This window comes from Flavobacterium sp. GW821-FHT11G01, from assembly GCF_058808175.1.
The window spans coordinates 742,056-799,726 of record NZ_JBXARK010000001.1 but is presented as its reverse complement, the minus strand read 5'-3'; the positions used below and the strand labels follow the sequence as shown (position 1 = coordinate 799,726).

Here is a 57,671-nt window from a genome sequence, read left to right as displayed (position 1 = left end):
TCTTTAAACTCATAAGGAACAGGATTTTCCCTTAACAAAGGATTTTGAACTAATTCAGATTCCGGATAAGGCATAAGAAAAATAGTAGCATCAATTACTCCAATAGAACGAGTACTGTTGCTTTTTGTAGCATCAATTGTTACTTTGTTTGTTGTATTGTCATACAGAATTGGTACTATCGTTCCTCTATTCTGACTTGTTACATAATTGATAACTTCTTGTTGTTTGTAATACGATCTGCGAATCAAATCATACCAATATTGTCCTTCCATACACAACTCCACTCTTCTTTCGTGAATAATATCAGCATAAGTCAATGTTGTTTTAGCATTAAGTCCTGCACGGGCACGAAGTATGTTTATTGCTGCTAAAGCTCCACCATCGGCAGTTGTAGCACTATTTCCTAAAGCTGCTTCTGCATAATTTAAATATACTTCGCCTAAACGCAGCATGTAAGTATTTAAACCTGAGTTCATACGAGATGTCTTAGAATTGTCTTTTGTTGAACCAACAACTCCTTTTTTAACGGTAAGAAAATCATTTGTGTGATCAACAGTATAGCCTCCATTAGATTTATTGATTTCAGGGTAAACATCATTATCAGCCATCCAGGTTGCTTTTCGGCGTTTATCTGTTGTCTCATATTCCTGCAAAACATTGTAAGAAGCTCTTGTCCAATAACCCCATCCGGTATCATCTCCTGTAATATCAGAACCTAATGCAAAATAAGCTTGTTGTGTATTTGTTACACCGTAATCTCCGTTTGGTACCCATTGTAAGGCAAACATTGATTCTGGATTGTTGTTGTTCTCTATTTTAAATAGATCATCATAATTAGCTGCCAATTTATAAGGTCCTGAAACAATTACTTTTTCGGCTGCTTTTTTAGCTAAGTCAAGATATTCCTGTTTTCTTGTTCCACTATTCGGATTATCACTTAAACCAGAAAATGACAAGTACACACGAGATAACATTCCGTAAGCGCTATATTTTGTCAATCTTCCCGCCTGACCTGCAGTTTCCGGAAGATATTTTGCTGCATATTCTAAATCGCGAATAGCAAATTCATAAACATCTTTTACCGGACTTTTATTCACAATCGGATTTTTAACCAATTCTCTAGGGTCAGTTGTAATAATTACATCTCCCCAAAGTGAAGCTAAATACCAATAAGCTGTACCTCTCATAAAACGGGCTTCGGCAATATATTTATTCTTAACAGTAGCACTAACTTCACTATCAGAAATACCTATAATGACGTTATTCGATTGTTGTACTACATTATACAAAGATCCCCAGGCAGAAACCAAAGGTCCTGTCAATCCGGTTTCAGACAAATCTGTAAACGGATAAATATAATCTGAATACGGTGCGTATAAGTTATCTGAACGTCCGTCTCCTAAACCGTAATAGAATTTATCATTAAAATCGAACCAGACTTTATTGTATAATGGTCCCGTTGCCGCCTGAAAATCGGCTTCTGTTTTATAAAAGTTCTCTTTCGTAATCTGATCGTTTGGCTCAACCTCTAAAAGATCACTACAACTAGTCCAAACAAATGGCAATGCGATCATAAGAACCGAGTAAAATATTTTTTTTGTTTTCATAGTTTGCAAAAATTAGAAATTAACATTTAATCCAAGAGTAGTAACCATTGGCGATGGATAACGTCCGTTATCAATACCAGTTAACAGCGCATCCTGATTAAGAGATCCGACTTCAGGATCGTAACCTTTGTATTTTGTGAATGTTAATACGTTTTGAGCGTTTGAGTATACTTTGATGTTAGAAATACCGTATTTAGAGTATAATGATTTTGGCAGATTGTAACCAATTGAGATATTCTTAACTCTTACATAAGAAGCATCTTCAATAAATCTGTCGCTAAAACGATAATTCGAAGCCGAAGCTGCAGATGAAGCTGCAATTCTTGGCATATAAGGATCTCCACCAACAATTTGTACATTACGATAATCATTTGGTCCCGTTGGGTCGATTAATCCTAATTGTGCATATCCTAAAGCTGATGATAATAAATTAGTGTTTTCACGTGGGTTTTCTAACCAGCGTCTTTGGTAATTTGCTACATCATTTCCATAAGAACCTGTTAGCAAAATACTAACATCAAATCCTTTGAAAGAGAATGTATTAGTCAAACCAAAAGTAATATCCGGATTTGGGTTTCCAATATAATCACGGTCTTTCTCGTTGATCACACCATCATTATTAATATCTTTAAAAATATAATCTCCAATCCACACACCATTTTCTCCTATAGCCATTCCTTCTGGCAGAGCTGTTGGTTTTACTGTTCCGGCTGCATCTTTATAATAAAAATCAGTAGCTTTTTCAAAACGGCCAATTACTTTATAACCATAAAACTGACCAATAGCCTGATCTACTGCTGTACGGGTCACAATTGTTACATCAGAACCTTGTTGAAGCGATTTATTTAAGATTCCGGTTTCTGTATTAAGCGCCAATACTTTACTTCTATTCATCGACATATTAAAATTAGATCTCCAGGTGAAGTCTTTTCTGTCCATGTTTAAAGTATTCAATGTAAGCTCAAGTCCTTTGTTTTCAAGAGAACCTATGTTTACCCAAGGAGCAGAAGTTGATCCTTGACCCGTTGTTCCTACATAAGCCGGAAGTGGTAATTGTAATAACAAATTGTTTGTTTTTTTATAGTAAACATCGGCAACAAGTTCAATTCTGTTGTCTAAGAAACTAATATCAAGACCTAAATTGCTTGAACTTGTTGTTTCCCACTGTAAATCCTTATTTGCTGTATTTGCTGCCAATAATCCTGTTCCCCAATTTGTTGCAGAAGCATTGTAAGTCGAAGTATAGGCATAGTTAGGTACATTTTGTCCACCAACTTCTCCCCAACCTAAACGCAATTTCATATTGCTGATTACTCTGCTATCTTTTAGGAAATTTTCATTGGAAACTTTCCAGGCCAAAGCCGCAGACGGAAACCATCCCCATTGATTGTCTTTGTAAAATTTAGAAGAACCATCTCTTCTGATTGTGGCAGTCAATAAATATTTATCATTGAAAGAATACTGTAATCTGCTGAAGTAAGAGCTAAGCGCACTAGTATTACTTCCGTTAGAGTTTTTAGCTGTTGTAGCATCTCCTGCATTCAAATCTGTTGCACCATTTGTTAGATATCCTGATCTGTATCCATAAAGGTTTTCCCAGTTTGATTCCTGCATCTCCTGACCTAACAAAACAGTCACTTTATGATTTCCAAAACTTTTATCATAAGTTAAAACATTATTCCAACTCCAGAATTCGCTATTAGATTTTGTTCTTGATCCTTCTCTAACCTCGTTTACAAGTGCTCCAAAAGTATAAGATGGATTAAAAGTATAATTGTTTGCAAAACCATAGTCTAATGAATAGGTAGTTTTGAATTTAAGATCTTTTGTGAAACCAATCTCAGCATATGCATTAGCTCTCATTCCGTAATTTCTATTATGATTGTCTTTGATTGAAGCCAAGCCAATAGGGTTGTTTTGAACAAATTCTTTTGTATCCGGACCATCAAATGTACCATCAGCGTTACGTACTGCAACGTTTGGTGTTTGTTTAAGTGCCGTTAAGATTAAAGCATCATCCTGAACTGTAGTAGTTTGATTGGTTTTGCTCAAGGCGAAATTTACTCCCACTTTCAAAAAGCTTTTCACTTGAGAATCAATAACTCCTCTAAGATTAAAACGGTCAAAACCTGATCCGATTGCGATACCTTCCTGATCTAAGTAACCCATTCCCAAAGCATAAGTCGTATTGTCTGAACCACCAGAAGCTGATAAATTATAGCTTTGCATCAAAGCGGTATCAAATAATTCTTTTTGCCAGTCTGTTCCTTCTCCCAATAAATCAGGTCTGATGAAGTAATTATCACGTTGTACTATTCCTAAGTCAGAACGAGTATTTTTTAATGTTCCATATTCTTTCAGATTTAATAAATCCAAATGTTTTGGTATTTCTTGCCAACCTACATAACTGTCAAAATTAAGAACCATCTCGCCTTTCTTTCCGCGTTTTGTAGTAATCATAATAACTCCGTTTGCCGCTCTTGAACCATAAATCGCAGTTGCTGAAGCATCTTTCAAAATATCCATCGAAACGATATCGGCCGGATTGATATTCGCAAGTGGATTTGTATTTACAGAACTTGTCGATCCGTCTATAATAACACCGTCGATTACAAAAATAGGTTCGTTTGATCCGTTTAAGGAACTTATACCACGAATACGAATCGAAGAACTTGAACCAGGTGCACCACTATTTGATTGAATTTGAACACCCGCTGCACGACCTTGCAAAACCTGATCTATTGTCGTCGCAACTGATTGCTGAACGGCTGCGCTGGTAACAGTAGAAACAGCTCCGGTTAAATCTGATCTTTTCATTGTGCCATATCCTACGACTACAACTTCTTTTAAACTGCTTACATCTTCTTCAAGTGTTACGTTAATCTGACTTTTATTACTTACTGGTACTTCTTGTGTTCTGTAGCCAATAAAGCTAAAAACTAAAACTGCATTTGGTGCCGTCTTAATTGAATAAGTACCATCAAAATTTGTAGCTGCACTAATATTAGTTCCTTTTACAATAATATTAACACCTGGTATTGGTCCGCTATTATCCGAAACTGTTCCTGATACAGTTGTCTGGGCATTTACCGAAGCAGAAAATACAAACAACAGGATCATGAAACCCAAATTCTTAAAGTATTTTGATTTGCTTTTAGTAATTAAAAAGTTAGTCATAAAATGATTGGTTTAATTAGTTAATATAGGGTTGAGTTAGTTTTTTATAAAGGCTGATAATTTTTCTGTTTCTCTTTAAAAACGAATCAATATTTAACCTTTATAAAAACAAATATATATAAATTACAACAACACACAACCGGTTGTTTAAATTTTTTATTTTAATTTATTAAAAAATTACGTTTAAAAAAATCATATTAATATTTTTAATCACAAAATATTGTGTAATTGATAAAATTGAGATTCCAAACAACGAAAACGTTATAGATAAAAAGAAAGATCTTTAATTTATTTGAAAAAAACATAAAAAACGTTTGTTGAAATATTTTTCAGAATTTAATTTCGCTTTAAAAATAAATTCAAATAATTCATACAAAATAACGTGTTGAATAATTACGTCAGTTAAAGACATTCTTGATTTGAAGAAAAAACAGAAGGCTTATAGGAGAAATAATAGGGAAAGGTTATACGAAAACAATCGGTTGCTTGTAAAACTAAAAAAACTCCTTTCAATTAAGCCTGAAAGGAGTTTTTTATTATAAATCGTTACTGTTGTTTTTTTATTTCTTTTAAAGAAAAACGTAAGCATTTAATTTAAAATGAAATAATCTAACTCAATAACATTAAATTTCTTTTCTTTTTGAAGATTCACGAACCAACACTTCTGTATTTAAGAAAGCAATTTCCTGTACATCTTCATTTTTAGCCGATTTTAGATTCTTTATGATAATGTCAGCAGCAGCTTTTCCCATTTTTTCGGCAGGATGGGTTATGGTCGATAAATTAGGATCTATAATTTGAGAAATAGGGTCATTATTAAAACCGATAATTGCAATATCTTCCGGTACTTTTATTCCTCTTTTCTTGGCTGTTTGTACCGCACTGACTGCAATAATATCTCCTGAAGCAAAAAGTCCGTCAGGAAGTGGCTTTACATCAAACAATTTGTTGCTTGCTTTTACCCCTTCTTCATAAGTAACGGCTTTCAAATCAATAATCAATTCCTCATCAACAGGTAAATTATGATCTCTTAAGGCTTCAACATAGCCTCTTTTTCTTTCATTATACAAATTACCGAATTCTGAGCCCGCGGTTAAATGTGCAATACGAAGACAACCTTGTTCTATAAGATGTTTGGTCGCTTTGTAACCCGCAGAATAATTATCAATTACAACCCTGAAAGTATTATAATCCTTAGGAACCCTGTCAACAAATACCAGCGGAATATTATTGTTTGAAAATTGCTGAAAATGCGAAGTATCTCTGGTTTCCATCGCAAGCGAACAAATAACACCGCTTACACGGTTGCTGTACAAGGATTTAGCCATATTAACTTCTTCATGATAAGAGTCATGCGATTGCATAATAATTACAGAATAGTCCGATTTTTGAGCCGTAATTTCGATACCGCTAATCAAAGAAGACAAAAAGGGTTGTGTAACCGTTGGTATGAGTACACCAATTGTTTTTGTTTTATTTCCACGCAAACCTGCGGCAAGGGTATTGGGTACAAATCCCATTTCTTTTGCGGCCTTTTTAACTTTCTTTATCGTTTTATCACTTATAGAGTGATGATCCTTTAAAGCTCTTGAAATTGTTGAGGTTGCCAGGTTTAGCTTCTCTGCAATATCATAGATCGTTACGTGTTTATTTTCTTCCATGAATTAAATATATAAAATGTAAATATAAGTTATTTTACAACAAGTACATTTCTCTAAATTAAGCTCTCGATTTTAAATCTAAAGATGCAAAACCCGATATTCCATTCTTATAACAATCTAATTATCAAATTGTCTTATTAACTAATTATGTAATTCATCTCAGTCCTCATACATTTCCATCCAAAGACGGGTTTCTTCAAGATCAAGTTCTTTTTCTATTTTTCGAAAAATTTCTTCATTCACTGATCCTTGTTTGTGCATAAATTCGAGTTTTGCCCGCTCAATATTCAACAAATCTATCTGAAGTTTAGTAAACTCATTAAAAATCTCCCCTCCCATTATTTTCCCTTTTCCAAAAAAATTAGCCGGAAGCTCTGTTTTCTGCAAACGATTAAACTTCACTTCATATTTACTTTTGATATTATGAAGTAAATCGTCGTTAAGCAGTGAAAAATTATCTTCAATATGAGCAATTGTCTCAGAAACAATAATATTTCTGATCTCATATTCTTCGGCAATAATAGAATAAGGTTGTAGTTTTAATTTTTTGATAAGCCACGGAAGTGTTAATCCCTGAATGACCAATGTTGAAAGAATTACACAGAAAACCAAATAAATAATAAGATTCCGTAAAGGAAAAGCTTCTTTTTCATTCATCATTAATGGCAATGCCAAAGCGGCCGCCATTGAAACGACACCGCGCATCCCGGACCAGCCAAAAATGATCATGTTCCGATAATCAAATTCTTCTTTTTGTTTATTTTTTTTGCTTAAGTACTTCTGTAATAATGTTGACGGAATTACCCATAGAAAACGGACTAAAATAACAACTACACTAACACTAGCTCCCCATATAAACAAAGAATTGCCTGAATAATTACTTATTCCGGTAATAATATGACGAAGCTGCAAACCAATTAATATAAAGATAAGACCATTTAAAATATTAGTCAAAATACTCCAGATAGTTACTGCCATAATGCGGCTTTCATGCGTAAAGATACTGCCCGATCTTGCCGAAAGATAAAGTCCGGTCGTTACTACCGCAAGAACACCGGAACATTCAAAATGTTCTGCAATTAAATAGGATGCAAAAGGCGTTAAAAGAGTTAATGTTGCTTCAATAATATCATCGCACACAAATTTTTTATGGACAACACTCATTACAAAACCTACGACTAAACCAATGGCAATACCAAGCGTCGACATAATAAAGAAATTCAATCCAGCCTCCCAAAGCACAAAATTTCCGGCAAGAATTGCTGCTAATGCATACTTATATGCTACTAGCCCGCTGGCGTCATTGAGCAAACTTTCGCCTTCGAGAAGCGCAATAAGACGAGGATGCAGGCCAAGACCTTTTGTAATGGAAGTTGCCGAAACTGCATCAGGAGGCGAAACAATTGCACCAAGCAAAAAGGCCAAAGGCCATGACATATCATCTATCAGCCAGTGCGCTGCAAAGGCAACCGCTATAGTTGTAAACAAAACAAGACCAACAGCTGCAAGTGTAATAGGACGAATCGTTTTTTTAAATTCATACCAACTTGTATACCAGGCGGCATAATATAAAAGAGGTGGCAAAAAAATAATAAAAACAACTTCCGGATTCAGGGCAATAACCGGAAGCCCGGGAATAATACTGATTACAACACCGCAAAGTACCAACACAATTGGAATTGGAAAATTGTATCTTTTGCTAATCAGGCTAAGAAAAGCAACTCCAAATAGTAACATAATAATTACTGTGATATTTTCCATTTACTGATGTTTATTGATTTTTGAGTTATACTAATTAAGGAACTAATATAATATTTTATGAATTATTAAAAAAATGAAAGCAAAATTGGATTGTTTTCGCTAGAATATTTCGCTGATTTCAATAAAATCTGCTTAAAAAAAATTAAATTTGAAAGCCCAAATCATTACTTACATTATGACACAAAAAAGAAATTCTCTTTGTTTATTCGCCTTATTAACTCTATTATTTTTAGCGCCACTCGCCTATTCGCAAAGCACAACTCCTAAAAAGGAAACGCGTTCAAAGTTATTTGAAGAAGCAACCACAGATAGTGAGTACCTCATGGCTATTGAAAAAGCCAATGAAATGATGGAATCAGCTTATAATGATGCTGATTTTGATAGTGCTTCTCATCATTTATTTGGAGAAATTAAAAGAACGCAAAGCAAACTTGACCTGATTTTGGAAAGTTTGAAAGGTGCCAATCCAAATGTGCGCAACCAGCAAATGTATCAAACTGTTTTGGAAGAAATTCAGCAGCAACTGAATGAACAAAATACGGCTATCAATTTGCGTAATGAAAAACTGGAGAAAATAAAAGGCCGATTTATCGAACTGCGTAAAGATAAAAATCTGATGACGCTTTTAAAAGATACGATCCGTCGAAAACAATTCAAAAAAGAATTTGCTAACCTTAGAAAAAAATACCTCAGCACAGATAGCCTGATGACGAAAAATCAGGGAATCTTAAACAAGAAAAAAAGAATTACAGTTCAACGAAAAATTGCCGTTTCGAATGCATTACTGCTTGTTGAAAGCAAGCTGGAAAAGTCCGGAATTAGCATGCTCCATAAAGAATATCCCTTTTTATGGAGTATTAATGACTCTGTTCCTAAAAAAACAGTGGCACAAAATATTAGCGCAAAAATAGTAATTGAAGAAAAAGTCGCAGCTTATTATTTAAGTTACCGTACAGGCGGACTTATTACTTTAATACTTTTTATGGGACTTCTGGCTTGGTATATTTCACGGAATTTAAAGTATCTCAAAACAAATGGACATTCTGATAAATTAGCCCTTTTTAATTTTAAATATTTAAACAGAGGATTTCTAATTCCGGTTGCTGTAATAGGTCTTAACATTGCCGTTGTCAGTAATTTGTTTGCTCCGGCTTTGTTTTTAGAATTGCTACAACTGATTTTACTGGGAATTCTGACTATTCTTTTCAGGAATAAATGGTCCAAAGTGGCGATGAAAAATTGGTTATTCCTCTTAGGTTTATTCTTCACACTTTGTTTTCTGGATCTTTTTATTGAAGTTGGATTCTTGCAACGCTGCGCTTTCATTGCTATAAATGTTTTAGGAATACGATATGGTTTAGTACAAATTAAAAGCCTTAAAGAGCAATTGTACATTCAGGGATTTTTCAAATGGGCCAGTATAATTTTCATTGGTTTTAATGGTTTATCTATACTTTATAATCTTTTTGGGAGGGTTTCGCTTTCGAATATGTTAAGTCTGACGGCTTTTATTTCGCTTACGCAGATAGTAGCACTTAGTGTTCTGTTGAAAATAATCTTAGAGATTATTATTCTGCAAATTTATACCACCCGAATCAAACGCGGTATTGAAAAGATTTTTGATCACGAAAGCTTATCCGATACACTAAAAAAACCTTTCGTTTTAGTAATTGGTTATATGTGGTTGGTTGTAATTGCTTCGAATTTAAACGTTTGGCAATCATTACGAACGTCTTTAGGAGCGTTGCTAAGTCATCCTAACAATATTGGAAGCATCACCTTTACTTTAGGAAACATTGTTTTGTTTTTTATTATTATCTGGATTGCCCATTTATTACAAAAATATGTCGCTTATTTCTTTGGTGAAATTGATGATGAAAACGAAGAAAACGTCAACAAAAGACAACATTCTAAGTTGCTTATTACAAGACTTATCGTACTGATTGGTGGTTATCTTTTAGCCGTTGCCGCTTCCGGAATGCCTTTAGATAAATTAAGTATTTTATTGGGAGCTTTAGGTGTCGGTGTTGGACTTGGACTTCAGAATGTGGTTAATAATTTTGTTTCCGGTATTATTTTAATTTTTGACAAACCGATTCAGATTGGAGATGTTATTGAAATTAGTTCTGAATCTGGTCGTGTGAAATCGATGGGATTGCGTACTACAAAAATCAATGCTCCAAACGGTGCCGAAATCATTATTCCGAATGGAAATTTATTATCTCAAAACATCACCAACTGGACGTATACAGATAATTTTAAATTAGTTGAAGTTTTAATAGAAATTAATGGTGATACAACTCCCGAAGATATTAATGAAACTATTATGAAAGCGTTAGAAAGTTTGTCTTTGGTAAATACCACTAAAACACCGCAAATTTTCTATAATGCTATTTCTGAAGGAAAATATAAAGTTCTGGTAAAATTCTGGTGCAGTATTTACCGTACTGAGGAAAGTATTAGTTCTGCACGTCAGGTTTTGTTTAGTAGTTTCAAAGCTAAAGGATTGACTTTTTCCAGCTAAAATTAAATAATTTATACTTATCGGGTATAATTAAAATAAAAAAACGCCTCAATTGCTGAGGCGTTTTTTTATTTTAATTAATGATGATCATGATTATGATCTTTATTGGAATTCCCTTTAGAATTTTTCGGTTTTTCATTTCCATGTTTGTGATCTGACTTGTTTTTCTCCGGTTTACTACCTCTGTTTTTCTGAGGTTTTCCATGATATCCTTTTGGATAATTTTCTCTGTGTTTCTTATGATACGCATAAGGAGCATCTCCTCTATAATCATTCAAAACTACTTTATAACCGGAGTACAAATCATATCGTCTGTATTGTGCCGGAAGTCTTTTATCACGAATCCATCTACCATTATTATCATAGATATACTCACTTTGAGCAACGTCATAATAAGTATCGATATCCGGTAAATAATAATATCTGCTGTTGTCATTTCCTTCCGGTCCCCAGCTTGGAGGAGTTCCAATATTTACATTGATTGAAACTTGTGCCTGAGTAAAAAATACACTCATAAAAAGCACTAAGGCGAATACTAATTTTTTCATCGTTTTTATTTTTAAGTATTAATTACATTTAATACTAATCGAAAGTAGTGCCAATAATTACGTTTATCGCATCCATTATACAGAACCACGAAACCAATCGACGGAGAGCACTTTTTAACCGACATAGAGGTAAAAAAAAAAACGCCTCAATTTCTTGAAGCGTTTTTCCATTAGTCATATTTTTAATAATAGAGATCGTTGTGTGGAACTTCAGATCTTTTTCTTTGACTGGAATTATTTATCTAAAATAATAACAAAGTTTAACTTCAGAATTATTCTTTATACCGATCAGCTAATTTTATCGACCAATAATGCTTTTCGGCATAAAGAATCTATTTCCAGCCTCCGCCTAAAGCGCGGTACAAATCAACCACCGCTTGTAATTTTTGTAAATTATCGTTAACTCCGCTCAATTGTGCTGCCAAAAGGTTTTGTTCCGATGTCAATACATCTGTATAGTTTGTAGCTGAACTGTATTCTAAAAGCTGTTGTGTATAATCAACTGCTTTTTCTAAAGCCGCAATTTGTTTTTCTCTTGAATCTTCTTTGTCAGCCGCCATTTGATAAGCATACAAAGCATTTGAAACTTCCTGACCAGCAACTAAAAGACTTTGCTGAAAATTATTATAAGCCTGCACTTGTTGTGATTGCGCCGTTGTCAATCTCATTTTGTTGATTCCCTGATTGAATAAAGGCTGCGTCAATCCGCCAATTAACGAATAGAAAACCGAGTTGGTAAAAAAGTCTGTCAATTGCAAATTCGAAAATCCACCGCTCGCTGTTAATGTCAAACTTGGATAAAAATATGTTTTCGCCATATTCGTCATTTCAAAAGCCGTCCTCAAATTAAATTCCGCCTGACGCACATCCGGACGATTTTGCAATAATTGAGACGGTAAACCTGTCGCCAGATTCTCCGGAATTGTCTGAGTTCCTAAAACACCCCTATCAATTGGTCCTGGAGCTTCTCCTAACAAAATATGAATCGCATTTTCTATTTCGCGAATATTACGTTTTAAATCCGGAATTAAGACTTCAGCCGCATGTTGGTTGGCTTCACTTTGTACAACCGCTGCGCCTGTAACAATCGCACCTTCTTTTAAATCTTTTATGGTTTGTACATTTTTAATTCGGCTTTCTAAGGTTTCTTCTGTGATAACCAATTGTTTATCATAGGCTAATAATAAGAAATAATTATTAGCAATATCAGCTATCAGTTGGGTTTGAACCGCTTGTCTGGCAGCATCTGTACCTAAATAAGTTGCCAAAGCTGCTCTTTTGGAACTGCTTAATTTCCCCCAAATATCTGCTTCCCACGAAGTACTTAAACCTAATTTATAGGTTGTAGTCAACGTGTTGATGTTTATTCCGGCGGGAAAATTTAATCCCGCTTGTGACTGTTTGTTACGAGTTACATTAGCATCTACATTCAGCGTCGGATAATAGGCTAGTTTACTTTGAACTAAAGAGGCATTAGCTTGTACAATATTTTCAATTGCATTCTTCAAATTTAGATTCTGATCTAATCCTTTTTGAATTAAAGCATTTAGTTTTTCATCTTTAAAAACAGTTTGCCAGGGCATATTCGCAATCGTAGTCGAATCGGCGAAAGCCTGATCACGATACAGTTTATCTGTCGAAATAGTTTCCGGGCGTTCGTACTTTTTAGTAATCGAGCACGCACTTAAAAGTGCGGCTGTCACTACCAGTACAATATATTTATTTGAACTATGAGTCATTTCTTCTGAATTAAATTATTTACTCTTTATGAGCTTCGATCAATTGTATTTCCTCTTCATCATCATCGTCATCATAACCATCTTTGGCTGGGCCACTTAATTTTTCCTGTAACGTCTGGAAAATGATAAACAATATCGGAATTACAAATACTCCCAAAATGGTTCCAATTAACATACCTCCAACAGCTCCGGTTCCGATCGATTTATTTCCGACAGCTCCCGCTCCTGTAGCAAACATCAACGGAACAAGTCCGAGAATAAAGGCAAACGAAGTCATCAAAATTGGTCGTAAACGGGCAACGGCTCCTTCAATAGCGGCTTGAACAATTGGCAATCCTTTTCGTCTTCTGTCCAATGCAAATTCGACAATCAAAATTCCGTTCTTCGCTAAAAGTCCAATCAACATGATTAAGGAAATCTGCAGATAAATATTACTATTCAATTTGAAAATAATCGAGAATAAATATGCTCCTGCCAATCCAAACGGAATCGAAAATAATACGGCAAAAGGCAAAATATAACTTTCGTATTGTGCACTTAATAAAAAGTAAACAAATACTAAACAAAGGATAAAAATGAAAATCGTTTCACTTCCAGAAGCCAATTCCTCACGCGTTAATCCTGAGAATTCATATCCATAACCTGCTGGTAAATTTTCTGCTGCTACTTCCTGAATTGCTTTAATGGCATCTCCTGAACTGTAGCCAGGATTTGGCGCTCCGGTAATGGAGATAGACGTAAATAAGTTAAACCTTGAGATCGACTCTGGTCCAAAAACTCTGGTCATTTTTATAAACTCCGTAATTGGCGCCATGGTTCCCGCACTGTTGCGGACAAATATTTTATTCAGACCTTCTGTATTGGCACGAAATTCCGGAGAAGCTTGTATCATAACACGGTATTGTTTTCCGAATTTATTGAAATTCGAAGCGTACAATCCACCATAATATCCTTGCATCGTTGACAAAATCGAATTTACCGGAACACCTGCATCTTTGGCTTTAGCCAAATTAATTTCCATCATATATTGTGGAAAACCAGGATTAAATGGTGTTGTTGCATATTGTATTTCCGGACGTTTAGCCAGTTTTTCTAAAAAGTCAGTATTCACTTTATAGAACTCTGCTGTCGAGTGACCTCCTTTATCCTGCAATTGAAATTCGAATCCACCACTTTGTCCAAATCCCTGAATGGTTGGCGGTGAAATGAAGAAAATATTAGCTTCGCGAATGCCGCTTGTTTTAGCAAAAAGCTGACCAATTACATCATTAACACTTAAATCACGCTGATCCCATGGCACCAGTTTTACAATAACCATACTGTAGGCACTTCCCGCTCCGGCTGTAAAGTTTTGTCCCACAATACGAAGCGTATTTTTAACTCCCGGAATCGTTTTGGCAATGCTGTCTACTTGCTTGGCGATTACATCAGAACGTTCCATAGAAGCTGATGGCGGTAAACTGATGTTAGCAAAAACTGTCCCTTGATCCTCAGAAGGAACGAAAGCCGATGGCGTAGTTTTCATCATATAAAACAATGCTGCACTGGCAATAAGAATAGCCGCCAATACAATCCATTTTTTAACAGAAAGAAAACTCACTGAACGTTTGTATCGATTCGTTACATTATCGAATGCAACGTTAAACGAGGTATAAAATCTCTGAATAAAACTTTTATGTTTATGATCGTCAGCATGCGGTTTTAAAAGCAACGCACACAATGCCGGACTCAAAGTCAAGGCATTAATTGCCGAAAGAATAATCGCAACGGCTAACGTAATACCAAATTGTTTGTAGAAAACTCCTGTAGATCCGTTAATAAAAGTTACCGGAATAAATACCGCTGCCATTACAAGCGTAATCGAAATAATCGCCCCGGAAATTTCATCCATCGCATCGATTGTTGCTTTCTTAGATGATTTATAACCATGATCCAGCTTGGCATGTACCGCCTCGACGACGACAATTGCATCATCGACCACAATACCAATCGCCAAAACCATTGCAAATAATGTCAGCAAGTTAATCGTAAATCCGAATAAGCTCAGGAAGAAGAACGTTCCTACAATCGCAACCGGAACAGCAATCGCCGGAATTAAAGTCGATCTAAAATCCTGAAGAAAGATAAATACAACAATAAAAACCAATATAAACGCTTCAATCAACGTATGAATTACTTTTTCAATAGAAGCATCCAAATTTTCGTTGACATCAACAAGAATAGTATATTTCACTCCTTTTGGGAAATTCTTCGCCGCATCTTCAATCAGTTTTTTAGAATTGTTGATTACGTCACGGGCATTAGATCCCGGAGTCTGGCTAATTGCCATCGCTGCAGATTCTACACCGTTTGTTTTAATTGTTGACGCATAACTTAAAGAGCCCAGTTCGACTTTGGCTACATCTTTCAATCGTAACATTTGTCCGTTTCCGACAGATTTTACAATGATTTCTCCAAATTCTTTCTGACTTGTTAAACGTCCTTTGTATTTAATTACATATTGAAACGCCTGATCGCCATTCTCTCCAAATTTACCTGGAGCAGCTTCGATATTTTGTTCTGCCAAAGCAGCCGAAATATCACTCGGAATAAGTTTGTACTGCTGCATGATATCCGGTCTTAACCAGATTCTCATCGAATAATCTTTGGCACCAAAAACGGTTACATCTCCTACTCCAACTACACGCTGAATTTGAGGCACAAGGTTAATCTTAGCATAATTTTGAAGGAAAGTCTGATCATACGCTTTGTCTTCACTATACAAAGAGAATATCAACAAGTTACTACTCTGACTCTTTGTTACCGTTACACCAGCCTGAGTTACCTCTACCGGTAATAAACTCGTAGCTCTCGAAACCCTGTTCTGAACGTTTACCGCTGCTAAATCTGGATTTGTTCCTACTTTAAAGAAAATTTTGATAGATGCATTTCCGTCGTTTGTTGCTGAAGAGGTCATGTAAGTCATGTTCTCCACACCATTAATTTGCTCTTCTAACGGAATTACGATACTTTTTAATACCACATCTGCATTAGCTCCCGTATAACTAGCTGAAACGTTTACAGTTGGCGGAGCAATATCAGGATATTGAGAAATAGGCAGCTCAACAAGACCTAAAACACCCAGAATTACGATGATGACCGATATTACTGTAGAAAGTACTGGTCTTTGTATGAATATTTTAAACATTTTTTTCTATTTTAAGTCGGCGTATACCGTTTCTGGATTCTGATTTTGAGGTTTAATTTCGCTTCCGTCTTTTAATGAAGCAACTCCTTCTAATACAATTTGATCTCCTGCTTGTAAACCGCTTGTAACCACATAATAATTACCTGCTGTATTTTCTAAAACTGTAATATTGACGTTTTTAGTTTTTCCATCTTTTCCAACTGTAACTGCAAAAATCTTATCCTGCAGTTCGAATGTGGCACTTTGCGGAATTAATATTTTTTCTACAACTTCATTCGGAATCCTAACTGTAGTGCTGCTTCCGCTTCTGATGATGCTTTTTGGATTTCCGAAACGCGCTCTAAAAGTAACAGAACCAGTTTCTGTATTAATTAAGCCGTTTACCGTTTCAACTCTTCCTTTCTCTGGATAGGTTGTACCATCTGAAAGAAGCAATGAGACTTCAGGCATGTTTTTTATTTTTTGAGCCAAAGTAGTTCCTGGAGATGCTGTACTTTGAGTAAAATCCAAAAGCTTTTTCTCATTTAAAGCAAAATACGCGTAAACGTTGCCAATACTTGAAACTGTCGTTAATGGATCAGCTGTATTTGAACTTACCAAACTTCCTAAACGAAACGGAATTGAACCCACTACTCCGTTAACCGGACTTGTTACGGTTGTATATCCTAAATTGGTTTTAGCATTTACCAAAGCAGCATTTGCCTGCGCTAAAGTAGCCATAGCCGATTCATAAGTATATTGAGCCGATTCTAAATCGTATTTGCTGATGATTCCTTTTTCAACTAAAGGCTTTACTTTGTTAACAGCTAATTTTGCAGCGCTTACAGAAGCCTGAGCACTTTTAATGCTTGCCGATGCGGTTCGAACTTCTTGCTCATATTCAGGCGCACTGATTTTAAACAAAGGCTGTCCTGTCTTTACTACTGCGCCTTCGTCTACAAATATCTTGTCAATATAACCTTCAACCCTTGGACGGATTTCGATATTTTGTTGTCCCTGAATAGTTGCCGGGAAATCCGTGTATAAAGTGGCTGTTTTAGGTTCTAAGGTCAGCGTTTTATATTCTTTAACTTGTGGTGCACCGCCCGCCTGAGCTGATTTATCATTTTTATTTCCGCAAGAAGCGATGATAACTGAAGCAGCAAGAATGCTTAAAAAAGATTGCTTATTCATTTTGATGAAATATGAGATTATCTATTTACTAAGGTACAAAAGAACTAAAACTATTCATGCAAAAACTTTCCACTAGACGTATAGTAAGATATAATCGATAAACATGCAGTGAGAACCGATAAAAGTTGTTTCGTCAAAAAACCGTAATTTTGAGTAAAGCTCGTCGGCTGTAAAATGGTTTTTATGGATTGTGATTCCATTTTGAGCGATTGGTTTTATATTATATCAGAATAAAAAGTAATATTGTCCTTAAAATCAGAAATTATAATGACATTTAATTTTTTCAAACCTTATATGTTTCCTGTAATCCATATCCTGACCTGGATATTATTGGGATACATTCAGCTGTTTTACATACCACTTACTTGGAATATTGCACTTCCTGGCATTTTTTGGTTTTGGCAATCGCTTGTCTTATTTCTGTTGATTGTTGTTTTTTATTATAATGCTTTAATCATAGTTCCAAAAACGATCATAAAAGACAAAGTAACCCCGTTTTTACTATGGGCACTCTGGATTGTTTTTGCCATGCAGCTTGTCGCTTATTTATATAATACGAATACCGATTTGCACAACAAATTAGCCGCTCTTTTAGGATTCAAAAAATATAGAAACGATTATTTTGACAACTATGTTTTCAGCTTAACATTATTGGTTTTAGGAATCAGTACCAGTTTCGCTATGTTACAGCATTGGCAGAAAGCCGCTCAGCACAAACAAAAATTAGAACAGGATAAAACCATGGCCGAATTGGCGATGCTAAAAGCACAGATTAATCCGCACTTTTTTTTCAATTCGCTTAACAGTATTTATTCGCTTACTTATACAGACATCGAAGATTCCAGAAATGCACTTCATACTTTAAGCCGAATGATGCGCTACCTGCTTTACAGCACAGAAGAAAGAACTACATTACTAAAAGAAGCAGATTTTATGAAGGATTTTATTGCCCTGATGAAACTTCGTGCCAATAGTAAATTAACGATTACAACAGACATTCCTGAAAAAATACACGATTATCCGATTGTTCCGATGTTGTTGCTTCCTTTGGTAGAAAATGCCTTTAAACACGGCGTTCACGCCACAGATAAAAGTGTAATACATATTTCGCTTTCGCAGAAGGGAAGCGATCTTACTTTTGAAGTAGAAAATACTTATTTCGAAAAATCTTCAACAACAAATGAAGGCGGTATTGGACTGACCAATACAAAACGCAGGCTTCATTTAATTTATCCAAACAAACATTCCCTAAAAGCCGGAATTGGCGAAAATGGTATGTATAACGTAAAACTGCAAATAACTTTAGACTAATGATAACATTAAAATGTATAGCAGTTGACGACGAGCCTCTCGCATTAAAATTGGTCGAAACTTTCATCGAGCAAACGCCTTTTTTGGAGTTAGTTTCCAGTTGTGACAATGCAGTTGAAGCCATGAGTGTTATTCGTGAAAAACAACCGGATTTAGTTTTTTTAGATATCAATATGCCCAATTTAACCGGAATGGAATTGGCCAGACTTTTACAGGAACAGCCGGGATCATTGCCGAAAATTGTTTTTACAACGGCTTATAATCATTACGCTATCGAAGGCTATCGGGTTAATGCCGTTGATTATCTTTTAAAGCCGTTCAGCTACGAAGAATTTTTGCGTGCAGCCAACAAAGTATTGAAATTGGCTGAAGAAACTTCTAATGAAAATCCGCAAGCAAATCCTGAAGATGATTTTATCTTTTTGAAAGTAGAATATCAATGGGTAAAAGTGAATTTGAAAGACATTTTATATATCGAAAGTTTGAAAGATTATGTAAAAGTGCATCTCGAAAACTCTGATAAAGCTTTAATGTCCTTGATTTCATTGAAAGCTTTGGAAGAAAAATTGCCTTCTTCAAAATTTATGAGAATGAATCGTTCGTTTATTGTTTCACTAGAAAAAATAAGTGCAATAAGCAAAAATTCAATCTTCATTAATAAAATAGAAATTACCGTTGGCGAACAATACAAAGAGACGTTTAAGGTAATTGTGGATAAATGGATTAAATAATTTAGCCCCTTATAAAATGGAAAAAAGATCAAACAAATATTACTTAACATTAAGTCTAAAAGAATATGCGAACGGTGAAACAAGGCCTGCAAAAGAACTCGGAATAGAATTTGGCAATCATGATGAAATATTTGATATCATTGAAAAAATAAAAGCAAAAGACTTATTTGATAATGAATCTGAAGCGATACAATTTGCACTGGGATTGAAATTATTTGGTGAGATCAAATTGAAACATCGCAAAAATCCTCTATTTGATGAATTGAATGACGTTTTCCCTGTCTTCATGAAGAAATTGAAAAGTTTGTAAACCCATTATTGTCATTTCGACGAAAGAAATGACTAAACAAAAAAGCGCTCCAGATATCTGGAGCGCTTTTCTATATAAATAAAAAACAACTAAGCTTTTGCTTTTCTCTTAACCGTACAACCAATTTCTTTTGTTTGTGTAATAGCTGGTTTTTGATTGCTTTTTAATGCTGCAATCACATCCTCTGCATATTTCGTTTTTTGTGCATTGTTTCCTTCCGGATCATTATCGATGGCACCTACATATTCTACAACATTTCCTTTAGCCGTTTTTGATACGATAAAAAGATGCGGAGTACGCTTTGCACCATATTGATCCGTTATTTTTTGCCCTGCATCAAATAAATATGGGAAAGGATATTTTTTACTTTTTGCCAATTCCTGCATTTTCTCAAAAGTATCTGCTGTAGAAGCTTCAGGATCATTCGGATTAATAGCAATTACCGGATAACCTTGCGGTCTGAATTTATTATCCAAATCAATAATTCTTTGTTCATAACCTATAGCATACGGACATGTATTGCAGGTAAAAACTACTATATAACCTTTTGCTTTTGGAAAACTGGCAAATGAAACTTCTTTGCCATCAACATTTTTTAATTTAAAATCTGGAGCAGTATCTCCAGCTTTAAGAGTTGCATTTTGCGCTTGCGAAAGAAAGGCAGAAAATGCCAGCATTACTAAAAGGATTATTTTTTTCATGGTTTAAGGATTTACAGTTTTTTATATTCAGTTAATAATTGTTCATAGGTAAATTCACTTTCGGCAAATTTTCGTTTATCTCCTTTGATAAAAAGTGTTGCCGGAATACTGCCAGACCAGGATGGATCTATACGGTCAATATATTCCTGTGGACTGCTTTCATTCAATAGAAAAATTTCATTTTTCAAATTCTTTCTTTTCACAAATGGTACAACAGCTGAACTCAATTTTGATTTAAAATCGACACTTACCAGCAAAACTTTCACTTTCTCCGATTTATAATCGGCCTGAAGTTTTTCAAAATGTGGCAGTTCCTTAATACATGGAGCGCACCAGGTTGCCCAAAAGTTAACAACATAAGTACTGTCTTTTCCGTTTTTCACTCTTTCATTTAACTGGTCAATGTTAATCAACTTTACATTTTGGCTGTATGCCGAAAAAGAAAAAGCCAGGAATAAAAAGACATAAACTGCATTTTTTTGAATTTTCATCATACCATTAAAGGATTTGTTTCTGAATTGATCCTTACAAATATAAACTATAAGTTTTTTCGTAGTTGTTAATAAAAGTTTAATGATAAGAAATTGAAACAAAATATGTTCCATCGGAACATTTCATAGGTAGAAAAAATATGTTTCATCGGAACATATCATCAGTAAAAATTGCGATAAATAAAATCGTTTTCGCTTTTTTAAGGACTTTTTAAGTGCCTAAACCCTTTCTTACCAAATTTCAATTCGTAAATTAGCAAAAACAAAATTGATCCGAATGACAGTACTTACATTTACCCTGATTATGATTCTTGGCGCTTTTTTAGCAGGTTTTATTGGTTCATTATCAGGTTTAGGAGGCGGTATCATTATTATTCCGCTTTTAACTGTTATTTTGGGAGTTGATATTCATTATGCCATTGGTGCGGCTTTGGTTTCTGTTATTGCCACCTCTTCAGGCTCTGCTGCGGCTTATGTTCGGGAAGGGATTACCAATATGCGTTTGGGGATTTTTCTCGAAATCGCTACCACAATTGGCGCCGTTTGTGGTGCTTTACTTTCCACTATTGCTCCTACTTCATTTATTGCCGTTTTATTCGGTATGACTTTAATATTTTCTGCTATTAATTCTCTTCGAAAAAAAGAGGAACATATTGTATTAGAATCAAGTCCGTTAGCAAAAAAACTAAAACTTCAGGGAACCTATCCTTCTCATAACGGCGAAGTCATTAGCTATGGAACCAAAAATGTAATTGGCGGATTTAGTATGATGGGAATTGCCGGAATGATGTCAGGATTACTCGGAATTGGTTCTGGAGCTTTCAAAGTAATTGCGATGGATAATATTATGAAAATTCCGTTTAAGGTTTCAACCACAACGAGCAATTTTATGATGGGTGTTACCGCGATGGCGAGTTCTGTAATTTATATTCAGAAAGGTTATATCGAACCCGGAATTTGTATGCCGGTGGTTGTTGGCGTTTTATTCGGCGCTATGGCCGGAGCGAAAGTATTAGTGAAAACAAATCCTAAAAAACTCAGAATATTTTTTGCCTGCCTGATTTTTGTTTTGGCAGTAAATATGATTTATAACGGACTAAATGGAAAAATCTAACAGTATGCAGCAAGAAAAATTTGGAGAAAAAGAGTTTCAAACTATTATAGGCAATTTATTGCGTTATGGTGTTTGGACTTCATTAGCGGTCGCTTTTATTGGCGGAATTGTTTATTTGATGGGACATAGTACAGATATTGAAAATTATTCGGTATTTCATGAAAATGACAGAAACATATTTGAAGTTATTTCAGATATTTATAATGGCGTTATTCAGGGAAAAGGGGAATCGCTGATCTTTTTCGGAATCATTTTACTTTTTCTGACACCTGTTTTTCGCGTTTTGCTTTCTTTATTTTCTTTCCTTCTGGAGAAAGATTATCTTTATGTTGTTATTACGCTAATTGTGATTCTGATTATTTTGATCAGTGTTTCATTTGGCTTCTCTCATTGATAGCTATAAGCTTTAAGCTATAAGCTGTAGGCTTTTTGAAAAGCTTAAAGCGTATTGCCTAAAGCCTAAACCCAAAAAAAATAATTGCTATAAGCATTAAGCTGTAGGTTCTCTAAAAAAGCCTAAAGCCTAAAGCTTACAGCCTAAAGCTTAAAAGAATGGAAATAGGAATAGACAGTTTTGCCTCGGCAATGTACGGCGATAACAATACTTTGAGTAGTGTTGATGCAATGGAGCAATTGCTTCAAAGAATTGAATTAGCAGATCAGGTTGGTCTGGATGTTTTTGGAATTGGAGAACACCATAAAAAAGAGTTTTTAGATTCGGCTACAGTAGTAATATTAAGCGCTGCAGCTGCAAGAACAAAAAATATCCGGTTAGCTAGTGCTGTTTCGGTTCTAAGCGCTGCCGATCCTGTAAGAGTTTATCAAAGCTTTGCTACTTTGGATTTAATATCTAAAGGCCGTGCTGAAATTGTAGTAGGCCGTGGTTCTTCTATTGAAGCCTATCCTCTTTTCGGATTTAATTTGAATGACTATGATGCTCTTTTTAAAGAAAAATTAGAATTATTTCTACAAATTCGGGATAATGAATTTATAACCTGGTCAGGAAAATTCCGTCCTGCAATAAATAATCTTCCCATTTATCCGAGAGCATTGCAGGAAAAACTACCAATTTGGTTAGGTGTTGGAGGAACTCCTGAATCTTTTGTAAGAGCAGGAAGCTTAGGCTTACCTTTAATGGTGGCCATTATTGGAGGTCAGACACATCGTTTTCGCCCGTTGATTGATTTATACCGACAAGCAGGAGCAGCTGCAGGATATAAACCTGAAGAATTAAAAGTGGGTATACATTCGCCGGGTTATGTTGGGACAACGACAGAGAAAGCAATTGAAGAATATTATCCCGGATATGCTGAACTCTGGACAAAATTAGGAAGAGAAAGAGGATGGCCTCCGGTAACTAAAGATAAATTTGACGGACTTATTGATGATTTGGGCGTTTTAATTGTTGGAGGACCTGAACGCGCTGCCGAGAAAATTTTAAAACACAGCGAAGCACTTGGGGGTATCTCAAGATTCACATTCCAAATGGATAATGCAGGGCTTACTCATACACAATTAATGAACGCGATAGAACTTATTGGTTCAAAATTGATTCCTCTCATTAAAAAGAGTTAGATTTTTTTGCCACAGATTAAAAAGATTTTATTAAGACTAACCTTTGAACCTTTGTCACTCTGACCCTTTGAACCTATTAAATAAAAAAGACATCCGCCAATTGCCGGATGTCTTTTTTATTATTTAATCTTCTAAAAATTAGAATTTATAAGTTACACCAACTCTAAAGTTTCTAGGTGCTTCAGTTTGCCAGTAATAAGCATTAAGATAAGAATAATAAGAACCGCTATAAAGATATTTATCCAAAATATTAAACACATTAGCAGTAACTTTTACTTTTCCTGTTTCATAAGATAAACCTCCATCTAATTTAAAGTAAGAAGGCAATTTTTGAAGACCTACGCTCCAGGTATCTGTTTGGCGACCGTCAAGGAAAGTACCTCCAATAGAAGCTCCAAATCCTTTAAATGTACCATATTGAACGGTATAGTTTAACCATGCATTCGCTGTGTGTTTTGAGTATCCGGGAACAATATCTCCTTCTTTGATTCCAGTTGCAGCAGAAACTGCAGGATCAACTTTATTTACGATAGACTCTGTAAAGGCATAATTCGCAATTAAATTAAGCCCGTCGAATAGTTTTCCTCTTAAATCAAGCTCAATTCCTTGTGCTCTTTTTTCTCCCAATACTACACTGTATTGCTCTCCAGGTGTATTTGCAGGATCAGATGTAAGTTCGTTTTTCTTTAAAATACTATAAGCTGCTAAAGTAGTGCTCCATGAACCGTCAAACCAGTCTTTTTTAATACCGAATTCAATATTATTACCTGTTAGAGGTTTTACATCATCACCATTTTTAATAATACCTGACTGTGGTGTAAAAGCCTGATCATACAATCCGTAAACTGCTAAACTTTCGGTTACAGAATAACTAATACCGATACGCGGTGTAATATGGCTATCAGCAATTGGAGCTCCGCCCCAGCTTGCCTGACTAATCCAGGTATATCTTCCTGCAAGAGTTAATCTCAATTTATTTTCAAAAAAACCAATTTCATCCTGAATATATCCTGCAGCATATTCTGAACTCATTAAACCACCAGCATTTTTAGCTCTGATAGAAAGCGGAGTTGTATGATCGAAAGCAGGCAAACCGTTAGATGGTGTTCCATAATTTGGATTATTTACATTGAATGGCGCATCAACAGTATCAAGATCATGAGATTGTCCCCAATCTGCTGCATAATCTTTGCTTCCTAAATCTACTCCTCCTAATATTTTGTGACTAACAGATCCGGTATTAAATTTTCCGTTAACAAATATTTGTCCTAAATACATATTACTTTCTGCATCCCAAATACCTACATTACGAATAATTTCACCTGCTGCAAGAGTTCCTTCCGGCACTCCATCAAAATCTGTATCTACAGGACCTGGACCAACAACACTTGGCCATGAACTATACCCTTGTTGAATGTATTTAAAATAAGAAGTTTGAGCTGTCAGTTTCCAGTTGTCATCGAATTTATGTTCGAACATCAAATAACCACTATGATCTTGTATATTGGTATCTGGCAATCCAGGTTGTGTCATTGTAAATCCTACTGGCAATGTTCCATACCCACCTGCTTCAGGTCCAAAAACATAATAAGAACCAACTTCAGTCATATTAGCATATTGAAAATTATACTCAGCCGTAATTTTTGTTTTATCATCAATTTGATACGAAATTACCGGAGCAAGTACGTAACGATTATTGTGCTCAAATGCACGGTGTGAACCTTTATTTTGTGCAGCTCCATTGAATCTGTACAATAATTTTCCTTTTTTATCCAATTTACCGTCAAGATCAAGACTAACTCTGTAAAAGTCGTAGCTTCCACCAAGAACAGAAACTTCTCCTTTTGTAATTCCGGTTGGTTTTTTAGTTACCACATTATAAAGTCCGCTTGGATCTCCACTTGAAAGCATGAAACCAGCAGGTCCTTTTACGAATTCAATATGATCTACAAAACTCATATCTTCTGTTAAGGGGCCCCAAAAAGAAGAAACTACATTAAATCCGTTACGGAAAGCCTGAATTTGAGAACCACGCATAGTAATATTGGTATATAAATCTCCCCAATGCTCTAAACGTACAGCACCACTCACGTTACGAATTACTCCGTCGCTCATACTTGTAATTTGTTGATCTTTTAAAGTCTGACCACTTACAATCTGGATGTTCTGTGGAATCTCCAAAACTGGTGTTTGAAGACGCAGCGACAAAGAAGGCTTATCTTGCTTGTATTTGTTTTTTGTAATAACAACTTCTTCAAGATCTTCCTGACTTTCAGAAAGTGAAAAGTTTTTTGTTGTAGTTTGTTTGGCTTTAACAACAATATTATCTTCAATGGAATGAATTCCGACAGCACGAATGTTAATTACATAACTGCCCGGTTTTACGCTTTTAATTTCGTAAATCCCATTTGAATTGGTAACGGCTGTATATTTCGTACCTTTAAGCGTAACTGCAATATTCTCTGCCGGGATATTTCCACTTAACGCAACTTTTCCGCTAACTTTTCCTAACTCCTGACTCATCATGTTTAATGACGTCAAAAGCAGCATAAAAAAGAAAACTTTTTTGGTAATATTTATGTTCATTTTAGTAAGGTGTTAAATTTCGTTGGCAAAAGTAATCTCTAATATTGTGTTTTCCAAATTATTTTTAATCATTCTAAATAAAAATAATGATTATTTGTTAAAACCACACTTGTACTTATCTGAATACCAATAAAAAAACCTGTTTCAAAATGAAACAGGTTTCGCGAAAATATTTTCAATTCTAAATAACAACCAAACTTATTGCTACTAAAACTAACATTTATTCTTTCAGAAAGACAAAGCTATTGGAATCTGCCTTTAATGTTTTTCCATCAAAATCAATCGAAATAATCCCTGTTTTTCTAGGAGAAACACCGCTTTCGCTAAAATGAATATGCAAAACATAATGCATTTTATTGTTTTTATCCCAAAAAATATCGCCATGTCCTATACCATTCTGCTTCACATTTTTTCTGCTAATTATTGGACTGTCAGCAGATTTTTCCCAAGGCCCAAGTGGACTTTTGCTTGTCGCATAACCTACTGCATAATCTGGATTTCTAAAATCATTTGCTGAATAAATCAAATAATATAAACCATTGTGTTTTAAAACCGTTGGCCCTTCTGTAACCGGCCAGGATACATTTTGAGTATTTTCCCATAGCAAAGTTCCGGAAATACATTCAGTCAAAGTTTCTGGTTTTATGCTTTGAAGGTCATCGTTTATTTCGGCAACAAAAATTCGGTTTCCGTTAGTTAATCTTACGTGATACAAGTATTTTTTTCCATCTTCATCGATAAAAATAAACGGATCTATTTGATTTCCTGTTTCGATAATAGGTTTATTTGATGCGTTTTTAAATGGTCCAAGCGGACTGTTACTGCTTGCAATTGCAATATTTTCATTAGCCGTATAAACCATGTAAAAGGCATTATTGTATTTTAGGATTTGTGGTGCCCAAAATCCTTTATCGCCAAAAGCGTCACCTTTTTTTAAAGCCAGTCCGTTTTGAGCGCCTTTCGGGCCTTCCCATTTTTTTAAATCGGAAGAAGTATAAACCATAAATCCCTGACCGTTCAATGGTGTGTCGCCTCCGGTAGTTCCATATAAATAATATATTCCATTATCATAAAATATAGTTGGATCGGCTAAAAGAATATTTTTTTGCTGAGATTCTGCCGGTTTATCTGTGTTTTTTTCCTGCGAACAGGCTAGAAAAATACACAGCGAACTTATAATGGTTAATATTTTTTTCATTTTTGTTGATTTAAGCCTTTTAATCGATATGTTTTTTTTACCACAAAGAATACTAAGAATTTCACTAAGTGCGCGAAGCTTTTTTTCTAGAGTGCAGAAAGAATGCAAAGCAGTAAAACCTTAGTATTCTTTGTGTAATTCTTAGTGCCCTCTGTGGTTAAACTATTTTCATTTCACAGAAAACTGATAATAAGAAACCGTATGATATTTTTGTCCAGGTTTCAATACAATTGGAGCAAATTTTGGCTGATTTGGTGCGTCCGGAAAATGTTGTGTTTCTAAAGCAAAAGCCGTTCTAAAATCATCTTTCGCACCCGATTTAAAGGTGTTTTTAGATTGCATAAAATTCCCGCTGTAAAACTGTAATCCAGGTTCTTGTGTATAAATATCCAATGTAATTCCGGATTTATCGCCGGAAATTGTTGCGGCATGATTTAGTCCGTTTTTCTTTGTTCCGTTTAAAACGTAATTGTGATCGTAACCTTTTCCGAATTTTAACTGCTGGTCTTTTGTTTCAATTCTTTCGCCAATAGTGTGTTTTGAAGTAAAATCGAAAACTGTATTTTTAACCGATTTCAATTCTCCACTCGGAATCAAACCTTCATCAACCGGCGTAAATTCATTCGCATAAATTTGTAATTCATGATTTAAAATTGTGCCGCTTCCTTCTCCGTTTAAATTAAAAAAAGCATGATTGGTTAAATTAACTAAAGTTGTTTTATCAGTTGTTGCTTCATATTCCATTTTTACAGTTTGATCAGCTTCAAGCGTATAGGTAACTTTTACAGTTAAATTTCCAGGAAAACCTTGTTCTCCGTCTGGCGAAACATAACTAAAAACCAAAGTGTTTTCATTAGTTTTTTTAACATCCCAAACCACATCCTGAAAACCTTTTATTCCGCCGTGCAAAGCATTTTTTCCATTATTTAAAGGAACCTGATATTTTTTTCCTTCTAAGGTAAACTGCCCTTTTGCAATACGGTTTCCAACTCTTCCGATTGTTGCTCCAAAATACGGTTCTGTGGAAGTTTTAAAACCTTTTGCGCTATTCATTCCAACAACAACATCGGTTTGTTTTCCGCTTTTATCTGCAACCCAAAGACCAATTAATCTTCCGCCGTAATTGGTGAACGCTGCTTTGATTCCTTTGTTTTCTATCCAATACAAATTGACTTTTTTACCGTCAATTATCGTATCGAAATTTTTAGTTTCCAAAACTGGTTTAATAGAATCTGTTGCAATTGCAGCGGATTCTTTTACAGCTGAATCTTCTTTTTTATTGTCTTTACAATTAAATTGAAAAAGTGCCAGCAATACAACTGCTGCGATTTGAATGTTTTTCATTTTTATATCTTTTTAAGAGGATCTTTTCTTTTTTATTTTGATGGAATTGCCAATTTGGTTTCTTCGCTTACAGGTTCACCTAAAACAGGAAATCCGTTTGCATCCCAGCTGATTTTTTGCATTCTTGGAGATCTTTTATTTCCACAACCTTCTCCCGGATTTGAATTGGCGTGATATAAAATCCAATCTTCTTTTCCGTCAGGAGACTTAAAGAATGAATTATGACCCGGTGCATAAACCTTATTTTTACCTGATTGCTTGAAGATTGGTTCTGATGATTTTTTCCATGCAGTTGCATCCAATAAATTATCGCCGCCGTTAAAGCTTAATAATCCTAAAGAATAAAAATCGGTCCAACATCCGCTTGCAGAAAATACTATAAAGATTTTATCGTTTCTTTCTAAAAACTGTGGGCCTTCGTTTACATTTACTTGTGCAGGATTTACGTCATCATGCAATGTACCATGCGTTTCCCAATCGTTTGTTGGTGCAGAAATCATAACTCTGTCACCTTCAATTTCAAGCGGACTTTTCATCTTCGCTATGTAAATATTTTGCTGTCCGTTGGTATCACCTTCCCATCCGGCCCAAATCATGTACAGTTGTTTTTTATGTTCGAAGATGTTTCCGTCAATTGCCCATTTATCTGTTTTTGCAGCGATTTTTCCTTTAAATTCGAAATTCCCTTTAAACGGATCTGATGCTTTATTTTCTAAAACATACATTCTGTGATTGTTGTTATCGCCATTATCTGCAGCAAAATAGCAATACCATTTTCCGTTTATAATATGAAATTCCGGCGCCCAGATTTCTGCCGAATAATTTGTGCTTTTTGGGGGTGTCCAAATCACTTTACTGACAGCATTTTTAATATCTGATAAGTCTTTCGTTTTCCATAAAACCAGTTTATTGCCAAGAGTATTTGTGTAATAATAATATCCTTTGTAATAAGTGCTGTAAGGATCTGCGCCTGATGGAAGGATTGGATTTGTGAATGTTTTTTGCTGCGCAAAACTCATTGTCGCAAACAGAAAAAGAATTAGGTATTTTTTCATTTTAGTTTTTTTATTATATGCCTTTGAATTTTCTCCCGCAGATTTAGCAGATTAAGCCGATAAAAAATCTTTACAATCTGCTAAATCTGCGAGAGAAAAAATTACTTCTAATTCAAAGCATTTATAACCTCTTTATTGATTTTATTAATCTTTTTAAAATCCATTTTATCTACTTTTCTGTCGTAGGTCATAAAACCGTTTACTTCGCCTTCAACATCTGTTGTTTGTGTATAAACTGCTGCCGAAAATCCGGATTTTACGTAATTTTTTAGAATTTGAGCGTATTTGATATATTCAGCCGTAACTTCATTTTCGTTTTTAAACTTAACGTAACCCCAGTTGTCATTGGCTCTCCATAAATGTCCTTCAAGAGGAAGACCAATTCCACCATATTCTCCTAAAACAGTTACTCTTCTGGCATCGTACAAATACATTTCCGGTCCAGGATAATTGTGTAAATCTAAAATATCACCCGTCTGGAAATGATTTCCTCCGCTTGACGAATTGGTTAATCGGCTTGGATCGTGATTTTTTGTCCATTCTGTGATTTCGACCGTTTTAAATTGTCCCCAGGCTTCGTTAAACGGAACCCAAACCACAATACTTGGATACGAATACAAATGATCCATTATTTCACGCCACTCTTTTTTATAGATTTCTTCTGATTTTGCAGAGCGTTGTAATTCTGTTCCGTCAAAATACTTTTTGTTTTGCCAAATCGGCTGATCATCCCCGCTCGGCATATCTTGCCAAACTAAAATCCCCAATTGATCACAATGCGTGTACCAACGTTCCGGCTCCACTTTTACGTGCTTACGAATCATATTAAAACCTAATTCTTTTGTTTTAATAATATCATATTTCAAAGCTTCGTCTGTTGGTGCCGTATACAATCCATCAGGCCACCAACCTTGATCTAATGGGCCGTACTGAAAATAATCTTTGTTATTCAGCTGCATTCTCACAATACCATTTTCATCTCTTTTTGATGAAATTTTTCGCATTGCAAAATAACTTTTCACTTCATCAACTACTTTATCTTTACTGATTAAAGCAACTTTCGTTTGATATAAAAACGGACTTTCCGGCGACCATAATTTTGGATTATCCAAAGTAATGTCTAAACTTTCTCCAACAACGGCTTTTTCTTTAGCAATTTCTTTTCCGCCATCAAAAACCGAAATTTCGATTACATCACCTGCTTCTGCACCAGCAATTTGTGCTTTAATATTGATGCTGTTTTGATCAATATTTGGAGTTGTTCTTAAATCTGAAATATTTTTAGCGTTTACAGGTTCAATCCAAACCGTTTGCCAGATTCCTGTTACCGGCGTATACCAAATTCCTTCCGGATTTTTAACTTGTTTTCCTCTTGGTTGTGGTCCGTCGTTTGAAGGATCCCAAACTTTTACCACTAATTTTTGTGCAGTTCCTTTTTTGATAAAAGGTGTAATATCAAATGAAAACGGAGTATATCCGCCAGTATGTGAACCTACTTTTATATCATTGATGAAAATTTCAGTTTTCCAGTCAACTGCACCAAAATGCAAGAGAATGTTCTGGCCTTCCCAATTTGATTCAATATTAAAATTGGTTTCATACCAAAGTTCTTTCTGTGCTCCTACTTGTTTCATAACACCGGACAAACTCGATTCTACAGCAAACGGAACCAGAATTTGCCCATCAAATTTTAAAGGCGCTGTTTTGCCAAGATCCTGAATGGCATAATTCCATAATCCGTTCAGGTTTTTCCATTGGCTGCGCTCCATAATCGGACGGGGATATTCAGGTAATGTTTTGGCAGGATCGACCTGCGCTGCCCATTTTGTTTTGATTTTGTCTCCTTGTGGTTTCCACTGTGCGTTCACTATAAAACTTAAAAAAAGCGCTGAGAGAACTATTATTTTTTTCTTCATTCTGTATCGTTTTATGCAATTAAAATTACTGCAAATTCGTTTTCGTTAAAACATTAAAATGAATTACCAGACTGCAAATCAGGGCAGTCTGGTAATTCCCAAACTAAACTTAACTAACCAATTCTTTATAATTGTGAATTGTAAATTGTAAATTATACAAAACTTTAAAAGGCTTCAAAATGAAATTCACAAATAATTCACCATTAACAATTTACAATTCACCATTATTTTCCAAATTTCTTCACTAAACTGTCGTATTCATTTCTTGAGATGGTTATCATGCAGCCGTGACGTACTTTTTCAGGCAAACTGTATTTATCCCAATCCGAATAAAAAGTATAACCCGAAGCCTGAAACCAAGGTCCGTTTAGGTTGTCTGCGATTGATAATCCGTAAGAAACTCCCGGATATTGTTCGTAATACATGTACCATATTTTATCATCCGGAGAAGGAACCAACATTGGAGCTTCCCTAAAGTTGGGACTGATAGATTGCTGGGGCAAAGAATAAGGTCCTAAAAGCGATTTTGATTTTGCAATTCGCACCGTTTTTCCTGTTGTCCAATATAAAGTTGGGTAGGTTTCATCTTTAAGCACGGCATAGTAGGAATCGCCCACTTTACGAATGAAAACATCAATCGTTCCCATATCCCAATCGAATAAACGCTTTGGAGTTCCTTCGAAAGTTTTTAAATCTTTAGACAAAACATACAACGTTCTCTGACTTGCCCAATAACGTTCACCATCTTCTTTCGTTCCTTCCAAATGTGGCGTATGCCAGGTCATAATGAACTTTTCAGAAGCTGCATCGTAATACAATTTTGGCGCACCAATTCGCTGTAAAGCGTTTGAATAATCGGGCGTACTTTTTAAATCCGGCGTGTAATCAGAATGTTTTTTCCAGGTAATTAAATCATCCGAAACCCAAATATTAATGCTTTTTGCGTCGTCTCCGGTATTTCCTGCGATATAATATTTTCCGTCCGGACCTTTGCAGATATCGGGATGCCCTTTATATTCTTCGAAAACTCGTTTTCCGTTATTTAAATTTTCCCAATGCAAACCATCCAAACTCACAGAATAGTACAATCTGCCGTAATCGTTGTGCGTCATGTGCGCAAAAAGATAGGCTTCGTTTTTAGGTTTTTCATTTCCCTTAACTTGTCCCGGCGGGTCTGGCTGTTGCGCTTTCGCGGAAAATCCAATCAGAATTGTTGTTAAGAAAAGGAATTGTTTTATTGTTTTCATAAGCTGTTTTTTTTAATGTGTCAATTAGTCAATTTGATAATTAGATAATTTCTTAGAATGCATTAATTGACTAATTTTCTAATTGTCTCATTTTCTCATTTTCTCATTATCAAATTGACACATTATCTAATTAACCCTATTCGCTTCAGACGTCATCTTTTTAATCAAATCAGTTTCGGCTTTAATATATGGAGTTCCGTCTGTATGAAATACTTCATGAAACCAAACTTCTGGTTCTGCGGTGTATTCTTTCGTCCAGCTGTCCCATGCGTATTTTGTTTGTGTTTTTCCGTCAACAAATCCCCAATTGATCATACCAACATTGTATTTTCTGGCAATTGGTAAAAAACCTTCGAACGTACTTCCGTTTGGTCTTGCCATGTATTCGGTACATAACAAAGGTTTTCCGTAACGCTGTAATTGTTTGATAACTTTTTCGAAATCAGCTGGTGTATTGTAATTGTGGAAAGAAACAATATCAGATTGTTCGATTTGCAATTTGTGCATTGGTTTCATTTTAGCTTCATCGCTCCAATCGCCAACCCAAACTCCAGAAGTTAATGGTTGTGATGGCTTGCTTTCTCTTGCCCAAACAAAAACGTTTTTTAGAAGCGGTAAAATTAAATCGGCCTTATTTTTAATTTCCACTTTTTCATAAGATGGTCCTGTCATATTATCGGGTTCGTTCCAGACATCCCAACCTAAAATACGTTTGTCATCTTTAAATTTCGAAACCGTTTCTTTTACATATTTTTCCAGACGAGGATATTGAGTTGCATCCTGTAAAACCTTTTGTCCCGGACTTTGTACCCATCCTGAGTTATGCGTATGCGGTTTTGGAGCACGTTGTTTTCCTAAAACCGGAAACGGATCCCAGCACGAATCAAACAAAACAAATAGTATTTTGATATGATGTTTATCTGCAATTTCTAAAAAAGTATCCATGCGTTTGTAAAGACCTTCAGCATCTTGTTTGTGCAGTAAATCGTGCAGATAAACACGCATTACATTCATGCCAATTCCTTCGGCCCAGCCTAATTCCTGATCAATCCTTTTTGGGTCGAAACTATCAGCCTGCCACATTTCTAATTGATTGATGGCTGTACTCGGATAATAATTTGCTCCCACTAACCAAGGCTGTTCGGCATACCAATTATTTGCTTGCTCTTTTGTCCAGATTTCTCTTTTTTTGTCACAACTGAACAATACTAGTCCAGCCAACATTAATGTTAGATACAGTTTTATCTTTCTCATTATAAATTTTTCTTAAGTAAGGAACAATCGTTCTTTAAGTAAGGGAATCAGATTTGATTTCTGATTCCCTTAATAAACAGTTTAATATTCAGGGTTTTGATCTAAGTTTGGATTATTATCCACGTCAACTTGCGGAATTGGCATTCTTACGTTTTTACCTACTTTAAAGTTTTTAAAATCAGGGTCACGAAGTGAGATTTTATCAACAGCAGCCTGAGTATTTAAATCTCCCCAACGTTTTAGATCTTCCCAGCGAACACTTTCACCGGCTAATTCTAAAACTCTTTCCGTTTTTAGTCTTTCTAAAAACTTATCATGATCATTACCAATTTCAGGATGAGCAGCCGCTAAAGTATTCATGTTTACACGTGCTCTGACCATATCAACATATTGATATGCCTGAGCTGTATTTCCAGTTTCATTCAGGACTTCTGCATAACGTAGTAAAATATCAGCGTAGCGAATTAATCTGTAATTTACCTGGCTGTAATAATCTTCATTATTTCTGTAGTAATCACGGCTTCCTTTTCTAAACCACGCTTCATCATTGTTCCATTCCCAGTTTTTGCCGTATGTTTTATCTCCAAAATCAGCCAATAAATCCGGATAATATAACGTCCATCTTAAACGCGTATCAAGATTACCGTCTTTATTTTTTTCTTGTTTAAAAGCATTGATCAACCAAAAACGAGCTTGTCCGTCTGACCATCCAATTCCTCTTGGTGCAAAAAACTGACTACGGTTACTTGATACAGCAGCATTTTGATCTTCTCCAGTTCCTCCTTTTCTCTGATCACCAAACTGGATTTCAAAAACAGATTCGCTATTATTTTCACGTAAATCTGTAAAGTTATCTCTGTAGTTTGGCACTAAACTGTATTTTGCTCCAGAACCAGAAATTAAATATTCAAGAGCTGTTTTTGCCTGAGGCCATTTATGTTGTTGCATATATACTTTTGCAAGAAAAGCCTGAGCGGCACCTTTATCAGGTCTTCCCGTCTGCTCTCCTGGCCATGCAGCTGGCAAATCAGCATAAGCTTCATTTAAATCCTTTTCAATTTGCGTCCAAACTTCAGCGAGTGTATTTTGTTTTGGTAAATCTGCCGGCGTAGATGGCTCTAAAACCAATGGGATATTTTCCCAAAGAATTGCTGCATAATAATAATGCAGGGCTCTAAAAAATTTAGCCTGTGCCAATATTTTCTTTTTATCGTCTTCATTTTGGAAGGTAATATTCGGAACATTTGCTAAAACCTGATTACATCTAAAAACGGCTTTGTAAGTATCTCTCCATGTTACGGCATTTCCTTCCCAAAAATTATAATTGATATAATTAAATCTTGTCCAGTCTGCTAATTCTGTCCACGGACTTACGCTATAACCTTCATCAGAAGTTAAGTCTAAACGGAAATAAATCCATCTTGCCCACAATCCATCTTTATAAAACATGGCGTAAATAGAATTAACACCAGCTTGTGCATCACTTTCTGTTTTCCAGTATTGATCTACTGTTATATCATTTGGGCTATTCAGATCCAATTCATTTTCACAAGATGATGCAAAAAAGAGACCTAGAAAAACTACGGTTGTTATTATTATTTTTTTCATTATCCTATTTTTTTAATTAAAAGCTAAATTCAACACCAAAAGAATATGTTTTAAGATTCGGGAAAGAACCATTATCAACACCTCGTTCAAAAATTCTATTATCGCCAGTATTACTAAACTCAGGATCTAAACCTTTGTATTTAGTAATGGTAATAATATTTTGTGCTGACAACGTTAATCTTGCTCTCGAAATACCTGCTTTTTTCAAAATACTACTTGGTAAATTATACCCAAACCCTATGTATTTAAGTCTCACAAAATCACCGCTTTCTAAGAAACGGTCACTGTCTCCTCTTGAGTTTAGAGTTGAGCCTTTTGTAATTCTAGGAAAATCGGTATTCGGATTTTCCGGCGTCCAGGGCTGAATGCCTGTTCTGTAATTACTATTGTCATCAAAACGGTCTACAACACTTCTAAATCCATTATAAACAGTGGCTCCGTGCGAAGCGATCCAGTTCATAGAAAAATCAAAACCTTTGTATTCAGCTCCGGCGTTTAAACCCATTTCAAATTCTGGCCACGGACTTCCTACAATAGCTTTATCTCCGTTAGTAATTTGTCCGTCTCCATTATTATCTTTAAAGCGGATATCTCCAGGAACAGCATTTGGCATAATAACTTTTCCATCTGCGGTTTTGTAGTTTTGAATTTCCTGCTGAGACTGGAATAATCCATCTGTTTCTAATACGTACCACATTCCTACCGGATTTCCGCTACGAGTCATGGTATTTCCGATAATGCTTTCATTTTGACCGTTACCCAATGAAACCAGTTTGTTATTTACTTTTGTGAAGTTGACAGAAGCATTAAACGAGAATTCATTGATTTTTTTACTGTAAGCCAATTCAAATTCAAAACCTTTGTTTTCAACTGTGGCGGCATTTGAAATTGGATTTCCACCATCGTTTCCTGTTGTTAATAAAATTGGAAAACCAAACAATACATCTTCTGTACGGGCAATAAAATAATCTGCTGTAAGACGTAAATCATTGTTTAAAACGCCAAGATCTAATCCAAAATTGGTTTGTTTTAGTTTTTCCCAACGCAATTCAGAGTTCGATAATTTTACCTGTGTTGCAGAAGGATATAAACCTTGTGAATTTCCTAATACCACTTGTCCAAAATTATTGACGAAGCTTTTGTATTCGTAATTTCCAATGTTACCCGAACCCAATTCTCCATAACTTGCTCTTAATTTCAAGTCTTTGATAAATTCTGATTTAAAGAAAGATTCATTGCTTATTCTCCATCCTGCAGAAACAGAAGGGAAATTTCCCCATTTGTTTGCATCACTAAATTTAGATGATCCGTCACGTCTTAAAACAGCGTTAAATAAATAACGGTTATCATAATTGTACTCTAATCTTCCTAAGTATGATGCCAGAGCAGCTTCATTAATAAAACCTCCTACAACAGGCGAATCTCCTTGATTTAAAACCTCATAGTATTGTCCTGTTCCTGAGTTTAATGGAAGGTTTCTCTTTGTTCCGTAAATTTGATCATAAGTATCTTTTTGAAAAGTCTGACCAACTAAAAGAGATATATCATGTTTTCCAAAGGTCTTTTTGAAAGTCAATGTGTTTTCAAATAACATTGTTTCTGATCTGCCTTTATTTTGATCTGTCTGAGACGGATCTTCTGGTTGATTTAATGTCCAGTTTCCTTTTTTTCTCATGAATTTATAAGAATCAAAACTAGTTTCGTATCCAAAATTAAAACGGTATTTTAACCAGGGAACAAACTTTAATTCGGACCACACATTCCCTCTAATTCTAAAATTTTGATTTATTACGTTAGAAAAATCAGCAAGTGCTAAAGGGTTTGTACCAAAAGTATCGGCAACACCTTGTTTTCCGTAACCATATCCTCCAGGGTTAGAAGGATCATAAAGAGGAATTGTCGGTGTCATTCTGTAAACATCAATAATTGGATTTCCAGACATTTCATCTGTTTTAAAATTACTGATTGCCAAATTTTCTCCAATGCTAAAAATTCCTTTTGTACCGCTTGAATTTACACGGAATGAAATTCTGTCGAAATCAGTTCCGATAACGGTTCCTTCATTTCCAAAATAATTTCCAGACATAAAGAAGGTAGAATTTTCATTTCCGCCAGAAAAACTAGCATTATAATCCTGCATCATTCCGGTTTGAAAAACAGCATCCTGCCAGTCTGTATTTACAGCCATATTCAGATTTTGTCTTGTAAATCCGGCATTGTCGTAAGCCATGTTATTGTATTTTGCAAACTCTTCTGTACCCATTAAATCATAACGAGGCATAATCTGAAAGCTAGTTTTTGCCGAAACTTCTACCTGAAGCGGTCCTTTTTTACCTTTTTTAGTAGTAATAATGATTACACCATTTGCTGCTCTTGAACCGTAAATTGCTGCTGCCGATGCATCTTTTAAAACCTGAATGCTCTCAATGTCATTTGGGTTAAAATCTCTGTTGGCAGATGTTACTAAACCATCAATTACATAAAGCGGATTTGTGTTTTGAAGATTCTTTAAACCACGAATTTCAACATTGGCTTCCTGTCCAGGGCGCCCGCCACCACGAACTTTAACTCCGGTAACTAAACCTTGAAGTCCGTCAGCAACTGTTGTAATTTGTCTTTTCTGAATTTCATCGGGCTTTACTAATGAAACTGCACCTGTAAGATCTTTTTTCTGTTGCGAGCCATAACCTACAACCACTATCTCATCGAGTTTCATGGCGTCTTCTTCTAAAGTAACATTTATAGAAGTCCTGCTGTTGATTGCAATTTCTGTTGTTTTGTAGCCTTGTGAACTAAAAATTAATGTTTGATTGCCGTTTGCCGTAATTTTATAGGCTCCGTCAAAATCAGTTACAGCGCCATTTGCTGTGCCTTTAATTAAAACGTTTGCAAACGGAACTGGTTCTCCCGTCGCTGCCAAAACTTTACCACTAATGGTAATTTGCTGCTGTGCATACGTTTGTTGTAATAATAAACTAAAGAAAAACAAGAGGTAATATCTCTGCTTTAAAATTTGAGTGAACTTTGTTTTCATTGATTTTTCATTTTAGATAGTTTCATTTTTTTTGGTTGGTTTACTTTTCATTATTAAAAATTTTAGTCATCCGGTATTCGAACAAAAAAATAATTAATATTGTTCTTTAATAAGAATGGGTTCATTGTTCTTTTAAATTATTAATGATGTATTTTTTTAAACATTATTTTATTGATGCTGTATTTTTTTTGCTTAAAAATTATCAATATGATTTATTTGAAAATTCAAAGTAGATGATTTTAATTCAAAATAAAATGATTCATTTGTGTCAATATCTCTCTCAAATGATTCAAATTGTATCAATTTTGACTAAAAATAAAATTATTGCAACATTTGGAATAAGATTGAGACGATTTGCAGAAGCCCATTTTTTAAATAAAAATTATAACAATGCGTAAATTCTTTCTTTTTATATTTTTTTCATTTTTTTTGACAAATTTTATTCACGCACAAGAATATTATTTTAAACATTTTCAGGTTGAAGAAGGGCTGTCTAACAACACTGTAATTACTTCTATTCAGGATGAAGATGGTTTTATGTGGTTTGGAACTAAAGATGGTTTAAACAGATTTGACGGATACCATTTTAAAACGTATAGAAGTCAAAATGATCCAATTCACAGTCTGGGAAGCAATTATATACAATCGTTGCACGCCTATCAGGGGACTATTTGGGTAGGAACTGATAAAGGATTGTATCAATATGATAAAAAAACAGATCAGTTTACAGTTTTGAACGAAGCTATAAATGACCGAATCAACGATATTAATCATGATAAAAATGGAAATGTCTGGTTTATTTCAGGCAATATATTGTACAAATACGCGCCATCCAAAAAAGAAACCAAAACTTTTAATCCTAACAAATATTTTATTGCAACGTCTATCGCCAGGGATGCAAAAGGTGAAATTTGGGCTTCTTCATTAAACAAAATTTATCATTATTCTGAGGAAAGTTTATCTTTTGAAAATATCGTTTTAACGCCGCCTTCCAATAAAACTAATTTCAGGATCACCACCATTTATGCCTTAGATCAGGATAACATTCTTATTGGAACACAGGATCATGGTATATTGCTTTATAATTGCAAAAACAAAACTACTTCTGATTTAAAATTCACCACCAAAGAACCTGTTTTTGTACGTCAGTTCAGAAAAAAAGGAAACGAAGAACTTTGGATTGCCAGCGAATCCGGTGTTAATGTTTATAATCTTAAAACAAAAACGAGCGTTAATCTCAAGAAAAATTATAACGATCCGTATGCGATTTCAGATAATGCGGCCTACTCTATTACTATTGATAAAGAAAACGGAATCTGGATTGGCACTTATTTTGGCGGAATCAATTACCATCAGAAACAATACACGCAATTCAAGAAATATTTTCCGCAGAAAAACCAGAATGCTATCAGCGGAAGCGCAGTTAGGGAAATTCACAAAGATGACGCCGGTGATTTTTGGATTGGTACCGAAGATGCCGGTTTAAATCGCTTTAATCCTAAAACAGGAAAATTTACATCTTATTTGCCTAACGGAAGCAAAAGTGGGGTTTCTTATTATAACATTCACGGTTTATTGCCTCGAAAAGACAAAATTTGGGTTGGAACTTTTGAGCACGGTTTAGATGTTTTAGACCGAAAATCTGGCTCAGTTATCAAACATTATAGTGCTAATGATCCTTCAACAGGTTTGAGAAGTAACTTTATTTTTTCTTTTGCCGAAACAAAAAATAAAGATTTAATGGTTGTGACCACGATGGGAATTTACCGTTATAATGAACAAAATAACAATTTTGATATCCTGAAGATGTTTCCCGAAACTACTCATTATACTATTTTTAAAGAAGATAGCGATGGTAATTATTGGGCAGGAAGTTACAGGGATGGTTTGTTTTTCTACAATTCTAAAACACATAAAAAAGAGGTTTTCATTTATGATTATAAAAATCCGGATGGCATCAGCAATAATTCTATCAATTCTATTTTTGAAGACAGCCACAAAAACTTATGGTTTGCTACCGAAAATGGTTTGAATTTATTTGATAAGAAAACGAGAACTTTTAAAAAATTCACTACTAAAAATGGCCTTCCGAGCAGTGTGGTTTATTCTATTTTAGAAGATGAAGCCCGAAATTTATGGCTGACAACTTCTAAAGGTCTGGTGAAGTTTAATCCGAATCATAAAAATATTAAAATCTACACAACCGCTAATGGTTTATTGAGCGATCAGTTTAATTATAGCTCGGCTTTTAGAGATACGAATGGGGATATGTATTTTGGTAATTTAAACGGAATGATCAGTTTCAATCCGAAGAATTTTACCAAAAATAAATATACGCCATCCATGTTCATCACCAATCTTCAAATCAATAATAAAGACATTGGCGTTAACGAAAATGATTCTCCTATAAAACAATCTATTTCACATCTTGACGAACTCGAACTTAATAACGATCAATCGTCATTCAATCTTGAATTTGCGTCTTTAAATTATACTGCTCCGGAACTTACAGAATATTGGTATAAACTCGAAAACGTAAACAATGACTGGGTTTATTTGGAAAGAAACAATAAAGTTTTCTTTACGGAACTGGCGCCGGGAGATTATGTATTTAAAGTAAAATCGCTTAACAGTTTTGGCGTTTGGAGTAAGGAAGTAAAACTGAAAATTGTAATTCTGCCTCCATTCTGGGCAAGTTCTTATGCTTATTTTTTCTATTTTCTTTTGATTTGCGGTTCGTTTTATTACATCATTCGTTATTCTCAAAATCTGACACAGATTAAAAATAATCGCAAAATAAAGCATCTGAACGACGAAAAAGAAAAGGAAATCTATCAGGCTAAAATTGACTTTTTTACCAACGTAGCACACGAAATCAGAACGCCTTTAACGCTTATAAAAGGGCCTTTGGAGAAACTTTTGGTTATGGAACATCAATCGCCGGAAGTGCCTCAGAATCTTTCAATAATGAAGAAAAACACTTCGAGATTATTGAAATTGGTGAATGAATTATTAGACTTCAGAAAATCGGAAATTGGCGGATTAAAACTCACTTTCGTGGAAGCCAATATTTCGTCTCAGGTCCGAAATTTACATTTGAGATTTAGCCCTTTAATTGAAGAAAAAGGAATTGATTTTGAACTCGAATTGGGCGAAAAAGACATTTTTGCTTTTGTTGACAAAGAAGCTTTCAAAAAAATCCTTAGTAATTTAATTAGCAATGCTATTAAATATTCTAAAGACAAGGTTTCTATATCTTTATTCAGAGATGATAAAAAACTGACTTTGGTGGTGAAAAATGATGGAAATTTGATTCCGTTTCAACTAAAAGATAAGATTTTTGAGCCGTTTTTCAGAGTTGATAATATGGATTCGACTTCCGGAACCGGAATAGGGCTTTCCTTGGCGCATTCACTCACGCAATTGCATAATGGAAATCTGCAGTTGATTCCGGATTCGGAACTAAACGTTTTTGAGCTGATTGTTCCTTTACATCAAAAAGAAGAATTTATGTTTTATACTGATTCTGAAAAAGAGCAGGTTCAGACAAAAATTGAAAAGATTGAAACCGAAAGCAAAAATGAAAAAGCACAAATTTTAGTAGTGGAAGACAATGAAGATTTGCTGAATTTTATTACTACCGAATTAGCTTCAACCTACACTATTTTAAAAGCTGATAATGGCGAAAATGCGCTTAAAATCATTCATAATGAAAACATTCAGCTTGTTATCAGCGATGTTTCAATGCCGGTTATGGACGGAATTGAAATGTGCAAAGAGATTAAAACGAATCTGGAAACGAGTCATATTCCGGTAATTTTATTGACGGCCAAAAACTCGCTGAAATCACAAATTGATGGTCTTGAAGTTGGTGCTGATGCCTATATCGCAAAACCTTTTTCGATGGATTATTTAAAAGTTCAAACCAATAATTTAATTGAAAACAGAAAGCAGATTATGAATTATTATGCAAGTTCTCCGCTTTCGCACATTAAAAGTATCGCGCACAATAAAACAGATGAAAAATTCCTGAAAAAACTGGACGACGAAATCTTAAAAAACATTACGGATCCGGACTTAAGTGTCGAATCTTTGGCGGAAATCATGAACATGAGCCGATCAACTTTATATAGAAAAATTAAAGATATTTCGAATTTGAGTCCGAATGAATTAATCAATATTGTACGTTTAAAACGAGCGGCAGAATTGCTTTTGAACGAAAATTACAAAATGTATGAAATTGCAGAAATGGTAGGTTATAAATCGCAGACAAGCTTCGGCAGAAACTTTCAAAAGCATTTTTCGATGTCGCCTTCTGATTATATTACGATGAATAAGTAAATGTGTTAATTAGAAAATTAGATAATGAGATAATTACTTGACTGGAGATTGAAATGGTTTTTAAACACATAGAAACATAGATTTTCTTTGTCTATAAAGGCGTTTCACTTATTACAATACACATAGTGCTATGTGTGAAAGCGTGCTTTTTTTGTAATCTTAATAGAAACAAAAATCTATGTTTCTATGTGTTTAAATATAGTCACAGATTAAATAAAAAAATCATTCTTAATCTGTATAATCTTGCAAAAAAATCTCCTTATCTTTAATCTTCAAAACAAATCTAATTCTAAAGATGAATAATAGTAATAGCATCAGAAAAGTCGCCATTGTAGGTTATAACCGAATTCCTTTCGCAAGGGCAAATACCGCTTACGCCAATGTTGGAAATCAGGAAATGATGACCGCAGCCTTAAACGGACTTATCGATAAATACAATTTAAAAGGACAATTATTAGGAGAAGTAGTTGGCGGTGCCGTTATCAAACATACTTATGACAACAATTTGATTCGGGAATGCGTGATGAAAACGTCTCTCGATCCTGCAACTCCTGCCTGCGATTTACAACAAGCCTGCGATACGGGAATTGAAAGCGCTATTTACATCGCCAACAAAATTGCCCTCGGACAAATTGAATCCGGAATTGCCGGTGGAGTTGATTCGATTAGCGATATGCCAATTGCGGTAAGTGAAAAACTGAGAAAAATTCTGCTTAATGCAAGACAAGCTAAGTCATTGGGAGAAAAAATCAAAACGTTTTTAAAACTTCGCCCGGCAGATTTAACGCCTTTGGTTCCGCGAAATGAAGAATCACAAACCGGACTTTCGATGGGCGGGCATACTGAAATTACGGCAAAACATTATAAAATATCGAGAGAAGATCAGGATAATCTGGCGCTTAAAAGTCATTTGAATATGACAAAAGCGTATGACGAAGGCTTTTTTGATGATATGATTACGCCTTTCAACGGATTGGATAAGGACAACAATCTTAGAAAAGACAGTTCGATTGAAAAATTAGCCAAATTAAAACCAGCCTTTGATAAAATAAATGGAACATTAACCGCTGGAAATTCAACACCGCTTACAGATGGCGCATCTTGTGTACTTTTAGCGAGTGAAGAATGGGCAAAAGAACGTGGACTTCCCATTTTGGCTTATATTACTTTTGCTGAAGTTGCTGCTATTGAATATGTCAAAAATCAACAGAATCTTTTATTGGCACCTTTGTTTGCTGCAAGCAGAATGTTGGAAAAAGCAAACTTAAATTTACAGGATTTCGATTATTATGAAATTCATGAAGCTTTTGCCGCACAGGTTTTAGCAACCTTAAAAATTTGGGAAAGCCCAGAATTAAGTGCACAAATAGGCTTAAAAAAACCACTTGGAGCAATAGACAGAGAAAAACTGAATGTAAAAGGAAGCAGTCTAGCAGCCGCGCATCCTTTTGCCGCAACAGGTGGAAGAATAATTGGCGTTATGGCAAAACTACTAAATGAAAAAGGTTCCGGAAGAGGATTGATTTCGATTTGTGCCGCTGGCGGACAAGGAATTACAATGATTATTGAGAAATAATATTTGAACCATTTTTTGAGTTTCATTATAAAAATCTGCTGAATCTGCTAAATCTGCGAGAGTATTTTTTTCACGCAGATTTAGCAGATTTTTTTTGATTTTTTTTAAAAAGCAAATTCTTCAACACTTGCCAAAGCCTTCGGCAAAGCATTCTCAGCAAAATCTGGAATCGCAGTTCCTTCTACACGGAAAGTAGTGACATCGGTAATTCCTAAAAATCCTAATACCGTGCGCAAATATGATTCTGAAAAGTCATAACTTTTATAAGGTCCTTCAGAAAATATGGCTCCCGAAGCAATAGATAAAAATACTTTCTTGTCTGTTAATAATCCTTTTGGTCCGTTTTCATCATAACTAAAAGTCTTTCCTGCTCTTGCTACCTGATCAATCCAGCCTTTTAGTACTGCCGGAATTCCAAAATTATAAAGTGGTACACCAATTACAATAATATCGGCTTCTAAAACATCTTTTATTGCTGCATCTGAATACTTAAGAGCTTCTTTTTGTGCTTCGGTATGAAGTTCCTCAGGAGTATAAAAGGCGCTGATCCCCAATTCACTCAAATAAGGTAAAGGTGTTTTTGAAAGATCAAGCGTTTGTACCTGAATTTCATTATGTTCTGCTTTCAATTTTTCCAGAATTGCATTAGATAATTTATTACTAAACGAAGCATCTCCTTTGATGCTTGTTACTATTTTAAGAATTCTTTTACTCATGATTCTATTTATTTTGTTTTACGATACAAACTTATCTACATTTGCTATCTCTTTTATAGTACTATACTAAAGGATAGCGCTATCATTGGGGATAGTAACCATATAACTATGAAAACAAATAGCGAAACAACAAAAGAATTAGGCCATCAAACAGAAGAATGCCTTGCAGCTTTATTGCCTGTGAGAGACGCATTAGAAGTTTTAAGCGGCAGATGGAAATTGCCTATTCTGATATCATTATCAAACAGACCAAAACGATTCAAGGAAATTTCTAAGGATATAAACGGAATTACAGATAAAATGCTTTCTAAAGAGCTTAAAGATCTGGAAATAAACAAACTGGTTACCAGAACTGTTTACGATACTTTTCCACCAACTGTTGAATATGCAAGAACAGAACACAGCCATACGTTAACGGATGTTATTATGGCTTTGAAAGATTGGGGAACCTTACATAGGAAAGAAATCATTGGAAATTAAATAATTAGGAAGAAAAAGATTAAATTTGGTTGCCCAAATTATTAATCTTTCTGAATAGTTATGAAAAAAAACCTACATTCCGCGCTTATAAGGCGACCATTACTCTTTTTACTGCATGTATTCATTTTAATAAATGCGTCGCAGGCTTACTGTCAATATATTACACAAAACCTTGCTCCTACAGCAGTCATCAAAGAAGGACTTTCGTTAGAACAATCAGCAGACGGAAGAATCTTTATTGCAGAAAGAGGTGGTATTGTAAAAGTATTTCAAAACAATACCGTTTCACAAGTTTTTACAGTCGCAACCGTGACAGATGCCGAGCAAGGATTACTTGGATTAACTCTGCATCCCAATTTTGCTACAAACGGTTATATTTATGTCTTTTATTCGATCCTTGAAGGAACGGTTGTCAGACATCGTATTGAAAGAGTGAAAATAGACAATGCCAACCAAGTTGTCAGCAGACAAGAAATTTTGCTATTAGAACCTATCGGTGGCGGATTTCATAATGGTGGTGACTTAAAATTCTTTAATGGCTTTTTGTATGTTACTGTTGGTGATAGTCAGCAAAACACTAATTCTCAGGACTTAGATACTTACAAAGGAAAAATTCTTCGACTTACCGAAGACGGACAACCGGCACCTGGAAACCCTTTTTATGGAAGCGGTTCTGTACAAAGACAAAGCATCTGGGTTTATGGGTTTAGAAATCCATGGCGATTAGTCCCGAATATCGCTGCCAATAAATTATTTGTATTGGATGTTGGAACTTCCTGGGAAGAAATAAATGAAATTAGCAATCCGACCATCCGTAATTACGCCTGGGGACATCCACAGGGAGGTGATGGAAAACAAACCGAAATCAATTTATTTACCAATCCAATATTTACTTACGCCACCGGAAGTATAGGAAATGCTTTAACCAACGGTGTACTTTATAATCCGACTGTTTCTCGCTATCCAAATCTTCAGGGGAAATTTATCATTAAAGATTTCGTGCGAAATGCTATCCGATCTTTTGACCCTACCATTATTGATCCGGTCTCAACCGAATTTTACACCGCACCACATCAACAAGCATTAGGAATGATGCTAGGAAATGATGGCTACATTTATTATTGCGCTTACGGAAATAATGGTTCCTTAATCAAGCTTGACTATATTGAAACTGCAGCTCCAACGATTGTTAATCATCCGATATCACAAGCAATTATGGAAACTTCTCCGGTAACTTTTACTGTTTCTGCAAGTGGTACAGGACTTACCTATCAATGGCAGTTTAATAATGTAAATATAAATGGCGCAACCGGAGCAAGTTATACTATTCCAAACGTTACAACTGCGAATGCAGGATCTTATAAGGTTATTGTTACCAATACAGCCGGAAGTGTAACCAGCAATTCTGCCACATTAACAGTAACACCATTTACAAATCCCCCAACAGTTACATTAATTTCTCCATTGCCTTCATTAAAATGGAATGCAGATGATGTGGTTCATTTTGAGGCAACTGCCACAGATATTGAAGATGGAACTTTACCGGCAAGTGCTTTTTCATGGAGTATTGACCTTTTTCACGAAGATGTGCCGGGAGCTGGACATTCGCACCCGGGAGCAAGTCCTCAGGGTGTTAAAATTGGAGACTTTACTGCTTCTAATCAAGGAGAAAAAACGCCGAATGTCTGGTATCGCTTTACAGTGAAAGTTACAGATAGTAATGGTTTAACAGCTTCGACTTTTGTTGATATCAAACCTAATCTGGTTGATGTTACTGTAACAAGCTCTCCAGCATTGCTTAATCTGGAATTCAATCAAAAAGCGGTTACCGCACCTTCAACCAAACAAGTGGTGGCTAATGCTGCATTACAGACCTTAAATGCGCCTACTCCGCAATATGTTGGTAATATCCGTTACGATTTTGACCATTGGAGTCAGGGTGGAATGGCAAATCAGACCTTTAAAGCACAAGCAACCGGAACCATTACTTATACTGCGTTTTATACTCCCACTACTCTTCCTAATGCGCCGTATCAGGGTACGATAGCTCAAATTCCAGGGACAATTGAAGCTGAAAATTACGATGTAGGTCCAAGTGCTTTTCTGGATAAAAATGGTGGTGGAGATACAGCTTACAGAGCTGGTGACGGCGTAGGAACCGAAGCCTGCAATGAAGGTGGTTTCAATTTGGCTTATGTGGCCAAAGACGAATGGCTAAAATATACTGCTAAAGTAAATACGACCGGAAATTATACTATTAATTTAAGAATTTCATCACCTTATAATACTAGAAAATTACATCTTGAGGTAGATGGTGTAAATGCAACCGGAACTGTTAATATTCCAAATACAGGCGGATTTCAGGCATGGCAGACTGTTGCTATACCTGCTGTAGCATTAACGCAAGGAGTACATGTGATTACATTATATTTTGAAGAAAATGACATCAATATAAATAAAATGGAATTTGTATTGACAGGAAATACTGCAGCACCAATCGCAGATTTTGAAGTTAATCCTCAAATGGGATGTATCAACACTGCTGTTACTTTTACGTCAGTTTCAGTAGGAACAGTAGATAGTTATCTGTGGAATTTTGGAGATGGTGCACAACCTGCAACAGCTACCGGAATTGGCCCGCATTCGGTAGTTTTTTCTACAGAAGGAACAAAAGAAGTTTCCCTGACCGTTACTAATGCAAATGGAAGTAATACCAAAGATATTTCGTATATGGTTCACGACTGCCATCTTGGAGTTGAAATTCCGAATGAAGAATTAAACAAAATCAGCGTATTTCCAAATCCGTCAACAGGAATATTTCATTTATCAAAAGAGCTGGAATGGACTGTGTTTTCTCCTTTAGGAATAAAAATAAAACAAGGTTCCGGGAATTTGATTTCCATCTCTGAACATGCCAGTGGTATTTATTTTATAAAAACAAATGAAACTAGCAAATCAATACCAATCAGCAAACAATAATTACTTTATAACTCTTAAAATCAATATTTTATAGTAAATTAGTGTACCCAAAAAAACTGAAATAGTTTTTAGAACTTTTGTATGAATTCATTTTAAATCCAATAAAAATGATTGACTCAAAAATACCTGAAGGTCCACTAGCAGAAAAATGGAACAATTACAAGGCAAAAGCAAAACTTGTAAATCCGGCAAATCGAAAAAAACTAAATATTATAGTAGTTGGAACAGGGCTTGCCGGAGCTTCCTGTGCTGCTTCTCTGGCTGAACAAGGTTACAATATCAAATCATTTTGTTTTCAGGATTCTGCCAGAAGAGCACATTCTGTAGCTGCACAAGGTGGCGTTAATGCCGCTAAAAACTACAAAAATGACGGAGACAGTACGTTCCGAATGTTTTATGACACCATAAAAGGTGGCGATTTTAGATCCCGAGAAGCTAATGTTTACCGTTTGGCAGAATGTTCTGCACATCTTATCGATCATGCCGTCGCGCAAGGCGTTCCCTTTGCCAGAGAATATGCCGGATATCTGAATAACAGATCTTTTGGAGGTGTTCAGGTTTCGAGAACATTTTATGCCCGCGGACAAACGGGTCAACAGCTTTTACTTGGCGCTTATCAGGCATTATTACGTCAGGTTTCACTGGGAAAAGTAGATTTGAATACGCGTCACGAGATGCTTGAATTAGTCGTAATTGACGGAAAAGCAAAAGGAATAATTGCGAGAAATCTGGAAACCGGTGCCATTGAACGCCATGCTGCAGATGCGGTTGTTTTGGCTTCCGGAGGTTACGGAAAAGTATATTATCTTTCTACATTGGCGATGGGCTGCAACAGTTCGGCAATATGGCGCGCGCATAAAAAAGGTGCTTTTATGGCTGGTGTGAGCTGGATTCAATTCCACCCTACTTCACTTCCTCAACATGGAGAAAATCAGTCTAAATTGACTTTAATGTCAGAATCACTTCGAAATGACGGCCGAATCTGGGTTCCAAAAACAGCAGCAGACGATCGAAATCCCAATACGATTCCGGAAGGAGAACGTGATTATTACCTGGAACGCAAATATCCATCTTTTGGAAATTTAGCTCCCAGAGATATTTCTTCCAGAGCTGCCAAAGAAAGAATTGATGCCGGACATGGTGTTGGACCAATGAAAAATGCTATTTATCTTGATTTTTCAGATGCTATTAAAGCGCAGGGGAAAGATAAAATTGAAGCCAAATACAGCAATCTTTTTGCGATGTATGAAAAAATTACCGGAATTAATGCTTACAAAGAACCAATGCTTATTTCACCATCTGCACATTTTACGATGGGCGGACTTTGGGTAGATTATGAATTGATGACTACGATTCCCGGATTATTTGCTTTAGGAGAAGCCAATTTTGCTGATCACGGAGCAAATCGTCTTGGAGCAAACTCCTTACTTCAGGCTTGTGTTGACGGCTATTTTATTGCACCATACACCATTCCCAATTATTTATCGGGAGAATTAAACGTTCCAAAAATTGATACTTCTCATCCTGCTTTTGATGAAGCTGAAAAAACAGTACAATCACAATTAAATCGGTTTTTAAGCAGCAAAGGAACACTTTCAACCGATTATTTTCATAAAAAAATTGGTCGATTATTATATGAAAAATGTGGTCTTTCGAGAAGTAAGGAAAAACTCGAAGAAGCACTTGAAGAAATTAAAATATTGAAAGCTTCTTTTGAAAAAGACTTATTAATTACCGGTGATGACAAACTCAACAGCGAATTAGAAAAAGCCGGACGAATTGCCGATTATATTGAATTAGCCGAGTTAATGTGTCATGATGCCCTGCAACGTGAAGAATCCTGCGGCGCACATTTTAGAGAGGAATATCAAACAGCTGATGGAGAAGCCGTTAGAAATGATGCCGATTTCTGTTATGTCTCTGCCTGGGAATGGAAAGGAAAGGAACAACCTCCGGAACTACATAAAGAACCTCTTGTATTTGAATCAGTAGAACTTGCCGTTCGAAGCTATAAATAAGTTATGAATTATGAATTGTGAATTGTGAGTTGTCAATCTTGGGTTGTGAGTTGTGAAATGAAACTTAAGCCAATGATTTAAAACTTAAATTATAAACGCATTAACTATCAACCATCAACCACCAACTATAAACTATAAAAATCATGAAACTATATCTAAAAATATGGCGTCAATTTGATACTTCTTCCAAAGGAGAAATGGTAGATTATGAAATAGACAACGTTTCAGAACATATGTCTTTCCTTGAAATGCTTGATCTTTTGAACGAATCGCTGATTCATAAAAAAGAACGTGTCATTGAATTTGATCATGATTGCAGAGAAGGAATTTGCGGACAATGCGGTGTTATGATTGACGGAAGAGCACACGGACCACTTAAAAATACCACAACCTGCCAGCTTCATATGAGAAGTTTTAAAGACGGTGATACGATATATATTGAGCCTTTTCGTGCCAAAGCTTTTCCTGTTTTAAGAGATTTAAAAATCGACAGAAGTGCTTTTGACAAAATTATTACGGCTGGTGGATTTATAGGAGCTTCAACGGGCCAGGCACCAGAAGCTAACAGCATTCCGATATCTTACGAAACTGCAGAAGCATCTTTTGACGCTGCTGCCTGTATTGGTTGTGGAGCGTGTGTTGCGACCTGCAAAAATGCAAGCGCTGCTTTATTTGTCGGAGCTAAAATTACACATTTGGCTTTGCTTCCTCAGGGAAAAATTGAAGCTTCAAAAAGGGTTTTAACAATGGTTCAGCAAATGGATGCTGAAGGTTTTGGAAATTGTTCTGATACGAGAGCTTGTGAAATAGAATGTCCGCAGAGTATTTCAGTTCTTTCTATCGCAAGAATGAATTATGAATATAGCAAAGCAATAATTCTTAAGAAATAAGCCACCAAAATAAAAAACGTCAATTGAAATTCTCAAAAATTGGGATTTTTTCATGCATTTTATTCTAAAGAAAGCCTTCATTTTTTTCTATTCTCTATTTCTAAAAAAATACCAATAAAAAAACATACGGAAATAGACAACTAAACAAATTTTAAGTAGTTTTATGATCTGATTGTCCCAAACAAAATCAGTACATAATGGCTTACAACAACAATGGATTAATGCGTTTTTTAGACGCGCAGAATAAATTATATCTTTCAGCTCTTTCTGAAATTAAAAAAGGCAAAAAAGAATCTCCGTGGATGTGGTTTATTTTTCCTCAGATAAAAGGATTAGGATCATGTGATACTTCAAAATTCTACGAAATTAAAAATGCAGACGAAGCCATAGCTTTTCTGGAACATCCAATTTTAGGGAAACATTTGATTCAAATTACAGAGGAATTAATCAAAACAGAGGAAAAAACAGCAACAGAAATATTCGGAAATCCTGATGATGAAAAATTACAATCCTGCCTGACTTTATTTGCCAGTATTCAAAATACAGAACCGATTTTTCAGGAAGCCTTGCATAAATATTTTGATGGATCGTCTGATTTTCATACACTGCAGTTGTTGTATAGTAATCTTTAATTTTGAATCAGAATAGTTATGTAAATTCCTATCAGGGATTTTGATTATCTGTTTCAATTTATTCGATATTTCAAAACTAAAAACTATGAAAATAAGTACGTTCTTTCTATCATTTCTCTTAATGATTGGCTCAACAACTTTTGCACAAAACAAGACTACAAACTCAAAACCCAATATCGTTATTATCAATATGGATGATATGGGTTATGGTGATACGGAACCGTACGGAATGACAGGTGTTGCAACGCCACATTTTAATCAGATTGCGCAGGAAGGTATGCGATTTACGAATTTTAATGCCGGACAAGCCATTTGTACGGCATCCAGAGCGGCATTATTAACAGGATGTTATCCAAACCGAATTGGAATGTCAGGCGTGCTTCTTCCAGGAATGAAACACGCGCTTAATCCGAATGAAGAAACCATAGCGTCTCTTTTGAAAAAAGCAGGTTATAAAACAGCTAATTATGGAAAATGGCATTTAGGTAATGTATTACCATACTGGCCTACAAATTATGGTTTTGACGAGTTTTTAGGAATTCCATATTCGCATGATGTCTGGCCCATTGATTATGATGGTTATTCCTTAGTTACAGATCCTAAAGATTTGCGATCTAGCTTCCCTCCGCTTCCTTTAATTAGCAATACAACTGTTATTGATACTATTAAAAACATCAAAGAAGCTTCTAACTTAACGACACTTTTTACTGAAAAAGCAATTGGTTTTATTAAGAAAAACAAAAAAGATCCTTTCTTTTTATATCTCACGCATCCATTGCCCCATGCGCCTTTGGCCGTTTCAGACAAATTTAAAGGCAAAAGCGATTTAGGCCTTTTTGGTGATGTAATTATGGAATTGGATTGGTCTATTGGCGAAATAATGAAAACTTTAGATACGGAAGGAATTTCAAAAAATACCGTTTTAATTATTACAAGTGATAATGGTCCCTGGTTGGTTTTTGGAGATAATGCCGGTTCTTCGGGAGGTTTCAGAGAAGGAAAATCAACTACCTGGGAAGGTGGCACCAGAGTTCCGTTTCTAATTCGCTGGCCAGGAAAAATTAAGGCCGGAATGGTGAACAGTTCCCTGATGACCAATATGGATTTATTACCAACAATTGCTGCCATTACCGGAGCTTCATTACCCAAAAATCAAATTGACGGATTGAATTTTCTGCCACTTCTTACTGGAAAAAATGAAAAAGGACCGAGAGATACTTTTTATTATTATTTTGGAGTTGGAAGCAATAATCTGGAAGCCATTCGATACAAGCATTGGAAATTAGTTTTCCCGCATAAAGGCACAACTTACAATAAAGAACTTCAAGGTATAGGAGGTTTGCGTGGTAAAGGCGCTTCCGCAGAATTTCCAATGGCACTTTACGATTTAGCCCATGATCCGGGAGAAGTTCGCGATGTTCAGGCATTATATCCTGAAATTGTCGCACAAATTCAAAAAATAGCAGACACAGCTCGTGAAGATTTGGGTGATGACCTGAATAATAAAGTGGGGAGAAATATCAGAAAACCGGCTTTGTATTAATAAAAACAAAAATAGTATTACAGAGAAGCTTTGCTATTTAAAAAGCTTCTCCAATTCTGAAATAAATTCCCCAGTCGCCTTTTCCGACAGCTCCGTCAAGTCCAACATTAAATTTTTCGTTTTTAAAAGCTCTATACCGATAACCTACGCCCGCTCCCGGATATATTTTCCAGTTAAAGCTTTCGGTGTCAGACCCGTAAATTGTGGCTATACCTGCAAAACCAACAACTCCCATTTTTTTACCAAAGTTGTATCTGTATTCTCCCTGTAAATCTATAAGTCCATCACCGCGATATTTCCCTTCAGAATATCCTCTTATATCTTCGCCACCAATCGTGACCTGCTGTTCAAAGGCAATATTTCCTAACCCAAATTTGCCTGCAAAACGAGCAGCTAATACATCGGTTCCATTTCGCATTGGGAAATATTTATTGCATTCTGAGAAAATTTTGTTTGCACTGACATCATTTCCAAACCATGTTGGATATGTAAGCCATCGCAATCGTATTTTATCCCCTTTTGTTGGATAATAAACAGCATCCCGGGTATCATACAATGTTACTAATTGTAAACCATTTGTATGCATAACAGATGATGGCTGAATATCGTCCTGATAATTTGTATCATAATGGGAATAAGAATACCCTAAACCAGCATACAAACCTTTTATTATTTTTCGTTGCACACTAAAGTTTACTATAGTCATTTTGGTTCCGTAATCATAAAAATCTGATACGTTAAGATCGTCTACATAAAATTGGGCATTTTTATTACCTGTCATTAAAAAAGCTTGTATTCGCCATCTGTCTTCATCAAAATACCATTTATTGAATGAAGAAATAAAATAAGATTTATTGGTAGTGTAGATTGCGGATATTCCGGATAATGATTTGGGAGAAATAGTATCAGCTTTATTCAGCTTATACATCATCATTGGAATCGCTCCAAACATAAAATCCAGCGTTCGGTTGTAGCTGACATAAGGCATCACGTTAAAATCAATATTCTTCGTATTTGGTTTTACTGTGATACTGTCAATAGGTTTTGTCTGTGTCCACGCCAAGGAATTGCATAAAAACAGTGACACAAAAAAGATGAAAGCTTTCGTCATAAATTTGGATTTTATGTAAAAAACAAAACTAGTGCTTCAATCAGAAACAATGATTTAATTTTACATATCTAATGTTCCATCTTATAAAATGAAACCAGCTTTATCCTTTTATGACATAAAAAATAATAATGCGCCAAAATTTGCGACGATTATTTAAAACCTCATCTTCTGAATTCTAACTGCATTTAATATCGCCAATAACGCCACGCCAACATCAGCAAAAACCGCTTCCCACATTGTGGCTAGTCCGCCGGCGCCTAAAATCAGCACAAAAGCTTTTACGACAAAAGCCAATGTAATATTTTGCCAGACAATCTTTTTAGTTTGTTTCCCGATGTTAATTGCCATCGGAATTTTACTTGGCTTATCATCCTGAATAACAATATCAGCCGTTTCAATTGTGGCGTCGCTTCCTAAACCGCCCATTGCAATTCCCACTGTACTTAAAGCAATAACCGGCGCATCATTTACACCGTCGCCAACAAAAGCTACGGTTTCATTTTTGGCTTTAATTTCGTTTAATTTATTGACTTTATCTTCTGGTAATAAATCTCCAAAAGCATTCGCAATTCCGAGTTTATCCGCTACGAATTGTACAACATTGGTTTTATCACCGCTCAGCATTGTGACTTTAACGCCTAATGCTTTTAGTTTTTTAACGGTTTCCTGAGCATCTTCCTTAATTTCATCGGCAATAGTTAAATAGCCTGCAAACTTTTTGTCATATGCAATTGCAATCGTGGTATAAACCACTGAATTGGGATCCAAATCATAATTAATCCCAAACTTATCCATCAATTTGAAATTCCCAACGTGAAGTTCTTTTCCGTTAATCTCCGCTTTTAATCCGTGACCGGAAATTTCTTCTACGTTTTTCAATTCAACGGAGGAATCGATTTGACCAACATGATTATGAATTGCCGTCGCCACAGGATGTGTACTCTTACTTTCTAAAGCATTGACCAGTTTCAGGATTTCTTCTCTATCAAAATCATCTAAAATTATAACTTCCTGCACTTTAAAAACACCCTCTGTCATAGTTCCGGTTTTATCCATCACCACATTTTGGATTGTCGAAATACTGTCTAGAAAATTACTTCCTTTAAAGAGAATTCCATTTTTGCTTGCAGCGCCAATTCCACCAAAATAACCTAGCGGAATACTAATTACCAAAGCGCATGGACACGAAATTACCAGGAAAACCAAAGCTCTGTAAAGCCAATCACTAAAAACGTAATTATCGACAAAAAGCATTGGCAACAAGCAAATCGCAATCGCAAGATACACTACAATTGGCGTATAGATTTTAGCAAATTTTCGAATAAACAATTCGGCCGGCGCTTTTTTGGCCGTAGCATTCTGAACCATTTCAAGAATTCTGGACAATTTACTGTCTTTATAATCTGTGGTAACTTTTACCTGTGCAATGGTATTTCCGTTGATCATTCCAGCCAAAACGGTTTCGCCTTTTACTTTCGTTGCTGGTTTGCTTTCGCCGGTAAGAGCTGCCGTATTAAAAGAAGCGTTATCCGACAATAACTCTCCATCTAAACCTAATTTTTCTCCCGCCTTAAGCTGAATAACAGATCCAATTTTAACATCAAATGCTTTTACTTTTATAGCCTGATTGTCGTCTAAAATGGTGACTTCATCCGGGCGCTGATCCAATAAACTTTTAATATTTGATTTTGCTCTGCTTACCGCTAAACCCTGAAAATTTTCTCCAATAGTATAAAACAACATTACGGCAACTCCTTCAGGATATTCTCCAATAGCAAAAGCACCAATTGTGGCAATACACATCAATAAAAATTCTGAAAATACATCGCCTTTGGTAATACTTTCATAAGCTTCTTTCAAAACCGGAAGTCCAACAGGCAAATAAGCTACAATATACCAGCCAATTCTAACATAACCGGAAAACCAACTTTGCGGAAAATAATTATCAAACCCAATTCCGATAAGCAATAAAATAAAAGAAATTATCGCAGGAAGAAACATTTGAAACAAACTGCCGTCAGCATTATGTTCATGGTCGTGTCCGTCGTGGTCATGTCCATCATGTTCGGAATGTACAGGCTCATCATGCGAACAGCAACAGGAAGTTTTAGGTTTATTTTTTATACTTTTTAATTCTTTATCTTGATGTATCATTTTAGAGTTTCAGGTTTAAAGTTTCGGATTTTAAGTTCCTGAAACTTTGTTTAAAATTATCTTCTAAATTTAATCATTTTGTAGTAAAGTTTATTGCCACAAAGGCACTATGACACAAATTTTTTTTGAATTGCCTCCAGCTTTAGCTGGAGGTTATATAAGTTTAAGTTGAAGGGCTTTAGCCAAAACTCTCGCATTTTTTTGGCTAAAGCCTATTTCCATTTCTTTTATTATCTCCAGCTAAAGCTGGAGGCAATTTAAAAGAAACTTTACAATTCCGGAAGGTATCAAGATCGCAGTATTATTATTATTATTATTATTATTATTATTATTATTATTATTATTATTATTATTATTATTATTATTATTATTATTATTA

Annotated in this window: 37 protein-coding genes (1 of these 37 only partly in view); 15 read left to right on the top strand and 22 right to left on the bottom strand. The window is 35.3% G+C overall.

Features of this window, described 5'->3' with window-relative positions; genetic code table 11:
• From AC1RRN_RS03455 to AC1RRN_RS03440, 4 genes are all read right to left on the bottom strand, one after another.
• Positions 1–1,607, bottom strand: the 5' portion of a protein-coding gene (locus tag AC1RRN_RS03455) for a RagB/SusD family nutrient uptake outer membrane protein (RefSeq protein WP_492965964.1). It extends 25 nt beyond the left edge of the window; the window shows 1,607 of its 1,632 coding nt (coding positions 1–1,607); it begins with the start codon at positions 1,605–1,607; the stop codon falls past the left edge of the window.
• 12 nt (positions 1,608–1,619) lie between these two features.
• The gene (locus AC1RRN_RS03450) at positions 1,620–4,784 is read right to left on the bottom strand and encodes a SusC/RagA family TonB-linked outer membrane protein (RefSeq protein WP_492965963.1); all 3,165 of its coding nucleotides are present in this window, start codon (positions 4,782–4,784) and stop codon (positions 1,620–1,622) included.
• A 623-nt stretch (positions 4,785–5,407) separates the two neighbouring features.
• A complete protein-coding gene (locus AC1RRN_RS03445; RefSeq protein WP_492965962.1) occupies positions 5,408–6,445 on the bottom strand; it encodes a LacI family DNA-binding transcriptional regulator in 1,038 nt (345 codons plus the stop codon).
• Between the two features lie 159 nt (positions 6,446–6,604).
• Complete coding sequence (locus tag AC1RRN_RS03440) at positions 6,605–8,206, bottom strand: Na+/H+ antiporter (protein WP_492965961.1); 1,602 nt, start codon at positions 8,204–8,206, stop codon at positions 6,605–6,607.
• A 175-nt stretch (positions 8,207–8,381) separates the two neighbouring features.
• Between AC1RRN_RS03440 and AC1RRN_RS03435 the strand changes: the two genes are divergently transcribed.
• Positions 8,382–10,730 (top strand): mechanosensitive ion channel family protein, encoded by a 2,349-nt coding sequence (locus AC1RRN_RS03435; protein ID WP_492965960.1) that lies wholly within the window; start codon positions 8,382–8,384, stop codon positions 10,728–10,730.
• Positions 10,731–10,807: 77 nt separating this feature from the next.
• On the opposite strand, the gene AC1RRN_RS03430 is transcribed toward AC1RRN_RS03435, so the two are convergent.
• From AC1RRN_RS03430 to AC1RRN_RS03415, 4 genes are all read right to left on the bottom strand, one after another.
• Positions 10,808–11,278, bottom strand: a complete 471-nt coding sequence (locus AC1RRN_RS03430) for a hypothetical protein (RefSeq protein ID WP_492965959.1) — start codon at positions 11,276–11,278, stop codon at positions 10,808–10,810.
• 332 nt (positions 11,279–11,610) lie between these two features.
• Entirely contained in the window at positions 11,611–13,017 is a 1,407-nt protein-coding gene (locus AC1RRN_RS03425; protein ID WP_492965958.1) for an efflux transporter outer membrane subunit, read from the bottom strand.
• Positions 13,018–13,036: 19 nt separating this feature from the next.
• Entirely contained in the window at positions 13,037–16,204 is a 3,168-nt protein-coding gene (locus AC1RRN_RS03420; RefSeq protein ID WP_492965957.1) for an efflux RND transporter permease subunit, read from the bottom strand.
• 6 nt (positions 16,205–16,210) lie between these two features.
• Complete coding sequence (locus tag AC1RRN_RS03415; protein ID WP_492965956.1) at positions 16,211–17,377, bottom strand: efflux RND transporter periplasmic adaptor subunit; 1,167 nt, start codon at positions 17,375–17,377, stop codon at positions 16,211–16,213.
• A 267-nt stretch (positions 17,378–17,644) separates the two neighbouring features.
• Here AC1RRN_RS03415 and AC1RRN_RS03410 point away from each other — a divergent pair, with 267 nt between their 5' ends.
• The 3 genes from AC1RRN_RS03410 to AC1RRN_RS03400 are packed head-to-tail and all read left to right on the top strand — an operon-like array spanning position 17,645 to position 19,729.
• Positions 17,645–18,688, top strand: coding sequence for a sensor histidine kinase (locus AC1RRN_RS03410; RefSeq protein ID WP_492965955.1), 1,044 nt, complete (start codon positions 17,645–17,647; stop codon positions 18,686–18,688).
• On the top strand, positions 18,688–19,419 hold the full coding sequence (locus AC1RRN_RS03405) for a LytR/AlgR family response regulator transcription factor (protein WP_492965954.1): 732 nt from the start codon (positions 18,688–18,690) through the stop codon (positions 19,417–19,419). Before AC1RRN_RS03410 ends, AC1RRN_RS03405 begins: the two co-directional genes overlap by 1 nt.
• A gap of 16 nt (positions 19,420–19,435) precedes the next feature.
• Positions 19,436–19,729 (top strand): DUF3861 domain-containing protein, encoded by a 294-nt coding sequence (locus AC1RRN_RS03400; RefSeq protein ID WP_492965953.1) that lies wholly within the window; start codon positions 19,436–19,438, stop codon positions 19,727–19,729.
• Positions 19,730–19,818: 89 nt separating this feature from the next.
• Here AC1RRN_RS03400 and AC1RRN_RS03395 read toward each other — a convergent pair whose 3' ends face one another.
• Positions 19,819–20,430: a thioredoxin family protein gene (locus AC1RRN_RS03395; RefSeq protein ID WP_492965952.1), complete on the bottom strand. Its 612-nt coding sequence runs from the start codon at positions 20,428–20,430 to the stop codon at positions 19,819–19,821.
• 11 nt (positions 20,431–20,441) lie between these two features.
• Positions 20,442–20,924 (bottom strand): TlpA disulfide reductase family protein, encoded by a 483-nt coding sequence (locus AC1RRN_RS03390; RefSeq protein WP_492965951.1) that lies wholly within the window; start codon positions 20,922–20,924, stop codon positions 20,442–20,444.
• Between the two features lie 274 nt (positions 20,925–21,198).
• Between AC1RRN_RS03390 and AC1RRN_RS03385 the strand changes: the two genes are divergently transcribed.
• The 3 genes from AC1RRN_RS03385 (at position 21,199) to AC1RRN_RS03375 (ending at position 23,610) form a co-directional block, all read left to right on the top strand.
• Entirely contained in the window at positions 21,199–22,035 is an 837-nt protein-coding gene (locus AC1RRN_RS03385) for a sulfite exporter TauE/SafE family protein (protein ID WP_492965950.1), read from the top strand.
• 4 nt (positions 22,036–22,039) lie between these two features.
• Positions 22,040–22,429 carry a DUF1634 domain-containing protein gene (locus AC1RRN_RS03380; protein WP_492965949.1) on the top strand — a complete coding sequence of 130 codons (390 nt, stop codon included), beginning with the start codon at positions 22,040–22,042 and terminating at the stop codon, positions 22,427–22,429.
• A gap of 158 nt (positions 22,430–22,587) precedes the next feature.
• Positions 22,588–23,610, top strand: coding sequence for an LLM class flavin-dependent oxidoreductase (locus AC1RRN_RS03375; RefSeq protein WP_492965948.1), 1,023 nt, complete (start codon positions 22,588–22,590; stop codon positions 23,608–23,610).
• Between the two features lie 138 nt (positions 23,611–23,748).
• Here AC1RRN_RS03375 and AC1RRN_RS03370 read toward each other — a convergent pair whose 3' ends face one another.
• The 9 genes from AC1RRN_RS03370 to AC1RRN_RS03330 all read right to left on the bottom strand — a co-directional run bounded on the left by AC1RRN_RS03370 (position 23,749) and on the right by AC1RRN_RS03330 (position 38,852).
• Positions 23,749–26,196 (bottom strand): TonB-dependent siderophore receptor, encoded by a 2,448-nt coding sequence (locus AC1RRN_RS03370; RefSeq protein ID WP_492965947.1) that lies wholly within the window; start codon positions 26,194–26,196, stop codon positions 23,749–23,751.
• Between the two features lie 220 nt (positions 26,197–26,416).
• Positions 26,417–27,394, bottom strand: coding sequence for a glycoside hydrolase family 43 protein (locus tag AC1RRN_RS03365; protein ID WP_492965946.1), 978 nt, complete (start codon positions 27,392–27,394; stop codon positions 26,417–26,419).
• A 168-nt stretch (positions 27,395–27,562) separates the two neighbouring features.
• A complete protein-coding gene (locus AC1RRN_RS03360; protein WP_492965945.1) occupies positions 27,563–28,738 on the bottom strand; it encodes an aldose epimerase family protein in 1,176 nt (391 codons plus the stop codon).
• A gap of 32 nt (positions 28,739–28,770) precedes the next feature.
• The gene (locus AC1RRN_RS03355) at positions 28,771–29,793 is read right to left on the bottom strand and encodes a glycoside hydrolase family 43 protein (RefSeq protein ID WP_492965944.1); all 1,023 of its coding nucleotides are present in this window, start codon (positions 29,791–29,793) and stop codon (positions 28,771–28,773) included.
• A 107-nt stretch (positions 29,794–29,900) separates the two neighbouring features.
• Positions 29,901–31,709 (bottom strand): glycoside hydrolase family 2 protein, encoded by a 1,809-nt coding sequence (locus AC1RRN_RS03350; protein WP_492965943.1) that lies wholly within the window; start codon positions 31,707–31,709, stop codon positions 29,901–29,903.
• A 224-nt stretch (positions 31,710–31,933) separates the two neighbouring features.
• Complete coding sequence (locus AC1RRN_RS03345) at positions 31,934–32,956, bottom strand: glycoside hydrolase family 43 protein (protein ID WP_492965942.1); 1,023 nt, start codon at positions 32,954–32,956, stop codon at positions 31,934–31,936.
• Between the two features lie 126 nt (positions 32,957–33,082).
• Entirely contained in the window at positions 33,083–34,210 is a 1,128-nt protein-coding gene (locus AC1RRN_RS03340; protein ID WP_492965941.1) for a cellulase family glycosylhydrolase, read from the bottom strand.
• Between the two features lie 81 nt (positions 34,211–34,291).
• Positions 34,292–35,818, bottom strand: a complete 1,527-nt coding sequence (locus tag AC1RRN_RS03335; protein WP_492965940.1) for a RagB/SusD family nutrient uptake outer membrane protein — start codon at positions 35,816–35,818, stop codon at positions 34,292–34,294.
• 16 nt (positions 35,819–35,834) lie between these two features.
• A complete protein-coding gene (locus AC1RRN_RS03330; protein ID WP_492965939.1) occupies positions 35,835–38,852 on the bottom strand; it encodes a SusC/RagA family TonB-linked outer membrane protein in 3,018 nt (1,005 codons plus the stop codon).
• Positions 38,853–39,242: 390 nt separating this feature from the next.
• Here AC1RRN_RS03330 and AC1RRN_RS03325 point away from each other — a divergent pair, with 390 nt between their 5' ends.
• On the top strand, positions 39,243–43,193 hold the full coding sequence (locus tag AC1RRN_RS03325; RefSeq protein WP_492965938.1) for a hybrid sensor histidine kinase/response regulator transcription factor: 3,951 nt from the start codon (positions 39,243–39,245) through the stop codon (positions 43,191–43,193).
• Between the two features lie 295 nt (positions 43,194–43,488).
• Positions 43,489–44,769: an acetyl-CoA C-acetyltransferase gene (locus AC1RRN_RS03320; RefSeq protein ID WP_492965937.1), complete on the top strand. Its 1,281-nt coding sequence runs from the start codon at positions 43,489–43,491 to the stop codon at positions 44,767–44,769.
• Between the two features lie 104 nt (positions 44,770–44,873).
• Here the strand turns inward: AC1RRN_RS03320 and AC1RRN_RS03315 are convergent, their stop codons facing one another.
• Positions 44,874–45,485, bottom strand: a complete 612-nt coding sequence (locus tag AC1RRN_RS03315) for an FMN-dependent NADH-azoreductase (protein WP_492965936.1) — start codon at positions 45,483–45,485, stop codon at positions 44,874–44,876.
• Between the two features lie 108 nt (positions 45,486–45,593).
• Between AC1RRN_RS03315 and AC1RRN_RS03310 the strand changes: the two genes are divergently transcribed.
• The 6 genes from AC1RRN_RS03310 to AC1RRN_RS03285 all read left to right on the top strand — a co-directional run bounded on the left by AC1RRN_RS03310 (position 45,594) and on the right by AC1RRN_RS03285 (position 54,027).
• Positions 45,594–45,965: a winged helix-turn-helix transcriptional regulator gene (locus AC1RRN_RS03310; protein WP_492965935.1), complete on the top strand. Its 372-nt coding sequence runs from the start codon at positions 45,594–45,596 to the stop codon at positions 45,963–45,965.
• Between the two features lie 60 nt (positions 45,966–46,025).
• Positions 46,026–48,944, top strand: a complete 2,919-nt coding sequence (locus tag AC1RRN_RS03305) for a PQQ-dependent sugar dehydrogenase (protein ID WP_492965934.1) — start codon at positions 46,026–46,028, stop codon at positions 48,942–48,944.
• 107 nt (positions 48,945–49,051) lie between these two features.
• The gene (locus AC1RRN_RS03300) at positions 49,052–50,962 is read left to right on the top strand and encodes a fumarate reductase/succinate dehydrogenase flavoprotein subunit (RefSeq protein ID WP_492965933.1); all 1,911 of its coding nucleotides are present in this window, start codon (positions 49,052–49,054) and stop codon (positions 50,960–50,962) included.
• 143 nt (positions 50,963–51,105) lie between these two features.
• Positions 51,106–51,852, top strand: a complete 747-nt coding sequence (locus AC1RRN_RS03295) for a succinate dehydrogenase/fumarate reductase iron-sulfur subunit (RefSeq protein WP_492965932.1) — start codon at positions 51,106–51,108, stop codon at positions 51,850–51,852.
• A 197-nt stretch (positions 51,853–52,049) separates the two neighbouring features.
• Positions 52,050–52,484: a DUF1810 domain-containing protein gene (locus AC1RRN_RS03290; RefSeq protein ID WP_492965931.1), complete on the top strand. Its 435-nt coding sequence runs from the start codon at positions 52,050–52,052 to the stop codon at positions 52,482–52,484.
• A gap of 85 nt (positions 52,485–52,569) precedes the next feature.
• Positions 52,570–54,027 carry a sulfatase family protein gene (locus AC1RRN_RS03285; protein WP_492965930.1) on the top strand — a complete coding sequence of 486 codons (1,458 nt, stop codon included), beginning with the start codon at positions 52,570–52,572 and terminating at the stop codon, positions 54,025–54,027.
• Positions 54,028–54,064: 37 nt separating this feature from the next.
• Here AC1RRN_RS03285 and AC1RRN_RS03280 read toward each other — a convergent pair whose 3' ends face one another.
• Both AC1RRN_RS03280 and AC1RRN_RS03275 read right to left on the bottom strand, forming a co-directional pair.
• On the bottom strand, positions 54,065–55,138 hold the full coding sequence (locus AC1RRN_RS03280; RefSeq protein WP_492965929.1) for a BamA/TamA family outer membrane protein: 1,074 nt from the start codon (positions 55,136–55,138) through the stop codon (positions 54,065–54,067).
• Between the two features lie 153 nt (positions 55,139–55,291).
• The gene (locus AC1RRN_RS03275) at positions 55,292–57,292 is read right to left on the bottom strand and encodes a heavy metal translocating P-type ATPase (RefSeq protein ID WP_492965928.1); all 2,001 of its coding nucleotides are present in this window, start codon (positions 57,290–57,292) and stop codon (positions 55,292–55,294) included.
• Positions 57,293–57,671 lie beyond the last annotated feature (379 nt).

What these genes read in the sequence shown, in the direction of transcription:
- AC1RRN_RS03450 (WP_492965963.1), bottom strand. Translation starts at nt 4,784, where the DNA reads ATGACTAACTTTTTAATTACTAAAAGCAAATCAAAATACTTTAAGAAT.
- AC1RRN_RS03445 (WP_492965962.1), bottom strand. Translation starts at nt 6,445, where the DNA reads ATGGAAGAAAATAAACACGTAACGATCTATGATATTGCAGAGAAGCTA.
- AC1RRN_RS03440 (WP_492965961.1), bottom strand. Translation starts at nt 8,206, where the DNA reads ATGGAAAATATCACAGTAATTATTATGTTACTATTTGGAGTTGCTTTT.
- AC1RRN_RS03435 (WP_492965960.1), top strand. Translation starts at nt 8,382, where the DNA reads ATGACACAAAAAAGAAATTCTCTTTGTTTATTCGCCTTATTAACTCTA.
- AC1RRN_RS03430 (WP_492965959.1), bottom strand. Translation starts at nt 11,278, where the DNA reads ATGAAAAAATTAGTATTCGCCTTAGTGCTTTTTATGAGTGTATTTTTT.
- AC1RRN_RS03425 (WP_492965958.1), bottom strand. Translation starts at nt 13,017, where the DNA reads ATGACTCATAGTTCAAATAAATATATTGTACTGGTAGTGACAGCCGCA.
- AC1RRN_RS03420 (WP_492965957.1), bottom strand. Translation starts at nt 16,204, where the DNA reads ATGTTTAAAATATTCATACAAAGACCAGTACTTTCTACAGTAATATCG.
- AC1RRN_RS03415 (WP_492965956.1), bottom strand. Translation starts at nt 17,377, where the DNA reads ATGAATAAGCAATCTTTTTTAAGCATTCTTGCTGCTTCAGTTATCATC.
- AC1RRN_RS03410 (WP_492965955.1), top strand. Translation starts at nt 17,645, where the DNA reads ATGACATTTAATTTTTTCAAACCTTATATGTTTCCTGTAATCCATATC.
- AC1RRN_RS03405 (WP_492965954.1), top strand. Translation starts at nt 18,688, where the DNA reads ATGATAACATTAAAATGTATAGCAGTTGACGACGAGCCTCTCGCATTA.
- AC1RRN_RS03400 (WP_492965953.1), top strand. Translation starts at nt 19,436, where the DNA reads ATGGAAAAAAGATCAAACAAATATTACTTAACATTAAGTCTAAAAGAA.
- AC1RRN_RS03395 (WP_492965952.1), bottom strand. Translation starts at nt 20,430, where the DNA reads ATGAAAAAAATAATCCTTTTAGTAATGCTGGCATTTTCTGCCTTTCTT.
- AC1RRN_RS03390 (WP_492965951.1), bottom strand. Translation starts at nt 20,924, where the DNA reads ATGATGAAAATTCAAAAAAATGCAGTTTATGTCTTTTTATTCCTGGCT.
- AC1RRN_RS03385 (WP_492965950.1), top strand. Translation starts at nt 21,199, where the DNA reads ATGACAGTACTTACATTTACCCTGATTATGATTCTTGGCGCTTTTTTA.
- AC1RRN_RS03380 (WP_492965949.1), top strand. Translation starts at nt 22,040, where the DNA reads ATGCAGCAAGAAAAATTTGGAGAAAAAGAGTTTCAAACTATTATAGGC.
- AC1RRN_RS03375 (WP_492965948.1), top strand. Translation starts at nt 22,588, where the DNA reads ATGGAAATAGGAATAGACAGTTTTGCCTCGGCAATGTACGGCGATAAC.
- AC1RRN_RS03370 (WP_492965947.1), bottom strand. Translation starts at nt 26,196, where the DNA reads ATGAACATAAATATTACCAAAAAAGTTTTCTTTTTTATGCTGCTTTTG.
- AC1RRN_RS03365 (WP_492965946.1), bottom strand. Translation starts at nt 27,394, where the DNA reads ATGAAAAAAATATTAACCATTATAAGTTCGCTGTGTATTTTTCTAGCC.
- AC1RRN_RS03360 (WP_492965945.1), bottom strand. Translation starts at nt 28,738, where the DNA reads ATGAAAAACATTCAAATCGCAGCAGTTGTATTGCTGGCACTTTTTCAA.
- AC1RRN_RS03355 (WP_492965944.1), bottom strand. Translation starts at nt 29,793, where the DNA reads ATGAAAAAATACCTAATTCTTTTTCTGTTTGCGACAATGAGTTTTGCG.
- AC1RRN_RS03350 (WP_492965943.1), bottom strand. Translation starts at nt 31,709, where the DNA reads ATGAAGAAAAAAATAATAGTTCTCTCAGCGCTTTTTTTAAGTTTTATA.
- AC1RRN_RS03345 (WP_492965942.1), bottom strand. Translation starts at nt 32,956, where the DNA reads ATGAAAACAATAAAACAATTCCTTTTCTTAACAACAATTCTGATTGGA.
- AC1RRN_RS03340 (WP_492965941.1), bottom strand. Translation starts at nt 34,210, where the DNA reads ATGAGAAAGATAAAACTGTATCTAACATTAATGTTGGCTGGACTAGTA.
- AC1RRN_RS03335 (WP_492965940.1), bottom strand. Translation starts at nt 35,818, where the DNA reads ATGAAAAAAATAATAATAACAACCGTAGTTTTTCTAGGTCTCTTTTTT.
- AC1RRN_RS03330 (WP_492965939.1), bottom strand. Translation starts at nt 38,852, where the DNA reads ATGAAAACAAAGTTCACTCAAATTTTAAAGCAGAGATATTACCTCTTG.
- AC1RRN_RS03325 (WP_492965938.1), top strand. Translation starts at nt 39,243, where the DNA reads ATGCGTAAATTCTTTCTTTTTATATTTTTTTCATTTTTTTTGACAAAT.
- AC1RRN_RS03320 (WP_492965937.1), top strand. Translation starts at nt 43,489, where the DNA reads ATGAATAATAGTAATAGCATCAGAAAAGTCGCCATTGTAGGTTATAAC.
- AC1RRN_RS03315 (WP_492965936.1), bottom strand. Translation starts at nt 45,485, where the DNA reads ATGAGTAAAAGAATTCTTAAAATAGTAACAAGCATCAAAGGAGATGCT.
- AC1RRN_RS03310 (WP_492965935.1), top strand. Translation starts at nt 45,594, where the DNA reads ATGAAAACAAATAGCGAAACAACAAAAGAATTAGGCCATCAAACAGAA.
- AC1RRN_RS03305 (WP_492965934.1), top strand. Translation starts at nt 46,026, where the DNA reads ATGAAAAAAAACCTACATTCCGCGCTTATAAGGCGACCATTACTCTTT.
- AC1RRN_RS03300 (WP_492965933.1), top strand. Translation starts at nt 49,052, where the DNA reads ATGATTGACTCAAAAATACCTGAAGGTCCACTAGCAGAAAAATGGAAC.
- AC1RRN_RS03295 (WP_492965932.1), top strand. Translation starts at nt 51,106, where the DNA reads ATGAAACTATATCTAAAAATATGGCGTCAATTTGATACTTCTTCCAAA.
- AC1RRN_RS03290 (WP_492965931.1), top strand. Translation starts at nt 52,050, where the DNA reads ATGGCTTACAACAACAATGGATTAATGCGTTTTTTAGACGCGCAGAAT.
- AC1RRN_RS03285 (WP_492965930.1), top strand. Translation starts at nt 52,570, where the DNA reads ATGAAAATAAGTACGTTCTTTCTATCATTTCTCTTAATGATTGGCTCA.
- AC1RRN_RS03280 (WP_492965929.1), bottom strand. Translation starts at nt 55,138, where the DNA reads ATGACGAAAGCTTTCATCTTTTTTGTGTCACTGTTTTTATGCAATTCC.
- AC1RRN_RS03275 (WP_492965928.1), bottom strand. Translation starts at nt 57,292, where the DNA reads ATGATACATCAAGATAAAGAATTAAAAAGTATAAAAAATAAACCTAAA.